Annotated in this window: 55 protein-coding genes (1 of these 55 running past the window's edge); 22 read left to right on the forward strand and 33 right to left on the reverse strand. The window is 60.5% G+C overall.

The window, feature by feature from the left end; translation table 11 throughout:
* Nucleotides 1-276: 276 nt before the first annotated feature.
* Nucleotides 277-714 carry a DUF3995 domain-containing protein gene (locus E4P00_RS11430; protein ID WP_005787763.1) on the reverse strand — a complete coding sequence of 146 codons (438 nt, stop codon included), beginning with the start codon at nt 712-714 and terminating at the stop codon, nt 277-279.
* 93 nt (nt 715-807) lie between these two features.
* Between E4P00_RS11430 and E4P00_RS11435 the strand changes: the two genes are divergently transcribed.
* Nucleotides 808-1,197, forward strand: coding sequence for a DUF2946 domain-containing protein (locus E4P00_RS11435; protein WP_078821145.1), 390 nt, complete (start codon nt 808-810; stop codon nt 1,195-1,197).
* 94 nt (nt 1,198-1,291) lie between these two features.
* A complete protein-coding gene (locus tag E4P00_RS11440) occupies nt 1,292-3,412 on the forward strand; it encodes a TonB-dependent receptor (RefSeq protein WP_248131499.1) in 2,121 nt (706 codons plus the stop codon).
* A 121-nt stretch (nt 3,413-3,533) separates the two neighbouring features.
* Here E4P00_RS11440 and E4P00_RS11445 read toward each other — a convergent pair whose 3' ends face one another.
* Together E4P00_RS11445 and E4P00_RS11450 are read right to left on the reverse strand one after the other, a co-directional pair.
* Nucleotides 3,534-4,541, reverse strand: coding sequence for an ABC transporter substrate-binding protein (locus E4P00_RS11445; protein WP_248131501.1), 1,008 nt, complete (start codon nt 4,539-4,541; stop codon nt 3,534-3,536).
* Nucleotides 4,542-4,672: 131 nt separating this feature from the next.
* Complete coding sequence (locus E4P00_RS11450) at nt 4,673-5,122, reverse strand: hypothetical protein (RefSeq protein WP_177327419.1); 450 nt, start codon at nt 5,120-5,122, stop codon at nt 4,673-4,675.
* A gap of 780 nt (nt 5,123-5,902) precedes the next feature.
* On the opposite strand from E4P00_RS11450, the gene E4P00_RS11455 reads away from it, so the two are divergent.
* A complete protein-coding gene (locus tag E4P00_RS11455) occupies nt 5,903-6,133 on the forward strand; it encodes a hypothetical protein (protein ID WP_005787750.1) in 231 nt (76 codons plus the stop codon).
* A 71-nt stretch (nt 6,134-6,204) separates the two neighbouring features.
* Entirely contained in the window at nt 6,205-6,441 is a 237-nt protein-coding gene (locus E4P00_RS11460) for a DUF2789 domain-containing protein (RefSeq protein WP_032876165.1), read from the forward strand.
* 7 nt (nt 6,442-6,448) lie between these two features.
* Here E4P00_RS11460 and E4P00_RS11465 read toward each other — a convergent pair whose 3' ends face one another.
* From E4P00_RS11465 to iolC, 13 genes are all read right to left on the reverse strand, one after another.
* Nucleotides 6,449-6,652 carry a hypothetical protein gene (locus tag E4P00_RS11465; RefSeq protein ID WP_005787746.1) on the reverse strand — a complete coding sequence of 68 codons (204 nt, stop codon included), beginning with the start codon at nt 6,650-6,652 and terminating at the stop codon, nt 6,449-6,451.
* A 200-nt stretch (nt 6,653-6,852) separates the two neighbouring features.
* The gene (locus tag E4P00_RS11470; RefSeq protein ID WP_003191666.1) at nt 6,853-7,257 is read right to left on the reverse strand and encodes a TraR/DksA C4-type zinc finger protein; all 405 of its coding nucleotides are present in this window, start codon (nt 7,255-7,257) and stop codon (nt 6,853-6,855) included.
* 361 nt (nt 7,258-7,618) lie between these two features.
* Nucleotides 7,619-8,641, reverse strand: coding sequence for an ABC transporter permease (locus E4P00_RS11475; protein WP_003191668.1), 1,023 nt, complete (start codon nt 8,639-8,641; stop codon nt 7,619-7,621).
* Nucleotides 8,642-8,667: 26 nt separating this feature from the next.
* Nucleotides 8,668-10,221 (reverse strand): sugar ABC transporter ATP-binding protein, encoded by a 1,554-nt coding sequence (locus E4P00_RS11480; protein ID WP_078821139.1) that lies wholly within the window; start codon nt 10,219-10,221, stop codon nt 8,668-8,670.
* Between the two features lie 65 nt (nt 10,222-10,286).
* On the reverse strand, nt 10,287-11,222 hold the full coding sequence (locus E4P00_RS11485; RefSeq protein WP_032876172.1) for a sugar ABC transporter substrate-binding protein: 936 nt from the start codon (nt 11,220-11,222) through the stop codon (nt 10,287-10,289).
* A 49-nt stretch (nt 11,223-11,271) separates the two neighbouring features.
* A complete protein-coding gene (locus tag E4P00_RS11490) occupies nt 11,272-11,448 on the reverse strand; it encodes a hypothetical protein (RefSeq protein ID WP_005787736.1) in 177 nt (58 codons plus the stop codon).
* Nucleotides 11,449-11,574: 126 nt separating this feature from the next.
* Nucleotides 11,575-12,603: a Gfo/Idh/MocA family oxidoreductase gene (locus E4P00_RS11495; RefSeq protein ID WP_248131503.1), complete on the reverse strand. Its 1,029-nt coding sequence runs from the start codon at nt 12,601-12,603 to the stop codon at nt 11,575-11,577.
* Nucleotides 12,604-12,697: 94 nt separating this feature from the next.
* Nucleotides 12,698-13,708, reverse strand: coding sequence for a Gfo/Idh/MocA family oxidoreductase (locus tag E4P00_RS11500; protein WP_248131505.1), 1,011 nt, complete (start codon nt 13,706-13,708; stop codon nt 12,698-12,700).
* 19 nt (nt 13,709-13,727) lie between these two features.
* Nucleotides 13,728-15,659: a 3D-(3,5/4)-trihydroxycyclohexane-1,2-dione acylhydrolase (decyclizing) gene (gene iolD / locus E4P00_RS11505; protein WP_248131507.1), complete on the reverse strand. Its 1,932-nt coding sequence runs from the start codon at nt 15,657-15,659 to the stop codon at nt 13,728-13,730.
* Between the two features lie 10 nt (nt 15,660-15,669).
* Complete coding sequence (locus E4P00_RS11510; RefSeq protein ID WP_078821135.1) at nt 15,670-16,485, reverse strand: TIM barrel protein; 816 nt, start codon at nt 16,483-16,485, stop codon at nt 15,670-15,672.
* A 26-nt stretch (nt 16,486-16,511) separates the two neighbouring features.
* Nucleotides 16,512-17,300 (reverse strand): 5-deoxy-glucuronate isomerase, encoded by a 789-nt coding sequence (gene iolB / locus E4P00_RS11515; protein WP_248131509.1) that lies wholly within the window; start codon nt 17,298-17,300, stop codon nt 16,512-16,514.
* 3 nt (nt 17,301-17,303) lie between these two features.
* Entirely contained in the window at nt 17,304-18,191 is an 888-nt protein-coding gene (gene iolE, locus E4P00_RS11520) for a myo-inosose-2 dehydratase (protein WP_148853672.1), read from the reverse strand.
* A gap of 107 nt (nt 18,192-18,298) precedes the next feature.
* Complete coding sequence (iolC, locus tag E4P00_RS11525) at nt 18,299-20,236, reverse strand: 5-dehydro-2-deoxygluconokinase (RefSeq protein ID WP_248131511.1); 1,938 nt, start codon at nt 20,234-20,236, stop codon at nt 18,299-18,301.
* Between the two features lie 284 nt (nt 20,237-20,520).
* Here iolC and E4P00_RS11530 point away from each other — a divergent pair, with 284 nt between their 5' ends.
* A complete protein-coding gene (locus E4P00_RS11530; RefSeq protein ID WP_032876193.1) occupies nt 20,521-21,429 on the forward strand; it encodes a MurR/RpiR family transcriptional regulator in 909 nt (302 codons plus the stop codon).
* A 7-nt stretch (nt 21,430-21,436) separates the two neighbouring features.
* On the opposite strand, the gene E4P00_RS11535 is transcribed toward E4P00_RS11530, so the two are convergent.
* Nucleotides 21,437-22,849 carry a PLP-dependent aminotransferase family protein gene (locus tag E4P00_RS11535; RefSeq protein ID WP_078821131.1) on the reverse strand — a complete coding sequence of 471 codons (1,413 nt, stop codon included), beginning with the start codon at nt 22,847-22,849 and terminating at the stop codon, nt 21,437-21,439.
* A gap of 92 nt (nt 22,850-22,941) precedes the next feature.
* Between E4P00_RS11535 and E4P00_RS11540 the strand changes: the two genes are divergently transcribed.
* Nucleotides 22,942-24,177, forward strand: a complete 1,236-nt coding sequence (locus E4P00_RS11540; RefSeq protein ID WP_078821130.1) for a multidrug effflux MFS transporter — start codon at nt 22,942-22,944, stop codon at nt 24,175-24,177.
* 101 nt (nt 24,178-24,278) lie between these two features.
* Here the strand turns inward: E4P00_RS11540 and E4P00_RS11545 are convergent, their stop codons facing one another.
* Nucleotides 24,279-25,184, reverse strand: coding sequence for a hypothetical protein (locus E4P00_RS11545; protein WP_005787714.1), 906 nt, complete (start codon nt 25,182-25,184; stop codon nt 24,279-24,281).
* A 392-nt stretch (nt 25,185-25,576) separates the two neighbouring features.
* Here E4P00_RS11545 and E4P00_RS11550 point away from each other — a divergent pair, with 392 nt between their 5' ends.
* Nucleotides 25,577-26,260: a response regulator transcription factor gene (locus tag E4P00_RS11550; RefSeq protein ID WP_005787712.1), complete on the forward strand. Its 684-nt coding sequence runs from the start codon at nt 25,577-25,579 to the stop codon at nt 26,258-26,260.
* A complete protein-coding gene (locus tag E4P00_RS11555) occupies nt 26,238-27,629 on the forward strand; it encodes a HAMP domain-containing sensor histidine kinase (RefSeq protein WP_032876203.1) in 1,392 nt (463 codons plus the stop codon). The genes E4P00_RS11550 and E4P00_RS11555 overlap by 23 nt, the downstream gene beginning before the upstream one ends.
* Nucleotides 27,630-27,666: 37 nt before the next feature.
* On the opposite strand, the gene E4P00_RS11560 is transcribed toward E4P00_RS11555, so the two are convergent.
* Nucleotides 27,667-29,262, reverse strand: a complete 1,596-nt coding sequence (locus tag E4P00_RS11560) for a L,D-transpeptidase family protein (RefSeq protein ID WP_103734389.1) — start codon at nt 29,260-29,262, stop codon at nt 27,667-27,669.
* Between the two features lie 40 nt (nt 29,263-29,302).
* Between E4P00_RS11560 and E4P00_RS11565 the strand changes: the two genes are divergently transcribed.
* Both E4P00_RS11565 and E4P00_RS11570 read left to right on the forward strand, forming a co-directional pair.
* Nucleotides 29,303-30,016 carry a murein L,D-transpeptidase catalytic domain family protein gene (locus E4P00_RS11565; protein ID WP_216091238.1) on the forward strand — a complete coding sequence of 238 codons (714 nt, stop codon included), beginning with the start codon at nt 29,303-29,305 and terminating at the stop codon, nt 30,014-30,016.
* 30 nt (nt 30,017-30,046) lie between these two features.
* On the forward strand, nt 30,047-30,793 hold the full coding sequence (locus E4P00_RS11570; RefSeq protein WP_032876212.1) for a creatininase family protein: 747 nt from the start codon (nt 30,047-30,049) through the stop codon (nt 30,791-30,793).
* A gap of 137 nt (nt 30,794-30,930) precedes the next feature.
* On the opposite strand, the gene E4P00_RS11575 is transcribed toward E4P00_RS11570, so the two are convergent.
* Nucleotides 30,931-31,272: a hypothetical protein gene (locus tag E4P00_RS11575; RefSeq protein WP_032876214.1), complete on the reverse strand. Its 342-nt coding sequence runs from the start codon at nt 31,270-31,272 to the stop codon at nt 30,931-30,933.
* Between the two features lie 45 nt (nt 31,273-31,317).
* Nucleotides 31,318-31,962, reverse strand: a complete 645-nt coding sequence (locus tag E4P00_RS11580; protein WP_005787702.1) for a hypothetical protein — start codon at nt 31,960-31,962, stop codon at nt 31,318-31,320.
* Between the two features lie 137 nt (nt 31,963-32,099).
* On the opposite strand from E4P00_RS11580, the gene E4P00_RS11585 reads away from it, so the two are divergent.
* The gene (locus E4P00_RS11585; RefSeq protein WP_032876218.1) at nt 32,100-32,384 is read left to right on the forward strand and encodes a hypothetical protein; all 285 of its coding nucleotides are present in this window, start codon (nt 32,100-32,102) and stop codon (nt 32,382-32,384) included.
* Here the strand turns inward: E4P00_RS11585 and yfcF are convergent.
* Nucleotides 32,343-32,975: a glutathione transferase gene (gene yfcF, locus E4P00_RS11590; RefSeq protein ID WP_103734391.1), complete on the reverse strand. Its 633-nt coding sequence runs from the start codon at nt 32,973-32,975 to the stop codon at nt 32,343-32,345. The two genes, E4P00_RS11585 and yfcF, sit on opposite strands and share 42 nt — an antisense overlap.
* A gap of 94 nt (nt 32,976-33,069) precedes the next feature.
* The gene (locus E4P00_RS11595) at nt 33,070-33,612 is read right to left on the reverse strand and encodes a DUF924 family protein (protein ID WP_032880980.1); all 543 of its coding nucleotides are present in this window, start codon (nt 33,610-33,612) and stop codon (nt 33,070-33,072) included.
* Nucleotides 33,613-33,683: 71 nt separating this feature from the next.
* Between E4P00_RS11595 and E4P00_RS11600 the strand changes: the two genes are divergently transcribed.
* Entirely contained in the window at nt 33,684-34,838 is a 1,155-nt protein-coding gene (locus E4P00_RS11600) for a DUF1624 domain-containing protein (RefSeq protein WP_248131513.1), read from the forward strand.
* A gap of 403 nt (nt 34,839-35,241) precedes the next feature.
* On the opposite strand, the gene metE is transcribed toward E4P00_RS11600, so the two are convergent.
* A complete protein-coding gene (gene metE / locus E4P00_RS11605) occupies nt 35,242-37,530 on the reverse strand; it encodes a 5-methyltetrahydropteroyltriglutamate--homocysteine S-methyltransferase (RefSeq protein WP_248089706.1) in 2,289 nt (762 codons plus the stop codon).
* Between the two features lie 288 nt (nt 37,531-37,818).
* Between metE and E4P00_RS11610 the strand changes: the two genes are divergently transcribed.
* The 4 genes from E4P00_RS11610 to E4P00_RS29020 all read left to right on the forward strand — a co-directional run bounded on the left by E4P00_RS11610 (nt 37,819) and on the right by E4P00_RS29020 (nt 41,146).
* Complete coding sequence (locus E4P00_RS11610) at nt 37,819-38,916, forward strand: carboxynorspermidine decarboxylase (protein WP_103734394.1); 1,098 nt, start codon at nt 37,819-37,821, stop codon at nt 38,914-38,916.
* Between the two features lie 28 nt (nt 38,917-38,944).
* Nucleotides 38,945-40,189 (forward strand): saccharopine dehydrogenase family protein, encoded by a 1,245-nt coding sequence (locus E4P00_RS11615; RefSeq protein WP_248131515.1) that lies wholly within the window; start codon nt 38,945-38,947, stop codon nt 40,187-40,189.
* A 189-nt stretch (nt 40,190-40,378) separates the two neighbouring features.
* Nucleotides 40,379-40,921, forward strand: coding sequence for an isoprenylcysteine carboxylmethyltransferase family protein (locus E4P00_RS11620; RefSeq protein ID WP_348984608.1), 543 nt, complete (start codon nt 40,379-40,381; stop codon nt 40,919-40,921).
* 6 nt (nt 40,922-40,927) lie between these two features.
* The gene (locus E4P00_RS29020; protein ID WP_348984609.1) at nt 40,928-41,146 is read left to right on the forward strand and encodes a hypothetical protein; all 219 of its coding nucleotides are present in this window, start codon (nt 40,928-40,930) and stop codon (nt 41,144-41,146) included.
* A 314-nt stretch (nt 41,147-41,460) separates the two neighbouring features.
* Here the strand turns inward: E4P00_RS29020 and glsB are convergent, their stop codons facing one another.
* Nucleotides 41,461-42,369, reverse strand: coding sequence for a glutaminase B (gene glsB, locus E4P00_RS11625; RefSeq protein WP_032876236.1), 909 nt, complete (start codon nt 42,367-42,369; stop codon nt 41,461-41,463).
* Nucleotides 42,370-42,424: 55 nt separating this feature from the next.
* On the reverse strand, nt 42,425-42,769 hold the full coding sequence (locus E4P00_RS11630) for a hypothetical protein (RefSeq protein WP_005787683.1): 345 nt from the start codon (nt 42,767-42,769) through the stop codon (nt 42,425-42,427).
* A gap of 314 nt (nt 42,770-43,083) precedes the next feature.
* Here E4P00_RS11630 and E4P00_RS11635 point away from each other — a divergent pair, with 314 nt between their 5' ends.
* A complete protein-coding gene (locus tag E4P00_RS11635) occupies nt 43,084-44,166 on the forward strand; it encodes an LLM class flavin-dependent oxidoreductase (protein ID WP_248131536.1) in 1,083 nt (360 codons plus the stop codon).
* A 57-nt stretch (nt 44,167-44,223) separates the two neighbouring features.
* Here the strand turns inward: E4P00_RS11635 and E4P00_RS11640 are convergent, their stop codons facing one another.
* On the reverse strand, nt 44,224-45,018 hold the full coding sequence (locus tag E4P00_RS11640) for a class II aldolase/adducin family protein (protein WP_005787679.1): 795 nt from the start codon (nt 45,016-45,018) through the stop codon (nt 44,224-44,226).
* A 106-nt stretch (nt 45,019-45,124) separates the two neighbouring features.
* Nucleotides 45,125-46,030, reverse strand: coding sequence for a LysR family transcriptional regulator (locus E4P00_RS11645; protein WP_078821120.1), 906 nt, complete (start codon nt 46,028-46,030; stop codon nt 45,125-45,127).
* A 213-nt stretch (nt 46,031-46,243) separates the two neighbouring features.
* Here E4P00_RS11645 and E4P00_RS11650 point away from each other — a divergent pair, with 213 nt between their 5' ends.
* The 5 genes from E4P00_RS11650 (at nt 46,244) to E4P00_RS11670 (ending at nt 51,669) form a co-directional block, all read left to right on the forward strand.
* The gene (locus tag E4P00_RS11650; protein ID WP_248131517.1) at nt 46,244-46,855 is read left to right on the forward strand and encodes a cysteine dioxygenase; all 612 of its coding nucleotides are present in this window, start codon (nt 46,244-46,246) and stop codon (nt 46,853-46,855) included.
* Nucleotides 46,852-48,435 (forward strand): rhodanese-related sulfurtransferase, encoded by a 1,584-nt coding sequence (locus E4P00_RS11655; RefSeq protein ID WP_103734399.1) that lies wholly within the window; start codon nt 46,852-46,854, stop codon nt 48,433-48,435. Before E4P00_RS11650 ends, E4P00_RS11655 begins: the two co-directional genes overlap by 4 nt.
* A gap of 82 nt (nt 48,436-48,517) precedes the next feature.
* Nucleotides 48,518-49,492 carry an ABC transporter substrate-binding protein gene (locus E4P00_RS11660; protein ID WP_248131519.1) on the forward strand — a complete coding sequence of 325 codons (975 nt, stop codon included), beginning with the start codon at nt 48,518-48,520 and terminating at the stop codon, nt 49,490-49,492.
* 66 nt (nt 49,493-49,558) lie between these two features.
* Nucleotides 49,559-50,728, forward strand: coding sequence for an acyl-CoA dehydrogenase family protein (locus E4P00_RS11665; protein WP_248131521.1), 1,170 nt, complete (start codon nt 49,559-49,561; stop codon nt 50,726-50,728).
* Nucleotides 50,725-51,669 (forward strand): D-isomer specific 2-hydroxyacid dehydrogenase family protein, encoded by a 945-nt coding sequence (locus tag E4P00_RS11670; RefSeq protein WP_032876254.1) that lies wholly within the window; start codon nt 50,725-50,727, stop codon nt 51,667-51,669. The genes E4P00_RS11665 and E4P00_RS11670 overlap by 4 nt, the downstream gene beginning before the upstream one ends.
* 44 nt (nt 51,670-51,713) lie before the next feature.
* On the opposite strand, the gene E4P00_RS11675 is transcribed toward E4P00_RS11670, so the two are convergent.
* The 5 genes from E4P00_RS11675 to E4P00_RS11695 all read right to left on the reverse strand — a co-directional run.
* The gene (locus E4P00_RS11675) at nt 51,714-52,595 is read right to left on the reverse strand and encodes a LysR family transcriptional regulator (protein ID WP_005787668.1); all 882 of its coding nucleotides are present in this window, start codon (nt 52,593-52,595) and stop codon (nt 51,714-51,716) included.
* 196 nt (nt 52,596-52,791) lie between these two features.
* Nucleotides 52,792-53,409 carry an isochorismate family cysteine hydrolase YcaC gene (gene ycaC, locus E4P00_RS11680; protein ID WP_005787666.1) on the reverse strand — a complete coding sequence of 206 codons (618 nt, stop codon included), beginning with the start codon at nt 53,407-53,409 and terminating at the stop codon, nt 52,792-52,794.
* A 24-nt stretch (nt 53,410-53,433) separates the two neighbouring features.
* The gene (locus E4P00_RS11685) at nt 53,434-55,272 is read right to left on the reverse strand and encodes an amidohydrolase (RefSeq protein WP_078821116.1); all 1,839 of its coding nucleotides are present in this window, start codon (nt 55,270-55,272) and stop codon (nt 53,434-53,436) included.
* The gene (locus E4P00_RS11690; RefSeq protein ID WP_032876263.1) at nt 55,269-55,859 is read right to left on the reverse strand and encodes an antibiotic biosynthesis monooxygenase; all 591 of its coding nucleotides are present in this window, start codon (nt 55,857-55,859) and stop codon (nt 55,269-55,271) included. Before E4P00_RS11690 ends, E4P00_RS11685 begins: the two co-directional genes overlap by 4 nt.
* Nucleotides 55,860-55,983: 124 nt before the next feature.
* Nucleotides 55,984-56,159 carry the 3' end of a LysR family transcriptional regulator gene (locus E4P00_RS11695; protein ID WP_032876265.1) on the reverse strand. The gene runs 730 nt beyond the window's last position, so the window shows 176 of its 906 coding nt (coding positions 731-906); its start codon lies beyond the right edge, outside the window; the stop codon is at nt 55,984-55,986.

The following is a 56,159-nucleotide window of genomic DNA, read 5'->3' on the forward strand; positions in this document are numbered from 1 at the left end:
AAGTGTCCACCATGTCCCCGCACACCCGTCAACCATGTGTCCGGTCCGTACAGGCTCTTTTCCAAAGTGACCCGCTGTAAAAGCGGAACCAATAGTGACCGTAACTTAATTACGGATATGTACTCAGTCTGATCCAACATCCTGGTCAGCCCTGAGGCCGCCATCGGGAGCAAGCCCCCTCCCACATTTGGATCTCGATTTGTCAGGTAGATATGTGCTGGCTGTCCGACCGTCACGAGAGCAAGCTCCCTAGCCACAGGTATGGCGCCGAGACCATCAGGTCCAGGCCACCACCAACAACCCGGCACCCAACACCAGGCACAACGGCGAGTACAGATATGTATCCAGGCGTGCAAATCGAGAGTTGCCGACCTTCTTGAAAAAACCTACCAGCTCCGAATCGCCAATCGCCCGGGCAAACATCAGCACCGCAATCGCACTGATGCCCCACTGCAACGCACCATGGGACACCGGCGAGAAATACAGCCCGGCGCGCAGGCAAACCAGCAAGGCAATCGCTACCAGCCCCATCGCGACCAGAAAGGTGCCCAGCGCCGACGGCTTGAACGCCGGTCGCGGCCCGCTGGCAAATTCGCCAGGCAGTTGCGGAATCGCCGCCAGGCTGCCGAATTTGCCACCAGCCGCCCAGTAAAGATGCACCATGCTGATAAAGGTAAAAACCCCGACAATCCATCGCGCAATGACAAAACTCATGGCGGACGCTCCCGAAAAATGTGGGAATCAGGATAGTCGCCCTGAGATTTTTTGCAGGCATTTCGTCGGCCGCTGATGGTAAAGTGCCGCCCCATGAAACTCGCCCGTGCCGACCGCTCGCTCATTGCCTGGATGCTCTACTGCTGCGTCCTGTTCAATGTGTTCGCCTGCAGCATTGGCCATGGGCAGATGGTGGGGATGCAGCTCAACGGCATCAGCGGCCAGTTCTGTACGGTGGACCCGCGTACCCAGGCGCCCCTGCCAAGCAATTCCACGGATGAGAGCCTGCCAACGCTGTCGAAGGCGTTCGGTTGCCCGTTGTGTTCGACCGGCGGTATGGGCCCCGCGCTCAACAGCCACCTGAACGTGGCAGTCTTGCCACAACCCCACGCGCCGCCAGCGGCGGTCGTGCTTGCCGCTGACATCCCTGCCCGTTTCACCTGGCCCACGGCTAACCCGCGCGCGCCACCTGCCTTCGCCTGATCCCTGCGCTTTCTGATCTGCATTGCCGACCGTTTCCGTGAGGAAGGACGGGTGGCTGTGCCTTGTTTTCAAGCCAAGTTTTCAGGATTCAACCATGAAACATCTACCCCTGTTGGCGGGCCTGTTCGGCTGCCTGCCTGTTTGCGCCTTAGCCCTTGAGCTGGCGCCGACCACCATTGAAGGCGGGCAAAGCGTTGAGCCCGGCCTGGCCCTGGACCAATCCAGCGGCATGGCCTCGCGCCTGGGCCTGAGCGTGCGGGAAACCCCGGCGTCGGTGGCCATCGCCAACCGCAACGATATCGAGCGCCATGGCGCCAGGACCTTTCGCGAGGCGGCCAATACCCTGCCCGGCGTCAACGCCAGCGCGCCGCCCGGGTTTGGTGGGTTTATCTCGTACCGCGGGTTTACCAGCAGCCAGATTACCCAGATGTTCAACGGCATCAATGTCGCCACGGGCCTGGCGCGGCCGGTGAATACGTGGATCTACGACCGCGTGGAACTGGTCGGCGGCCCCTCCTCCCTGATCAACGGCGCCGGCTCCGTGGGCGGCTCGCTCAATTACGTGACCAAGTTGGCGACCCGTGAAGAACAGGCCGCAGAAGGCCAACTGACCTATGGCAGCTACGACACCGCCGGTATGGCCTTCGGCCTTAATCACGCGCTGACCGAGCCCGGCGCCGATGTGCAGCATTACGCGCGACTGGATGTGAGCCGCAACACCAACCACAGCCACATCGACCGCGCTCAACGGGATGCCTGGAGCGTGGCGTTTTCCCTGCTCAGCGACCTCACGCCCAACCTTTCCCACACCCTGGCCCTGGAATATCAGGATGAGCATGAAGACAGCCCGTATTGGGGCACACCGGTGCTCAACCCCAAGGCCGGCGAACTGAAGATCGACAAGCACAACCGCTTCAACAACTACAACGTCGCCGACGGACGTTACGAACAGCGTACGATCTGGGCGCGCTCGATCATCGACTATCGGATCAACGACAGCACTACGCTGAAAAATACCCTCTACCACCTCGACAGCCAGCGCGATTACCGCAACCTGGAGACCTACCAGTACAACGCCGACAACAGCGCCGTTAACCGCTCCACGGCCTATCAGGTGCGGCATCAGGGCGAACAGAACGGCAACCAGTTTGAACTGCGCCATGACAACAACCTTTTCGGCCTCTCCACAACCTGGTCCGGCGGCTTTGAGTACAAGGTCAACAGCACCACCGGCCATCCACTAATCAAGCCGGGTAACAGTACGGTTGACCCGAACAACTACAACCCGGGGCACTTCTATGACATCCCCGGCATCAAGCCGGGTTTTGCCAAAGGCACGACTAACCAGGTGACCACCAAGGCGCTGTTCGTGGAAAACCGCCTGGGGCTGACGGATAAGCTCTCGCTGCTGACCGGCCTGCGTTATGACGCCATTGACATGGACGTAACCAACCACCGCGCGACCACCACCCCACGGCACTTCAAGCGCAGTTGGGAGCCCGTGACGGGACGTGTAGGCCTGACCTATCAATTCATCCCGTCAGCCAATGTCTACGTGCAATACAGCACCGCCGTGGAACAGCCCAATACCACCACCCAGGTGTTCGACGTGTCCACCGGCAAGCAGTGGGAGATCGGCAGCAAGTTCGATTACCTGGACGGTCGCGGCTCGGCAACGGTCGCCGTCTACAAGATCGAACGCGAAGACTTTGCCGTCACCGACCCGCAGGACCCCACCAACAGCATCCCGGTGGGCGCGCAGACGTCCAAGGGTATCGAACTGGCCAGCTCACTGCGCATCACGCCAAGGCTGCTGGCCGAAGGCAACTTCGCCTGGGTGGATGCCGAGTACGATGAATTCAATGAGAAAGTTGCCAGCGGCGCCGTGGTATCGCGCAAAGGCAATACGCCGACCAATGTGCCCAAGCGCGTGGGCAACCTGTGGTTGACCTACGACTTTTCCGAGGACTGGCAAGGGGGGGTGGATGCGCGCTATGTCGACCAGGTGTATGCCGATTATGCCAACACCCAGACAGTGCCGGCTTACACGCTGTTCGGTACGTTCCTGCGCTACAAGCTCGACGCCCGTACCTCGGTGACCGGGCGGGTGCGTAACTTGACCAATGAGGTGTATGCCGAGTTTGCGCATGTGTCGCCGGCGTATTACCTGGGTTCGCCGAGAACGTTTGAGGTAGCGGTGCAAACCAAGTTCTGAGCCTGAAATGCAGTCAACTGTGGGAGGGGGCTTGCTCCCGATAGTGGTGGTTCAGTCAATGCATATGCAAGCTGATACACCGCTATCGGGAGCAAGCCCCCTCCCACATTAAGACTATCGGTTACTTGAGACTCGCCTCAACCTTCTGGGCTACATCCGGCGTCAACCACGCCTTCCACACCTCAGGGTGCTCCTTGAGGAACGTCTGGGCCACGTCCCGTGGCGCGGTGTGGTTTTCGCTCATCTTCGCCAACGCCTTGTTAAGCGGCTCGATGGGGAACTCGACTTTTTCGAAGAACTGGGTGATCTGCGGATATTGCTGCTGGAACGGCGTCGATACGCCAATGCTCAATTTGGATGCCAGCGAGCGCGTAGGCTTGGGGTCAGTGTTGTCCGCGTCGGTCAGGGTCTTCCATGCATCGGCATCAAACGGCGGTTCTTCCAGCTGGATCAATTTATAGCGCCCCATCAACGGGGTGGGTGACCAGTAATAGAACAGCACCGGCTTGCCCCGGCGGATCGACGAGGCAATCTCGGCATCCAGCGCTGCGCCCGAGCCGCTGCGGAAATTCACGTAAGTGTCGTCCAGGCCATAGGCCTTGAGCTTCTGTTTGTTGACCACTTCGGACGTCCAGCCGATGGGGCTGTTGAGAAAGCGCCCTTTGCCCGGGGATTCCGGGTCTTTGAATACATCCTTGTAGCGCGCCAGGTCCTGTACGCTTTTCAGGTCCGGCGCCAGGGCCTTGAGGTTTCTGGACGGGTCGCCCTTGACCACATATTCCGGCACCCACCAGCCTTCAGTGGCGCCTTTGACCGTGTCTCCAAGCCCTACCACTTTGCCTTCGGCTTCAGCCTTGACCCAAACAGGGCTGCGGCCCGCCCACTCTTCGCCGATCACCTGGATGTCGTTCTTGGCCAGGGCGGTTTCCAGGGTGATGGTGGTGCCAGGCAAGGTGTCGGTGGGCAAGTCATAACCCTTTTCGACGATAAAGCGCAGTACTTCGGTGATCAGGCTGCCGCTTTCCCAGTTGAGGTCGGCAAAATGCACCGGTGCCTGTGCAGCCGATACCGGCAGTGACAGACTCAGGGCCGTCAGTGACGCTGCCAGCAGTGACTTCAATCCTCTCATGCCTTTGCACCTCGCGTTCTCGCAGTCATGGCAAACGGCTTTGCCGCTAATGCGCGAAGCCTCTGAATAGTTAAGTCAACTCAACTGTAGTAGAGGTTCCGAAAGACAAAGGTGCACAGCGTATTTATCGGTTATTCGCTGGCCTTGAACGTCACCAGTTCACCCTTGCGCCACTTGGCGGCCTTGCCCGTCACGGCCTTGAGAGTTTTGGTCAACCCTTCCTGCAATTGTTCATGGGCGGCAAATACCAGCATCACGCTATGGCCTTCCTTGAACACAATGCCCTGGCCTTCGTTCGACGATACAAAGGCGTAGTCGCCGAGGCCGTAAACGGTCAACTTGATATCGCGAAACTTGAGTTCGAACTTTCCACCTTCGCGGCTGGGTAAAACAGCCGCACGGAAATGGTCGCCCACCTTGAGTTCCAGACGTGGCTTGTCATCCACGACCAGTGCCGCTTCGGTATCGATCTCGGCGATGTAGATGCCTTCCGGCGTCTGTTCAGTGACGTAGACAAACCGGGATTGAAACTGTTTGACCAACTTTGCGCGCAAATCACCCAGCACGAATAACGCGTGCATATCCAGATTACTGACTGCCAAGGAAACGCCCCCACATCAAGAAAGCGCTGGCCGCCGAAGCGGGCAGCACAAAAAAACGGCCGTTACGGCACGATCACACATTCGTCAAAAACCTGAAGATAACCCGCAGGACTCGTACACCCAGCCGCGGTGGACCTAAAGCAAGGTCAGCCGGTGGCACAGCAAATCACAGGTTCAACGACCCGAGAATACGAGTCGACCAACTTCAGAGAATAACCCAGTCAAAAGTGCACTTTCCGACACCCGAAACAAAAAATACACGGGCATGGAACCAGTTGCGAACTACCGACGACAATACTAAAACAGCAAGCCGGGTCAAAACCACCCGAAACGCCAAACACAGGCTAACAAGATCGATCGACAGGAGCTGAGCATGCAACGACGTCAACACAATGCTACGTCCTTCCACACTCGTTCATCATGTCCAGACGAACGCCAATACTACTGCTTGCATAACCTTGATGGGTACTCCCATTCGGTTATTTACCAAGTGGTACCGGCCGGAAAGAACTTTTTCCACATTCTTGAAGTGCCCAGTGGCAGGATCAAGGGGTTTCGCAGCGACCACAATAAAGCCTGTGAATTGGCCAAAATGCTTGAAGCCAGGCTGCATGCCCTTTGCGGGGGACTCGTTTCGTCACCTGGGTGACTTTACTGCGCCTGCGCCCCTCAACAACTGCCATACTGGCCCGTCCATTGAAGTTTGCCCCGTGCGGGTCAGGTTTCATCAGTGCAGTTACCTTGAAGGGAAGGCTATACGTGACGGAATTTGATATTGGCGAATTTTTTATCCACGGCGATGCCAGGGAAGTAGACGGAGAGTTTCAAGCAGTCATTATCATGCGGGCCAAACCACCGCTGACCACTGTGACCGCGCACCAGGTAGAAAAAGACCGTTGGTTCAAGACTGTAGACGCCGCTGCCTTTGCAGCAAAAGAAGCCGCAAAAGCCCTGAAAACCGCCGTGGATTCGGGTGCTCTCAATTCCTGACACCTCGATAGAACTCTAACGCGCCTCAAGCCTCCCATACACAACGATCCTCACTTTGTATGGAGTACCCAATGGACGCGCCAATCCCCACGCTCGAAACCCTGTTTGAACAACTGGGCCTGGACTCAACCCCTGAGGCCATTGATGCCTTCATCGTCGCGCATCCGTTGCCGGAAGGCGTGAAGTTGATCGATGCGCCGTTCTGGACGCCCCAACAGGCGCAGTTTCTTAAGGAAGAACTGCGTGAAGACGCTGAGTGGGCCATCCCGGTGGATGAGTTGAATCAGCGCCTGCATCAATCTCACTAGCACGGTCTCAATGCAGGCTGTCTGACTGTTCCATGCGCAACAGCGCTTGCCAGGCAGCCTGACACTCCTGCGCCTCATCGCGACTGGCAAAAGCGGTGCCGCGCTGTTCACCATTGAGCAACACTACCCAGCAGGCTTTCTGACCCAAGGCACGCAGGGTCTCAGGTACACCGCTGCCGATCATCACGGCCACATCGACTTTGTTTTGCATGGAAGTTCTCCGTAGCATTAGTTAGCTGCCTAACAATGTTGGCCATGCTACGGTTTTATTCCAGTTGGAAAAAGCTATCCTGGGAATAGCTTCATTGCATAAACAGCAACAATCCATCGCGCCAGACGCGGGCCGTATGATCTCGGGAGGTTGTTGCAGACGGGGCAGCCAGCTCACTGGCAGGCCCCCCATTCAGCACATCAGGCTTGACGCTGATGCTTGTCGATCTGCTCGTGGCGCTCTTGGGCTTCGATGCAGTACTTGGTGGTCGGGCTGATCAGCAGGCGCTTGAGGCCGATCGGCTCGCCGCTGTCATCACACCAGCCAAAAGAATCTTCCTTGATGCGCTCCAGGGCGCGCTCAAGTTGCGGCAGCATACGCTGGTCGCGGTCAATGGCATTTACCAGCCAGGTGCGCTCTTCTTCGACGGAAGCCGCGTCAGCCGGGTCCGCCGGGGTGTCCAGGCTTTCAATGGCGATGCGGTTCTGTTCAATGCGCTCGTGGTGTTCCACCTTCATGTCTTGCAGCAACTTCTCGAAAAAAGCGTGCTGTTCGGCATTCATGTAGTCATCCGCCGGCATGGCCAGCAACTTTTCCTTTGTCATTGATTTCTCTATAAAAAATACGTGCATTAAGGCGAATAAGGGAGCGTTCCGCAAGGCCTGTGCAGGTCTCGGAAGGGCGCCGTCCATTTCAAGCGCCACCCGGCACTCAATTTACGAGGGGCGGCAGTCTAAGGCCGACTTGAGAGCGCAGCAACTGAAAAGACAGGCATTTTTTCCCAATTAACCCCCAAAGGCACCAGGACGGGCTTGGCGAACGGTCATCGGAGTGCGTTTATAGCAAGAAATTCAGTGCAGTGGAGCTATATAGAAGACAAACGGTTGAAAGTGGCTGATCCCGGACTAAATGTGGGAGGGGGCAAGCCCCCTCCCACATTTGATTGGTGCTGTCCTTGAGATAGGCTCAGCGCTTGAGCTTGCGCTTGTTGCGGTACTGGTCGATCACCACTGCCACCACGATGATCAGGCCCTTGATGATGTCCTGGATATACGCATCCACCCCCACGAAGGTAAACCCGCTGGCCATCACGCCGAGGATCAGCGCGCCGATCACGGTGCCGGTGATGCGCCCTACCCCGCCCGCCAGGCTGGTGCCGCCGATCACCGCAGCGGCAATCGCATCCAGCTCGTAGGACATGCCCATGCCCGCCTGCCCTGTCGCGGCACGGGCCGAGGCCACCACGCCGGCCAGGCCCGCCAGCAGCCCGGCGATGCTATAGACGATGATCAAGTGGCGCTTGACGTTGATGCCCGAGGTGCGCGCCGCCTGCATATTGCCGCCGATGGCGTAGGTGTACTTGCCGTACTTGGTATAACGCAGGGCAATATGGAAGATCACCGCCACCACCAGGAAGATGATCACCGGCATGGCACCATGGCCGATGGCCGTGTAGGAATCCGAGAGCATGCTCACCGGCTGGCCTTCGGTGTAGTAACGCGCCAGGCCACGGGCCGAGACCATCATGCCCAGGGTCGCGATAAACGGCGGGATGCCGGTCACCGCGATGATGCTGCCATTGATCGCCCCTGCCAGCAGCCCTACGCCCAGGCCCATCGCCACCGGGATCCACACCGGCAAGTCGGTCAGGGACGGAAACACCGCCCGGGAAAAATCCGAGGTCTGCGCCAGGCTGGCAGCGATCATCGCCGACAAGGCCAGCACTGAGCCTGACGACAAGTCGATCCCCGTGGTGATGATCACCTGGGTCACGCCGATGGCCAGCAGGCCGATGATCGAGACTTGCAGAATCATCAGCACCAGGCGCTGGGAGTTCATCAAGAAGCTCTGGTCGCGCACGATCCAGCCGAACAGTTCAAACACCAGGCCGATACCGATCAGCACCAAAAAGATGCTCAGCTCGGTGGGCATGCGTCGACGATTCTTCACTGGTGCCGTCGCCGGCTTGTTGTCTGTTATTGCGTTCATAGCCCATCACCTTCTTATTCTGTAGATCAGTGGACCGCGGACATGCCGGAGGCCAACTGCATGACTTTTTCCTGGGTGGCCTCGGCACGATCCAGGGTGCCCATCAGTTCGCCTTCGTGCATCACCATCACCCGGTCGCTCATGCCAAGCACTTCGGGCAGTTCCGAGGAAATCATGATCACCGCCATGCCTTCGCTGGCTAGAAAGGCGATCAAGCGATAGATCTCGGCCTTGGCGCCCACATCGATACCGCGGGTCGGTTCATCCAGGATCAGCAGCCTTGGGTTGGTCATCAGCCAGCGTGCCAGCAGTGCCTTTTGCTGGTTACCGCCCGACAAGGTGTCGATGCATTGCTCCAGGGACGGAGTTTTTACTCGCAGCTTCTTGCACATCTCTTCGCACAGGTCGCGCAGGGCCTTCTGCTGGATAAAGCCGCTGCCCGAATAGTGCGGCAACACCGCCATCTCCATGTTTTCCAGCACCGACAGGCACGGGAACAGGCCGCTGAGCTTGCGATCTTCGGTCAATAGCGCAAAGCCTTTCTCGATGGCCATGTGCGGGTCGGTAATGCGCACCGCCTTGCCGTCCAGGGTGATTTGCCCACCGGTGCTTGGGGTAATGCCAAAAATGGTTTCCGCCACATTGGTACGCCCAGAGCCCATCAGGCCGGCGATACCGAGAATCTCCCCGGCGTGCAGGTCGAACGAGACGTCCTTGAACACGCCGTCCAGGCTCAGGTCGCGCACCGACAGCAGCAACTCACCTATCGGCGTCTCGCGCACCGGGAACAACTGGCTCAGCTCACGCCCCACCATCATCGAGATCAGGCTGTCGCTGTTCATGCTGTCGGCACGTTGCAGGCCTATGTACTGGCCGTCGCGGAACACCGCCACTTCATCGGCGATGGCGAACACTTCGTTCATTTTGTGCGTGATGTAAACGATGCCTTTGCCCTGGGCCTTGAGGTCGGCAATGATCGAAAACAGGTGGGCCACTTCCTTGTCGGTAATGGCCGAGGTGGGTTCATCCATGATCAGGATGTCGGAGTCGTACGAGACCGCCTTGGCAATCTCGACCATCTGCCGTTCGGCGATGCTCAGGTTGCCCACCTGCTCTTCAGGGTCGAGGTTGATGCGCAGGCGCGCCAGCAACTCGGCGGTGCAGCGATGCATTTCGCGGTGGTTGACCATGTGCAGGCTGTTGAGCTGCTCGCGGCCGATCCAGATGTTCTCGGCGATGCTCATATGGGGCATCAGGTTGAGCTCCTGATGGATCATGGCGATTCCGGCCTTTTGCGCCGCCAGCGGCGTTTCGAAGGTAATAGGCTTGCCACGCAGGCGGATTTCCCCGGCGTCGGGCTGGTAGATGCCGGCGATGATCTTCATCAGCGTCGATTTACCCGCGCCGTTCTCGCCCATCAATGCCAGCACCGTGCCGGGGCGCACCCGCAGTTGCACATCGTCCAGGGCGACAACACCGGGAAAGCCTTTGCTGATGTTGAGAATTTCCAGCAGGTAGGGTTCGTCCAGCGGCAACGGCTGGATGCCCGGGGGCTGCGAGGCAGCGGCTTGAGCAAGCATAGGGAGGCACTCCATCTGCAGGGCGGCCGTGACCGCCCTGCCGGCTTATTGTTGTTGTGTCAGGGCTACTTGAAGTCTTTGACGTTGTCCGGGGTGATCAACTGGAACGGGATCACCACGTTCTGCTCCACCGGCTCTTTTTTGGCCATCTTGCGCGCCGCTTCCACGGAACCCACCGCCTGGCCCTTGGCGTCCTGGAACGCCGAGGCGGCCATGTCACCCTTGGTGATCGCGTTCAAGCCATCCGGCGTACCGTCAACACCGGCAATCAGCACGCTGCCTTTTTCCTTGCCGGCCGATCGCAGGGCCATGGACGCCCCGATCGCCATCTCATCGTTGTTGGCCAGCACCGCATTGAAATCACGCCCCTGGGTCAACCAGTCGTTGACCAGGGTCATGCCCCGGTCACGCAGCCAGGCGCCGGTCTGCTCCTGCTCGATCTTGATGTCCGGGTACTTGGCCAGCACTTCCTTGACACCCTTGGTGCGGTTGGTGGTGGAGTTGTTCGCCAGGTCACCCAGCAGGATCACGATCTTGCCCTTGCCGCCGAGTTTTTCGGCGATGTATTGCATTTGCAGGCGCCCGGCCTCGACGTCATCGGAGGTCACTGCCACCACGTCCTTGGGCAAGTCTTTCTGGTCCGGGCGGCGGTTGACGAACACCAGCGGAATGCCCGCCTTGGTCGCAGCCGCAATGATGTTCTTGGTCGAAGCGGTATCGACCGGGTTGACGATAATGGCGTCGACTTTCTGGCTGATAAAGTTCTCGACCTGGCTCAATTGCTTGACCACATCGGCCCGCGCGTCTTCAAACTGCAATTGCACGCCATCGCCCTTGGGGTAGGACTTGGCTTGCTTATCCATGTCTTCGCGCAGGTAGGTGAGGAAGGTGTCATCGAACGCAGACATCGTGACGCCCACCTTCAGATCGGCGGCGCCGGCAACGCCACTGGCCAGCAGCATGGACAGGGCCAGCGCGGTAAAACGGATCGGGGTCTTCATGAACGGTCTGTCTCCACTTTCTTGTTGGTTTTTTTCGACGTTGCGTTTATCAGGACTCGGCTGTCAGTCGCACCACTGGCGCCCCTGGAATGCAGCACACCAGCGCGCCCTGGTTTTCGACGCACAGCACGTTAAGGAAGGAGAAGTAGAACGGCCGGGCGCGGGGCAGTCCGCGTGGCGCTTGGGCGGGGCGTAAAACTCGAAGTACAGCGTTGAAGATTTTCATCTGACGGTACCTGGTTGTTTTTGATCTTGTTTTTGTTGAGTCGCCCGCTGGGTCCGGGACATACTTTATGCAACCTGGAAACGACTGTATTAGAAAATAATTTCCATATCAACCTGTTTTAGAATTTTATTCTATTTTTGTCGAAACCACTTGCTGGCGCTCGGCGCTCAGGCGTGCGGCGTCCAATATACGGGTGGTTTCCAGCGCGTCATAGGCGCTCACCGGCAGCGGTCCCTGCCCTTGCACGGCCAACTGCAACTGGCGATAGAACTGTGTCCAGCAGCCCTTTTCCGACGGCACCCGCTCACGCTCCGAGCCTTGTTCGAACCAGCCCCAGCGTCGATGCTCCTCCGCGCCCCAGTGCTCGCCTTCGGTCTTCGGCGATTTACCGGCGATCAGCGCTTCTTCCTGGCCATCCAACCCTTCGACGGTGTAGCAACCCAAGGTGCCACTGACACGAAAGCGCGGCGCCTGGCTGTTCTGCAAGGCGTTGCCCCACAGGTGTGAAATCACGCCGTTGGCGTGGCTCAGGGAAACAAAAAAGCCGTGATCCACGCTGGGGTGTTCAGGGGTGTAGTGCAGTTGGGCGAACACTCGGTCCACCGGGCCGAACAGTTGCAGCGCCTGATCGACCAAGTGACTGCCCAGGTCACGCAGCCACCCGCCGCCGCTGGCATTGCCCACGGCTTGTGGGCTGTAGCGTTCTACACGAGATTCAAAGCGGGTGATGGTGCCCAGGGCACCGGCATCGATGAGTTTGCGCAGAGTCAGGTAATCCGAATCCCAGCGCCGATTCTGGTAGACGCTGAGCAGCGAGCCCTGGCGCTCGGCGGCAGTGATCAGGGCTTGGGCTTGTTCGGCGTTGGCGGTAAAGGGTTTGTCGCTGACCACCGCCACGCCGTGTTCGATGGCTTCCAGTACCAACGCCGGGCGACCTTTGAGGGTGGTGGAAATCACCAGGGCGTCGACGCCGGCTTCGACGATCTGGCCGATGGAGTCGAAGGCCTTCACGCCTGGTAGATCGGTACTTAATTGCTGGCGACGCTCCGGCGAGCGTGTGACAACGCCCACAAACGTCGCACCAGGCAACGTCGCAATCAGCGGCGCATGAAAGAAGCGCCCTCCGTGGCCATAGCCGACTAGTCCAATTCGCATGATTCACTCCTGCTTTGAAGTGCAAACACTGTTCAAATGTGGGAGGGGGCTTGCCCCCTCCCACATTGACCAGGTTCCACCTGTGAGATTGGGATCAGCCGTAGAAGTGTGGGCGATCCGGCAAGCTCACCGGCACAATCTGCTCGCTGCCCTGGGCTTCAATACACGCATCCGCCGCCACCGCCGCCGCATACCCATCCCACGCCGACGGCCCACCGACCTGCCCAGCCCGCACGCTGTCGATAAACGCCTGCAACTCCACGTCATAGGCACCGATAAAGCGATCCTTCCAATCCATCAGGATCGCATTGGACAGCTTCGCGCCACTGCGCAGTTGCACTTGAGAGGGCTCCGGCAGTTTGGCGATACCGGTCTCCCCTACCACTTCACACTGGATGTCGTAGCCGTATTGGCAATTGACAAACACCTCCACATCGATACGCGTGCCCTTGGCGGTTTCCAGCAGCACGATCTGCGGGTCGCGCAGGTGGGCCAGGGCCTTGCTGGTCTTGCGCGGGAACACCACCTGCACGGACACATAGTCGTCATTGAGCAGCCAACGCAGCACGTCCAGTTCGTGGATCAGGGTGTCGGTGATCGCCATGTCGGTGTTGTAATTCTCGCCCACCGTCGGGTTACGGTGCGCGCAATGCAGCATCAACGGCTCGCCGATCTGGCCGCTGTCGATCACAGCTTTCAAGGCCCGATAGCCTTCGTCATACGGACGCATGAAGCCCACCTGCACCAGGCGCTTACCGCAGGCGACTTCGGCCTCGACGATCTTGCGGCAGCCTTGCGCGGTGACCGCCAGGGGTTTTTCACAGAACACCGGTTTGCCGGCGGCGATGGCGGCCAGCACGAACTCTTCGTGGCTCGGCCCCCACGACGTCACAAGGATGGCTTCGACCTCTGGCGAGTTGATCAGCGCATGGCCGTCAGGGTACACCTCGGCGTCCAGCTTCAAGTCCGCCACCACCTGCGCGGCCTGCGCAAGGTTGATATCAGTGACCGCCACCACCTGGCTGTTGAGCAAGGTCTGGCTGCAACGACGGATATGGTCCCGGCCAATGGCGCCCGTACCAATCACTCCAAGCTTCAAAGACATGTAAACACTCCTCTTGTTATTAGTACTGCCGGGCCTTGGCCAGGTGTTCATTGAGTTTTTTTGCCGCTGCATTCGTGCGTTCACTGGTGGACACCTGCGCCACACCTACCCGCCACCACGACAGGTAGCCGTGGACCATGGTCTTGGGCAGCACTTTGATATCGATCAGCGTCGAGACGGTTTGCGTGCGCGCATCGGCCAGGGCCGCTTCCAGCTGCTCTAGCGTGCTGACCTTGTAGGTCTTGCAACCATAGGCCGCCGCACTCATGGCGAAATCCACCGGCACCAGGCCGCCGTCGAGCTTGCCGCTCTCGGGGTTGCGGAAGCGAAACTCGGTGCCGAAGCTGTCCATGCCATTGCCGATTTGCAGGTTGTTGATGCAACCGAAGGCCATGTTGTCGAGCAGCACCACGTTGATCTTGCGCCGTTCCTGGATCGAAGTGGCCAGCTCCGAGTGCAGCATCATGTAGGAGCCGTCACCGACCAGGGCGTAGACCTCTTTGGTCGGCTCGGCGAGCTTCACGCCCAAGGCGGCATTGATCTCGTAGCCCATGCACGAATAGCCGTATTCGACGTGATAGGTATTGACGCCCTTGCTGCGCCAGGCGCGCTGCAAGTCCCCGGGCAGGCTGCCGGCGGCGGCGACGATGATCGCATCGTCGGCCAGCGCCTGGTTGAGCACGCCCAGTACGCGGCTTTGGGTCAGGCAGGAGCCGGTCAGCTCGATAAACTCGCGCAGTACGGCGCGGTCCAGAAGGTCGTCAACTTCCGGTACGAAATCATCGTCTGAGTATTGCACCTGGTACACGCGATCCACTTCGGCATCCCGTTGCGCCTTGGCGTCAGCGATCTGCTCGCCCCAGCCGGAACGGTAATCGTCGAGGGCATCGGCCAGCGCTTCAAGCGCGACTCTGGCGTCCGCCACCACTTGCACACCGTCCAGCTTCAACGCGTCGCAGGCGCTGACATTGAGGTTGAGAAAAGTCACCTCGGGGTGCTTGAACAGCGATTTCGACGAGGTCGTGAAGTCGGTATACCGCGTGCCGATGCCGATGATCAGGTCCGCCTCGGGGGCCAGCAGGTTCGCCGCCAGGCAGCCGGTTTCGCCGATGCCGCCGACGTTCAGTGCATGGCTGGAGACCACCGCGCTTTTACCGGCCTGTGTTTCGGCAAAGGGAATCTCAAAGCGCTCGGCAAAGGCTTGCAGCGCCGCATTGGCGCCGGAGTACTTCACCCCGCCGCCACAAATGATCAGCGGTTTGCGCTTGCCGCGAAACGCCGCCAGCGCATCGCCGATCATCGCGGCGGTGGCCGGGCGCCGGTCGATACGGTGCACGCGCTTTTGCAGGAAGTAGTCGGGATAGTCCCAGGCCTCGGCCTGCACATCCTGGGGCAACGCCAATGTCACCGCGCCGGTTTCGGCAGGGTCGGTGAGCACGCGCATGGCGTGGATCGCCGCCGTCATCAACTGTTCGGGGCGGTTGATGCGGTCCCAGTATTTGCTCACGGCGCGGAACGCGTCGTTGGTGCTGATGCTCAGGTCGTGGAACTGCTCAATCTGCTGCAGCACCGGGTCGGGCTGGCGGCTGGCGTAGACATCGCCGGGCAACAGCAGCAGCGGTATGCGGTTGGCCGTGGCGGTGGCTGCGGCAGTGAGCATATTCGCAGCGCCAGGCCCCACCGAGGCTGTGCACGCATAGATCTTGCGGCGCAGGTGCTGCTTGGCAAACCCGATGGCGGCATGGGCCATGCCTTGTTCGTTGCGGCCCTGGTGCACCACCAGGTCGCCGCTGTCCTGCTCAAGCGCCTGGCCAAGGCCCAACACATTGCCATGCCCGAAAATAGTGAACACCCCGGCAACGAACTTGCTCTGTACGCCGTCGACTTCGATGTATTGGTTATCCAGAAACTTCACCAGGGCCTGGGCCATGGTCAATCGTGTGGTGCTCATGTCGCGCCCCTTATCGTTTTTGCAGGTGGGCGATGCTTGCCCCCAACGCCTGCCGGATATCCGCCAATCCATGCACGCTTTCGGCAAACGGCTCGAACGATAGATAGCCGCTGTAGCCGGTGCTCAGCAAGGTGTCGATCTGCGCCGCATTCCCGAGAATATCGTCCTCGCCCACCAGCACGCGGTGGCCGTCGCGGATTGAGTCAAGCGGCGCCTCGTGGTCTTCCACCCCGGAGATATGCACCAGCCCGGTCAGCTCCGGGAAGAACTCATGCTCGCCGGCCAAATGATGGTGAAAGGTGTCATGCACCACACGAAACACATCCAGGCCACCGATGGCCTTGATTGCATCCACTGCCACGCGCTTGCGGCGCAGGGCGGATACTGCGAAGCCCAGGGGTTCGATGAAACCGAGAATCCCGTACTCACGCAGGATCAATGCCAGTTCGCTCAACGCGGTGCGCAAACCAGCGGCGCGCTGCGCGTCGTTACGCGTATCGCCAGGCTGATTGAACGGGCACATCACCAGGCCCTGGGCCCCGCACTCACGGGCGTAGGTGGCCAGTTCGATTGCCTGAGCGCGGCGTTCGTCGTTCCACACATCAAAAGGGTACAGCGCGTTGATCGACAGCACCTTGATGCCCTGCGCCGCGCACAACTCACGCACGCGGGCGGCGGACATGCCGTATTCGATTTCGCGGTTTTTGAGGTCGTTGCGAATCTCGATGGCATCGCACTGGAGGGCTTTGGCCAGCTGGATAAAATCCGCCAGGGGCAAGTCAGGCGCGACCATACGGTTAAGGGCAAAACGTAGCGGCGACTTCATTGTTGTTGTTCTCCGTCCAAAACCGTTTAAAGGTCCAGCAGCCAACTGTGCTGCGGGTCGTTATGGAAATGCCAGGCGCGCTTGGGGCCGGCCATGACATTGAGGTAATAAGACTCGTAGCCATACGGCACGCTGACCGGGTGATACCCCTTGGGCACCACCACCAGGTCGCTGTTTTCCACGGCCATGGCCTGGTCGATGCTGCGGTCGTCGGTGTACACGCGCTGGAACACAAAGCCCTGGGGTGGATTGACCTGGTGGTAGTAGGTTTCTTCCAGAAAGCTCTGGTGCGGCAGGTCATCGGTATCGTGTTTGTGCGGCGGGTAACTTGAGGAATGCCCCGACGGTGTGCGCACTTCCACCACCAGCAGCGAATGGGCCGGCTCGCTGTCGGGCAGGATGTCGCAGACGTAGCGAGTGCTGGCGCCTTTGCCGCGCACACTGCGTTTGCACTGCTCGGGGCGGATCAGGCGCGGGGCAAAACCCGCCGCACCCGGCGCCGCACACACGGCAATCTGTACATCGCTCAGGGCCGTGACCTGGGCGTCGATGCCCGGCGGCAAATAGGCGGCGAACGGTGATTTGTCTTCGAACACCGACTGGCGATCACCCAGGTTCTGCCAATTGAAGCCTTCGCCTTCGATATTCACCCGACCGCTGAGCAGCACCAGGCACAGCTCCTGATCGCCCGCGCTGACCGGCAAGGTTTCGCCCAGGCTCAAGCGGTAAGCGGCGAAGCCTACGTACTCCAGGCGCCCCGCCTCCAGGGCAACCATGGTTTGCCCGCGTTTGCTGCTTTTGACCAACAAGCTCATCACTCAAACCCTCTCGTTGAGAAGCGCACGCAAGGTGTCATAGCCCTTTTTCGCGTAGATATAACTGGGCGCCACGGCCGGGTCCTGCTCGGCTTCCACCACCAGCCAGCCTGCGTAGTTCGCAGCCAGCAGCACGTCCAGTAACGACGCAAAGTCGATATCGCCGTCCCCTGGCACGGTGAAAGTGCCGTTGACGATGCAATCGGGAAAACTCCACATCTGATTGCGCGCCAATTGCACCACGGGTTTGCGCACGTCCTTGAAATGCACATGGCAAACGCGGTCGATGTGCTTGCGCAACACCTCGATGGGTTCGCCGCCGCCCATGTAGCAGTGGCCCGAATCGAACAAGAGGCCGACTTCCGGCCCCGTACGTTTCATCAACTGGTCAATGTCTTCGGGAGACTCGACGTAGGCGCCCATATGGTGGTGGTAGGCCAGGCGCACGCCTTGAGACAAGGTGAAACGCGCCAGCTCGGTGAGCTTGTCGGCGTACGCCTGCCAGGCCTGTTCGCTATGAAAACGCGGACGTTCTATCAGGCGAATGCGTGAACCCTGGATCGAATCGGCGACTTCGCCGTACACCAGTACGTTGGCACCGTTTTGTTTGAGCAGTTCGACATGGCCGGCAATGGCCTCGATCTCCTCGGCCACCGAACGACGGGCCAGGCGGCTGGAGTACCAGCCCGAGACCAGCGCCAGGTCATAGGGACGCAGCACGTCGCCGACGCCCTTGGCATCCTTGGGAAACTTGCCATTGAGTTCAAAACCTTCGTAGCCGATGTCCTTGCCTTCACTCAGGGCCGTGCTCAGCGGGGTTTCACCGCCAAGGGCCGGGAGGTCGTCGTTGCTCCAGGAGATCGGGTTGATGCCAATTCGGATTGCGGGCATGGCTGCACCTTTTATTGTTTTCTCTAGAGATCACTGAGATCTGCTTTATGTGGGAGGGGGCTTGCTCCCTCCCACATTGGATTGCATTGCACATTTGGAATGTGTGACTAAATTCGAGCACTGCGCCAGGCGTTGATGAGTTGTTCGAAGGTAGCCTGTACCTGCTGGATCAAGGTCTCATCATCGATCTCCCCCGCCATCCACGCCCGGCTCGGCTCCTGGAAGATCGTGCGGCCGACGGCAAATCCGCGGCAGGTGGTGCTCAGGCGGGCTTGCTGAAAACCGTCGGCAAGACATTCAGCCGACGCGTTCAGGCCAAGCAGCACCACGCCACGGCAGTATGGGTCGCGCTCCTGGATCAGTTCGTCGAGCTTTTTCCAGTCGGCGGCCGACTGCGCTTCGATCTTCCACCAGGCCGGGTAGATACCCAAGTTGTACAGGCGCTTGAGGCTGCGATACAAAACGTCGGGATAAGTGGAGGGGTGATCCTTGGGCGGGATGACTTCCAGCAGCAGTTCATGGCCGCTGACGATGGACGCCTCATACACCGCCTTGAGCTGCGCCTCCTGTTCCAGGCGCAGCATAGGTTCGTCATCGGGGTGAAATTGCACCAGGCATTTGATGATCTGTTCCTGGGGCCAGGCAATCAGGTTGCTGCCCACCGAGCGACCGTGTTCGAACGCCAGAGGCCGTGAGTTCTGCACTTCGACCGGGCGGGCAATCCACCAGCCTCGGCCGCTGGCGGCATTGAGGGCATCCTGGCCAAAACGCTGATCGGCAAGCAGGCCCACGTCGGCCTCGATGCCCTGCTCGGCGAGCTTGGTCTCCACACGTTCGATGGCCTGGATAAACAGCTGCTTGATGGCGCTGATTCGCGTCAAGTCCTGGCCGCCTTTTTGCGCCAGGTCCACCAGCTGCCAGCGGTGGTCGAAGGCAAACACGAACAGTTGCTTCCAAGCCTTGCGCGGCACCGTGACGCGGTGCAGGCGCTGCAGGGTCGCATCCTGATCGGGACGGGTGATCGGCACCGGGCTGTTGAACAGGTAATCGAGTTCGGCGGGCGTGGGCATGGCCGGCGCACAGGCGTGCCGCGAGACCACCAGGCCGCCACAGGCATTGGCCAACTGGCTGCAACGCTCGTCGCTGGCGTCGTTGAGCCAGCCACTGAGAAAGCCTGACATGAAGGCATCGCCAGCACCCAGCACATTAAGCACTTCAACGCGCACACCGGGATAGATAGCCCCGTCCTCCAACCGCGCAGGGATCTCGCCGTGGATCACCGTGCAGCCTTGCGGGCCGAGCTTGACCACCAGGGTGGCGGGCGTCAGTTCGCGCACCGTGCGCAGGGCGGTGAGCAGGTCTTCACTGCCACCGGCGATGAGGAATTCTTCTTCAGTGCCGACGATCAGGTCGAAACGCGTCAGGATTTTCTGCACATGCTGGCTGACATTCTGGTCGGCAACAAAACGGGTTTCGCCATCGGCCTTGCCCGCCAGGCCCCACAGCACAGGGCGGTAGTCAATATCCAGCACCCGTTTGACGTTGTGTTTGGCTGCGTAATCCAGCGCCTGAATGCTGGCCTTGTACACACCGTCGGTGGAGAAATGCGTGCCGGTGATCAGCAGCGCCTTGCTCGATGCAACAAAGGCTTCGCTGATGTCTTCGGCGCGCAGGGCCATGTCGGCGCAGTTTTCGCGGTAGAACACCAGGGGAAAGGTTTCACGGTCTTTGAGACCCAGCAGCACCAGGGCGGTGAGGCGTTCGGGGTCGACCTTGATGCCGCTGACATCGCAACCTTCGCGGGCCAGGGATTCGATCAGAAAACGGCCCATATGGTCGTCGCCCACCCGGCTCAGCATCGCCGACTTGAGCCCCAGCCGGGCAGTGCCGAAGGCGATGTTGGCGGAGGAACCGCCGAGGTATTTGGCAAAGCTGGACACATCCTCAAGCCGCGCACCCACTTGCTGCGCGTAGAGGTCGACGCCCAGGCGCCCCAGGCAAATCAGATCCAATTGACGCCCACTGGCAAAACGAGTCTGGCCCATGCTGGCTCCTGTTATTTTTATCAGCCTGCGTTGTGCCGCCGTAGTGGCGGCAAACGCTCTTGGTGGGAGCAGACTAGAACGTCCGACGGCGGCAATCAATATTTATTCCATAATTATTTTTAGTGGAATATATTTTCCAATACGTCAGCATAGCGGCACGCCAGCGCCCGTGCATCGTTTCAGCAGGCCACGCGGGCCGTGATGCCGAGGTATTTTTTTGCGCCTACCCTGTAGACTTGCGCCACCCATCAGCGCATCAGACGAACACGCCAGAAGGATTGCCCATGTCCCGCACCGATCCCGAGACCACCCTGGAAGCAACTGTCGCCAGCCCTCCGATCAATGCCGAACGCCTGTTGCAGCTGATCACCGACGAATACGAAAGCCTGCCGCGCCAGCTCAAGCGCATCGCCAGTTACATGAGCCAGCAGAGCGACCGGATCATGGTCGATCGCATCAGTGACATCGCCCGTGAATGCGAAGTGCACCCCTCGGCCATCGTGCGGTTTTCCCAGCGTTTCGGCTTCAGCGGTTTCAGTGAAATGCAGGCGCTGTTTCGCGAGGCCTATACCCACAAGACCACACCGGTGCAGAACTACCAGCAGCGCATCCGCAGCATGATCGCCAACAAGTCGCAGAAAGCCAGCGGCGGCGACCTGGCGCGTGAGTGTGTCAACGCCACCCTGTCCGGCATCGAACGCCTGGGCCTGGAACTGGACGATGCGGCCTTCGAGAAAGCCGTGGACCTGGTGGTCAATGCCGACAACATCTATGTGGTCGGTGTGCGCCGTTCCTTTGCCGTGGCCGACTACCTGGTCTACAACCTGCAGCACACCAACAAGCGCATCCACCTGATCTCGGGGCTAGGCGGCAGTTATCGCGAGCAGATGCGCAGCGTGCGCGCCAATGACCTGGTGATTGCCATCAGTTTTACGCCCTACGGCAAAGAGACCCAGCACTGCCTGCGCATCGCGCAGCATCACCAGGCCAAGACCTTGATCATCACCGACAGCAACCTGTCGCCGCTGGCCAAGCGCGCGAATGCGGTGCTGTTGGTCAATGAAGGCTCATCGTTTGCCTTTCGCTCGCTGAGCGCCACCTTGTGCCTGTGCCAGGCGTTGTTTATTGCGGTGGCCTATCGGTTGGAATTGAAGGTGGATGAAATTCATGAGCAGGTCGGGTTCGACGACTGACGCGCTCCTACAGCAATTGCGCCAGAGCCCGGCCGTGGAAGCGGATCTGCGCGAGGGTCAATGCGGTGTAGCCGACAATCACGGCGGGCGGCAACGTTACATCGACACAAAACTTGCCCAGTGGCTGCAAACTCAGCCCGGCGTCGGCGGCGCGGGCGCAGAAATCCGCCTCTGGCACCCCTGCCGGTAACCACAGCACAAAATGCAGCCCGGCCTGCTCGCCAGTGACCGTGACGTCCGGCGGGAGGCAAGCGAGCAAGGCATCACGCCGCGCCTGATAGGCCTGACGCGAAGCGCGCAAATGCCGCACAAACGCACCGCTGCCAAGAAAGTCCACCAGGCCCGACTGATCGCTGGCGCCCACCGAATGCCCGGTCAGTTGCAAGGTGCGCAGCAGTGACGGACGCAGGGTTTTGGGCACCACCATGAAACCGACTCGCAACCCTGGAAACAGGTTCTTGTTAAAGCTGCCGCAGTAGAGCACGCGGTCGTTCGCATCCAGGGACTTGAGCGCGGCCAAAGGTGCGCTGTTGTAGTTGTACTCGCTGTCGTAGTCGTCTTCGACCACCCAGGCATCGGCTCGACTTGCCCAGTCCAGCAGCGCCAGACGGTGCGACACCGACAGGGTCACGCCCAGCGGGGCCTGGTGCGCGGGGGTGACATACACCAGTCGTGCGTGGGCAGGCAACTGAGCGGTATCGAGCCCTTCGGCGGTGACCGGGATCGACTGCACCTGTGCGCCGGCCAGCTTGAACAGACGCCGCGCCGGGGTGTAGCCGGGGTCCTCGACGCAGGCCAGGTCACCCGGTTGGAGCAGCGTGCGGGCGATCAGGTCAAGGCCATGACGAATACCCGTGGTGACAATCACTTCATCCGCCTCGCAGTGCATGCCGCGATAACTGCGCAAGTAATCCGCAATGTGCTCACGCAGGGCCGGCAGCCCACCAGGATGCGCGGCCTCCAGTACACCAGGGCCTGCGGCCAACAACCCACGGGCGACGCAACGCGCCCAGGCTTTCAGGTCGAACAGGCCGGCATCCGGGCGCCGTGCGACAAAGGGCACATGGCTCTGTACCCCGGCGTGGGGTGGGTCGGGGTCAACCGGGCGGCGCAGCATTTGTTTTGACGCCGGGGCCGCAATGAATTGCTCGGGAATCACCGCGCGCACCCGCGTGCCAGAGCCCGCCACGCGCTGCACATAGCCTTCGCTGTGCAAGCGGTCGAACACGACCTCAAGGGTGCCGCGCGAAACCTGCCAGCGCTCGGCCAGGCTGCGGGTCGATGGCAAACGGCTGTCGGCCGGCAACTGCCGAGTCAGGATCGCCCCCCGCAAAGCCTCATAGGCGCCCTGCTGTTTACCCTCGCCCAAGTTGTCCGGGCGCGGCAAGTCAAGGTTGGAGGCGGCTTTTCCTCGGCTCATAGTGGTCCAATCCTTCCATGCACAAGTGGTTCTGCGGATTAAACCACAACGCCGCTAGAGTCCGGGCTCTACCCCTCGCGAAGTAACCGCCCATGACGCAACGCATTCTCGCTCCCTGGTTCTGGCTAACGCTGCTGACGGTCCTGGTGGGCTTGCCGCGCCTCACCCTGGACCTGCACTTGCCCGCCCTGCCCGCTATGGCCGACTACTTCCAGACCTCCGATAGCCAACTGCAGCTGGTACTGACGCTCTACACCCTCGGATCGGCGATTTCCTTGCTGGTCAGCGGCCCGCTTACCGACCGCTTCGGCCGGCGTCCGGTGTTGCTGGCCGGGTTGACGACGTATGTACTGGCAACCCTCACCTGCGCACTGGCCGACAGCCTGAGGGTATTGATCATTGCGCGGCTGTTCCAGGCCCTTGGTGGGTGTTGCACCACGGTAATAGGCCGGGTGATCGTGCGCGACTATTTTGCCCCACAGGAGCAGGCGCGCTTGCTGGGGTTGATCTCCATGGCAATGGCGGTCTCGCCCATGGCCGCGCCGGTGCTTGGCAGCGTGCTGTTGCCCCTCTTGGGTTGGCGGGGTTTGTTTGTTTTGCTGGCGGTGATTGGCAGCCTGTTGTGCCTGGTGGTCCAGCGCCGTCTGCCGGAAACCCGTCCGCCACAAGTGGCCGCCGCGCCACCCACCCACTTGCTGAGCATCTACGGCCAACTGCTGCGCGACCGCTATTTCCTGCGTTATGCCTTGGCGATCGGCTGCGTGTACAGCACCTATTTTCCGTTTATCAGCGAGTCTTCGGCGTTGCTGCAACGCGGCTTTGATTTATCGCCGAGCGCCTACGCCCTGGTATTTGCCGCAACGATCAGTGGCTATGTGTTCGGCGCCAACCTGTTCCGCCGCCTGGTAGCGCGGTTCGAGGCAGACCGCTTGATCAGCTTCGCCATCGGCCTGAATGTGCTGGGCAGCGTACTGCTTGCGACGGCCACGACACTGCTGGCGCAGGATTGGCTGGCGATTGTGTTGCCGATGGTGGTGATCATGGTGTCGGTGGGGCTGACGATGCCCGCCTGCCAGTTGTCGGTGTTGCAGCCCTACGGCGCGATTGCCGGTACGGCGTCGGGGTTGTTCTTTTTTATTCAGATGTTTGTGACGGCTGCGAGCAGTTGGGCCACCGGGCTGCTATCGGATGGTACTGCACAACCGTTGGTAATCATGACATCGCTGGCCAGCACCTTGCTGGTCATCAGTTGGCTGACGTTGCGCAAAACGAAAAGTGGGAAGGAGCAAAGCCCTTCCCACCCTTTACCGAGCCAGGCCCGGGTTTAGTGCATGAAGATCGCGATCAGAATGATCACCGGAATCGGCACGCCGAGGAACCACAGCAGTAATGAGCGCATGATGCTTTCCTTAAATGAATGGGCCTTGAATTAACGAACGTAGTTTTCGGTTTCGACGTACACCACGGCATCCCGGCGGCGACCGCCGAAGGTGGCAGCGAAGCTGGCGAAGAATGCACCGATCAACAGCGCCACGAAGGTCCACAGCGAGGTATAGGCAGCCACTTTCGCGGCGGTCTCGGCGGCCTGCTTGGCTTTGAGCTTGGCGTCTTCGATGGCTTTACGGGCATCGCCGTACACTTTATCGATACGCGCTTCGGCATCCGCCTGGCTGAGGTTGGTACGCTGGGTGATCAACTGGGCCAGGTAGGCACGGTCTTCGGCGGCCAGTTGACCGTCATTGCTCAGGGTCCGGGCGAAGATACGGCCGACCACGGCATGGGCCGCATCGTCGCTGACCGCGGCTGGGCGGTCATCGCGGAACAGGCTGTCGACGTAGTAGCCGAAGTCGCCGCTGTCGGCACCTTTGGCTGCGCTGCCGGCTGCTTGGGTCAAGCCACTGGCGGCGCCCGACGCAACGCTGGCACCGGCTTTCACACCACCACTGACGACACTGCTGACCGAACCGACCACAAGCATTGCAGTGATCAATGTAGCCACGGCCCACGCCAGGAAACCATGGGCGGTATCGCGAAAGTACACTTCATCGCCATGCATGTTGGCCCACTTCACCCGCAAGCGGCCGGCGATGTAGCCACCCAGGCCCGAAGCGACGATCTGGGTAAAGGCCAGCCAGACAATCGTGGAAATGCCAAGGCCCTTGGCACTGATACCGCTATCGGCCCACGGCGACACCGCCGAAAAGCCCAGGCCGAAGCCCAGCAGCACCAGAATCAGTGACAGCGCAGCCGCCGCAGCGGCCCCGGCGAAGATCGCCCCCCAGGAAACCCCGGAGAGCGTGCTTGACTCTTGCAGCGCGGATGAGGATGTGATCATTGTTGTTTTGCTCCAGGCATGAAAAATAGTGTTACAAGTCTCAAAAGGGACAGTGCAGGCACCATGCCAGTCGGCAAATAATTTAAATTCCTTGTATTTCAATAAGTTAATTAAATTGAACTTACTTAAGTCATGCAAGTTGCAAGAAACGGCCGTTAAGGGCGGGCGATATGCATTCATGTGGGAGGGGGCTTGCTCCCGATAGCACTGTGTCAGTCAACAAACTCTTGCCTGAGACACCGCTATCGGGAGCAAGCCCCCTCCCACATCGATTCGTGCCAGTCATGAACAGGTGGCAGTTTTGCCAAGATGAAGTTTTATTTAGGAAACATTCAGCAACTTCTTGGCAAAATGACGTCCACTTCTAGTGTGAACGCTCACCAGGTAATCCTATGACCCGCATTTTGACCATCGAGGATGACGCCGTAACGGCCCGCGAGATCGTCGCCGAGCTGAGTAGCCATGGACTGGACGTAGACTGGGTAGACAACGGCCGCGAGGGCCTGGTCCGCGCCGTAAGCGGCGATTACGACCTGATCACCCTCGACCGCATGTTGCCCGAACTGGATGGCCTGGCCATCGTTACCACCTTGCGCACGATTGGCGTATCGACGCCGATCCTGATGATCAGCGCCCTCTCCGATGTCGACGAGCGTGTACGTGGCCTGCGTGCCGGCGGTGATGACTATCTGACCAAGCCGTTCGCCTCCGACGAAATGGCCGCCCGTGTCGAAGTGCTGCTGCGGCGCAAAAGCACGGTCAAGGAGTTCGAAACCGCCCTGCGCGTGGCGGACCTGGAATTGAACCTGATCAGCCGCGAAGCCAGCCGCGCCGAGCAGCCGCTGACCCTGTTGCCCACCGAATACAAACTGCTGGAATTCCTGATGCGCAACACCGGGCAGATCCTGTCGCGGATGATGATTTTCGAGGAAGTCTGGGGTTATCACTTTGACCCGGGCACCAACCTGATCGATGTGCACATCGGTCGCCTGCGCAAGAAAATCGATCCCCCGGGCCTCACGCCGCTGATCCGCACGGTACGAGGTTCCGGGTATGTCATTGCTGAACCCCTCTAAGGGCTGGCGCTCTTCCAGCAGCCGCCTGCTGGCGCTGTACAGCTCGTTGTTCGTGGCGTGGAGTTGCATCCTCATGGGGGTGCTGTATTACGAGGTGTCAGGCTACCTCAGCGACCTCTCGCGCCATTCTCTTCTGCAACGCCAGCACTTGTTCCAGCGCTTCGACGGCGAAGCCCTGGTGGAAGCGCTGACCACCAGCATGACCTTCGACATGAAGGGCGTGGATGCTTATGGCTTGTTCGATGAGCAGTTTCGGCCCCTGAGCGGGCCGATCCGCACGGTACCGGCGGACCTGCCCCTGGATGGCAAGATCCACACCCTGGCCAATTGCGTCGAATCCGATGACCCCAAGCTGCCCAAGGACAGCTGCGACGCCGTGGCCACCCACACCGACGACGGGCGCTGGCTGGTGCTGGTGCGCGCCAACGGTTCGTTGTTCGGCGTGACGCGGATCATCTGGCATGCCCTGTTGTGGGCGCTGTCGTTGACCATCATCCCCGGCGCTGCGGGCTGGCACCTGCTGCGCCGGCGTCCGTTGCGGCGCATCCGCGGGATCCAGGCCAGCGCCGAAGCCATCGTCGCCGGCGACCTGACGCACCGCTTGCCGCTGTCCAATCGGCGCGACGAACTGGACATGCTCGCGGCCATCGTCAACGCCATGCTCGAACGCATCGAGAAACTGATGAACGAGGTCAAGGGCGTGTGCGACGCCATCGCCCATGACCTGCGTACCCCCCTCACCCGCCTGCGCGCACAGCTTTACCGCATCAAGCAGCAAGCCGAGGAAGACTCCGCCCACGCAGTGAAACTCGATGACGCCATTGCCGAAACCGACACGCTGATGGCGCGCTTTCGCGGGCTGCTGCGCATTTCCGAACTGGAAGATCACCAGCGCAGGTCAGGCTTCCTGGTGCTGGACCCGCTGCCGTTGCTGCGCGAATTGCATGACTTTTATCTGCCCCTGGCGGAGGAAGGTGAAATGGAGTTGGTATTGCAGGCTCCCGAATCGCTGCCGTGGGTAACGGGCGACCGCGCCCTGTTGTTTGAAGCCTTGGCCAACCTGTTGAGCAATTCGATCAAGTTCACTCCGCCCAATGGCAAGGTCATCCTGCGAGCGGTCAATGATATGGGCAGTACGCGCATTGAAGTGCTCGACTCGGGGCCCGGAATTCCGGCGGCTGAACGCGCGTCGGTGTTCCAGCGCTTTTATCGGGTGGATGAAAACGATCAGCAAGGTGGCTTTGGTCTGGGGCTGTCGATTGTGGCGGCGATCATCAACCTGCATGGCTTCAAGCTCGACGTCGGTACCAGTGAGCTGGGCGGCGCCCGACTGGTGCTGGAATGTCGCCAGCAGTTGATACCTGAATAGGTCAGATGGGGTCATGAAGACCCCTGCCACATTGTGCCTAGAGCACACTTCCCATGGCTTTGATCAACACCGGATCAAGCGCATAGATATCCGGCGCATAGACCAGGCTCCCCTGACGATCCACTTCCACCGTCCAATACCCCAACAGCACCGGCACCGGGGTGGCCAGTCTGAATTCATGGGTCAAGCCGGTGGCCAACAGTTCATCGGTACGGGTGCGTTCGGCCGGGGTCACCAGCAGGTCACGCAGCAGCAGCGGTTGCTCGACCCTCACACACCCCGAACTGAACGCCCTTGGCCCCTTGGTAAACAGCGGCTGGCTGGGCGTGTCGTGCAGGTACACCGAGAACGGGTTGGGGAAGCGCATCACGATCTTGCCCAGCGGGTTGCGCGGGCCAGCCTGTTGGCGCAGCAGGATATTACCAGGGCGCGCCCAATCGACCTGCTCGGGGGTCAGCGGATGACCTTCGGCGTCGAGTACTTGCAGGTTTTGCTGGCGCAGGTACTCGGGGTTGAGGCGGATAGCCGGGAGTTTGTCCTCGCGCATGATGGTCGGCGGGATGGTCCAGGTGGGGTTGAGGGTCAGCCGCGTGATGCGCGACTTGAGCAGCGGTGTCTGGCGTTCGGCGCGGCCCACTTGCAAGCGGGTTTGCCACACCGGGATGCCGCTCTGGTACACGCTCAATTGCGCGGCGGCCACATTGACCACTACGCCTTCAGGCTCAAGGTCCTGGGCCAGCCAGCGGAAACGCTCCAGGTTGATGCGCAGTTGCTCGCGGCGTACCGCCGGGCTGATGTTAAGTTCGGCCACGGTGCCGGCGCCGATCACGCCATCGGCTTGCAACGAGTGGCTGAGCTGGAACGCCTTCGCCGCCTTGACCAGGTCGCCCTGATATTGCTTGCCGTTGGGCAACTTGGCCAGATAGCCGCCACTGTGCAGGCGTCGCGCCAACTCCGGCACGCGCGGGTCTTCCATGCCGGGGCGTAACAACGGGCCACTACCCACCACGTCCCAGTGCGGTAAAGGCTGCTGGCGCAGGCTGGAATAGACGTTGCGCAGGCTGCGGTACAAGTCTGCACTTGGGCGTGCCTGGTCAAACGCTTTGGCCATGTCCTGCAAGCCAGTGGCGGCAAATGCCAATACTACGGTGTTCGGGTCCGTCGCAGGCGGTTGCGAATGCCAGAGCGGTTCATAGCGCGATTGCAGCAGGCGCCCGTAATGCAAATCGTGCAGGGCTTGCAGGTATTGCTGGCTGGTCGCGATATCGCTGCACAGCACGTTGGCCGTGGCATCTACCGCAGGCAAGCTATAGTGGGTGGGGTCCAGGCCGTCGTCGGCCAGCATCAACAACTGGGTTTGCAAGGCTTGCCGGGACTCGTCGGCCGACCATAACGGTGCATTGCCTTGCTGCTGGTAAAAGGCTTGCAGGCGCACTTGGGCGGTGGCATCGACCCGCGAGACCAGGTGGGGGCAGACGCTGGGCAGTTGCGCCAGCGCCTGCTGTACCGGCGCCAGGTCGACGGGCGCAGGCGTGGTCACAGGCAGCGGCTCAGGCGCCAGCGCATCGGCTGTCGCGACCAATGGTGCAACGAGCAGGCAAATGCTCAAGTAACATGCGTGTTTTTTGAACAATTGACTTAGCTCCACTCCACAGCGGGGGAATCGACTGTAGATGCTGACTTTTATGCGCCACCTCGGCTTGATCACCGGGGGCCTGGCTTTACTGAGCAATTTTGCGCTCGCGGCCACTGGCACCCCACCTTCCTTGTATAGCAGCCTGGCGCGCTCGGCTCCAGAACTCAATCCCACTGTACTCAAAAGCGCCCTGAGCGCGGTGCAGTGCGCTGTCAATAACGGCGAAGAACGTTCCGATCGCCTAGCGGTTATTGACTACTCCCAGCCCTCGACCGCCCGTCGGCTGTGGATCTTCGATTTGCGCAAACAGACCCTGCTGCTGCGTGACCTGGTGGCGCATGGCGCCAAGTCCGGGGAAAACTTCGCCACCCAGTTCTCCAATCTCGAAGGCAGCCATCAATCCAGCCTGGGCTTGTTCCGCACCCAGGAAAGCTACCTCGGCGCTCATGGCTACTCGCTGCGCATGGATGGCCTGGAGCCCGGCTTCAATGACCTGGCGCGCGACCGCGCCATCGTGATCCATGCCGCCGACTACGTCAGCCCGTTGTGGAGCAAGCGCGAAGGCCGCATCGGCCGCAGCCAGGGCTGCCCGGCAGTACGCCCGCAGGTCGCCCGTCAAGTGGTAGACAAGCTCAAGGATGGGCAGTTCATGTTTTCCTGGTACCCCGACCAGCGCTGGTTGAAGTCCTCGGCGTACCTCAATTGCAAGCCCCAACAGGTAGCGAGTAGTCGTACAATCCGTGGCGGATAGCCTGTCCCCACAGATAAAAGAGAGCCTCGCATGCTTCTACACACCAGCACCTGGATCGAAATCGGGCAGTTCCTGGAACGCAGCCGCACGGTCGTGATCCCCATCGGCTCCAACGAACAACACGGCCCCACGGGCCTGCTGGGCACCGACTGGATGTGCCCGGAGATCATCGCCCATGAGGCGCAAAAAAACGCCGACATTCTGATCGGCCCTACTTTCAATATCGGCATGGCCCAGCACCACCTGGGGTTTCCCGGCACCATCTCGCTGCGCCCTTCCACCTTTATCGCCGCGATTGGCGATTGGGTGCGTTCGCTGGCCGGGCATGGCTTCGAGAAAATCCTGTTCCTGAACGGCCACGGCGGCAATATCGCCACGATCGAAGCGGCGTTTTCCGAGCTGTACGCCGAAGCCAGCTTCGCCCGCCGCCCGGCCGGGTTTGCGCTGAAGCTGGTGAACTGGTGGGACCTGGAAGGCGTCACCGACCTGGCCCAGCGCCAGTTCCCGGTCGGCCACGGCAGCCACGCCACGCCGTCGGAGATTGCGGTGACGCAGTGGGCTTACCCGCAGTCGATCAAGTCTGCCGATTACTCACCGCAAATTGCCAACACCGGGCCGATCCGCGAGGCGCTGGACTTTCGCGCGCGCTTCCCCGATGGCCGCATGGGTTCGGACCCGGCGCTGGCGACGGTGGAGAAAGGCGGTGAGTTGGTGGCGTTGGCGGCGCTGGGGCTGATCAAGACCGTGAGCAGTTTCAGCAACGAAGCCAAACCCTGAGCCGAGTGTTGGTCCAAATGTGGGAGGGGGCCTGCTCCCGATAGCAGTGTGTCAGTCAGCTCACCTGTAGCTGACCCACCGCCATCGGGAGCAAGCCCCCTCCCACATTTTGAAATGCATTGCCTTTCAGAGCGGGCTTACTTGCAGTCCTGGGCCGCCTGCTCAAGCCGCGACGGTTTGATCGCCGAGGCCAGCGGTTTGCGCTCATACAGGAACACTTTGGTGCCGTCCTGGGACTTGTAGGCTTCCAGCACATCATCAGCAGCAATCTTGCTGGTCAACAGCACCTTGGCGTGACGCGAATTCTGCGTCACGGTCGAGGTGATGCCGTGTTTTTCCAGCTTGGGCAATACGCATTGCACATAGCCTTCTGGGGTCTTGTCGGTTTGCAGGGTCAGCGATGGGGCATTGGGAGCCGTGATACAACCGGTCAGCAACGAGGCTGCAAAAGCCAGGGCCGGAGCGAAAAAAGAGCGCATACAGATTCCTGAAAATAACCAATAGGGTTCACATCCACTCGCGAATCAACCTGCGCGAACCAGGGCCTTGAGCGACACATCGAACTGCTTCAGGGCATCTTGCTGTACATCTCGCTGCTGCTCGATCAGCGCGGCAATCTCCGGCGCCGCCTTGCCGTGCACCCACACTGACGGCACTTGCCTGTCCACCGAACCTTCGGCCTTGGCGATGTATTGCAGGTTCGCGTCATAGAAGCGTGCTGCAAAGCGTGCCTCGACCCGGTCGTTACGCTGGGTCAGCAATTGGTTATGGGTATCGAGCACCACCACCACATCCGGATGCGCCTGCACCATGTCATCCAGGCTGCCATAGACCGTCACCGAGAAAAAAGCGCCCTGCAGCGAGTTCATCAACCAGTCGATGGCCAGCTCGGGATCGGAGCTGTTGACGAACGCCTGGCGAATCCGCCCATCCAGAGCATCCTTGGCGCCGTTAAGTGCCATGGCATGGTAGCGCTCAAGGTAGATGAGGTTGTCGCGGGTATTTTCGCTGAACAACACCCCTACCCTCTGGGTGCGTTGCAGGGATTCTACGCTAGCGGCCAGCGGCAGCAAATGGCCTGTACGCAGCTCATCGGCAATCGCCGGGGTGGTCATGAGGGTGGTGCCCAACATCAGGGCCATTAAAGCAAGCTGGATAATCGTCCTCATCGCGCATTTCCTTGAGCTGCGTCTGGATGAGCAGATTCTGCGCGCTTGGCGAAAAAACAGAACTTGTGATCCTTGATGGTGACTATCATTTGAACCGATAGTGTCAGGCAGCCCATAAAACCTATAAGGACCCCGCCATGAAGCCCTACCAGAAAACCTTCGACCGTATCCGCGATGCCGTACTGCCGGAATTTCGCGAGCGGGTCGCCGATTACCTGGTCGAGTATGAAGAAGTGTTGCTGGACCCAAGTGCCGACGCCAAACAACGCTCGGCCAGCGCCCAGCAACTGCGTGGTTACCTGCGGGGCTTGAACACCATGCGGGTGCTGGGCATGGCCCACTGGGAGGACCTGGACCGACGTGTCGAGGAAGAGTGGCAGCTAGAGCACAGGCCGTCGCAGGTTGACCCACTCCCGCACTGACGGCCGTTGCCACTGGCGTTGCGCGTACATCACCAGCTCGGCCGGCACGGGGTCGCCGTTGAGGATCAGGCGATTGAGCATCACCGCCAGGTCTACATCGACGATCGACCACTCGCCAAACAAATGCTCAGGGTTGCCTGCCAGGAGAACCTGCGCCGCGCCGATCAACTTACGCGCAGCAGCCTGAGCCACCGGCGATAGAGGCGGCATCTTCTGCCCGCAGAACACCACCAGCGTCGAGCGTTCCTGGCGAATCGGCAGCAAGTCGCTGCGCAACCATGCCTGAACCTGCCGCGCCCTCGCCCGCTGCTGCAGATCAGCCGGGTAAACGCTGATCTGGGGGTACGCCTGGTCCAGGTACTCAGTGATTGCCGAAGATTCCGACAGCGTAAAATCACCGTGCTCCAGAGTCGGTACCCGTTGGGTCAAGGAGCGCTGGGCGTAATCTGCCGACTGGTTTTGCCCAGCATCCAGGTCCAGGGGGACCGTGTCGAACGTCAGGCCTTTTTCCCGCAGGGCAACGAACACCGACATGGCGTAGGGGCTGGTGAACAGCGAATCAACGTAGAGGCGCAGCGGGGGTTGGCTCATGGGCTATCTCCGAAGATGAAACGCCACGCTACGAGATTCAGGTCGATAAGGACAATGCAGGGTTTTTATGGGGGCATTCCTGGTGGGAATAGCATCAACCAGCGAAACCACCCGCTTTGAGGAACAGGTGCTCCTGCTCGGTGGTGACCCTGCCCAACACCGCATTGCGATGGGGAAAGCGCCCAAACCGCTGGATAATATCGGCATGTTCCCTGGCCCAGTGATAGGTGCTGGCGTCCAACTGCTGGTTAAGCACCAACGAGCGCTGCTGGTCTTGCGGGTCTTCCGAATGCTCAAACGGTAAATAACAAAACGCGCGTAACTGGGGATCGATCTGTTGATCCAACCCGGCGTCCACCATCTGCTGCGCATACAGACGCGCCAGCGGGTCGGTGGCGAACATATGCGCAGTGCCGCGAAAGGCGTTGCGCGGGTATTGGTCCAGCAGGATCAATAACGCCAGTGCGCCGTCGGCCGTGGCCAGCCAACCGTCCAGCTCGCGCCGCGCGGCTTGCATATGGGTGGCGTGGAAGGTGTCGCGAAAGGCTGTATCGAAGCCATCGTCCTTGGCGAACCAACGCTTGGGCCCCGCCTGTTTCCAGAATTCGATCACGGCCTCGGCTGATTGCGTCTTCATGCTGATCATCATGTGCCTCAATAAATGTTATAGGATAACGTCAATTATTTGCCCGCTTGTGATTCCCACTTATGACTGACGCTACTACCTTACGCCAACGCCTGCAGTCCATCGACGCCCTGCGCGGCCTGGTGATCCTGTTCATGCTACTGGACCACGTGCGTGAAACCTTCCTGTTGCATCGCCAGGTCAGCGACCCCATAAGCATCGACAGCACCGAGCCTGCGCTGTTTGTCAGCCGCACCCTCGCCCATCTCTGTGCACCGGTATTTGTGTTGCTCACCGGATTGTCGGCGTGGCTGTACGGCCAGAAGTATCAGGGGCGACGCGATGTGTCGGCCTTTTTGTTCAAACGTGGGCTGTTTCTGGTGGTGCTGGAATTCACCTTGGTCAACTTCGCGTGGACCTTCCAGTTGCCGCCCAGTGTGATCTATATGCAAGTGATCTGGGCCATCGGCGTGAGCATGATCGCCCTCGCAGCACTGGTGTGGTTGCCGCGCCCGCTGCTGATCAGCTTGGCGCTGATGATCATCGCCGGGCATAACCTGCTCGACGGAGTGCACTTTGCCCAGGATTCGGCGTTGCAGAGTGGCTGGTCAATCCTGCATGAGCGCAGCTGGATCGAGGCGTCGGAAAACCTGCGTCTGCGCGTGACTTATCCGGTGCTGCCGTGGATCGGTGTGATCGCCCTGGGTTATGGATTCGGGCCATGGTTTGCCGCTACCGCACTACCGGCTGTGCGTCAGCGTCATTTGCTGATCGCGGGCGTGGCGGCATTAATGGGTTTTGTGCTGCTGCGGGCAGTCAATGGCTACGGCGAGCAGCCTTGGTACGTGTATGACAATGGCGTGCAGACCCTGATGAGCTTCTTCAACATCACCAAGTACCCGCCGTCGCTGTTGTTCCTGGCGTTGACGTTGGGGGTTGGGTTGTTGCTGTTGCTGGCATTCGAACGCGCTGGGCATAAGCGCTGGATTGGCGTGCTGGCGGTGTTTGGCGCAGCGCCGATGTTCTTTTATCTGCTGCATCTGTATGTGCTGAAGGTGCTGTATGTCGCCTGTGTGGCGTGGTTTGGGCTCAACCACGGCAACTATTTCGGCTTCGACAGCATCGGTGCGGTGTGGCTGACAGCTTTGGTGTTGCCGCTGGTGCTATACCCGCCGGTACGTTGGTTTGCCGGGCTCAAAGCGCGCCGGCGCGATATCGCCTGGCTCAAGTACCTCTGACCTGACGCGGCTCAAAATGTGGGAGGAGGCTTGCTCCCGATAGCGGTGGATCAGTATCCAATTCCTTGGCTGAACTACCGCTATCGGGGCATAGGTATCTACACAACTTTGTAGCTGCCGACCGTAACCACGATGCGAAGCGAGCCGCTCTTGATCTGCTTTTGATCTCGATCTTAGGCGCCCCCCCAAATCAGTGTCGGATTACGGGTACACCGAGCCGAAGCGAGGTGCCGAGTGGTGGGGCAAGAGCGTTTGGGTACTTTTGCGCTTTTCAAAAGTGAGCCGCTGTAAAAGCGGAACCAATATCAGCCGTTACCGCAGGAATGGATATGTACTCGGTATAACTGTGTCGGCTGTCAGGCCGCCATCGGGAGCAAGCCCCCTCCCACACTTGCAGACAATATCAGGCCAATTCGGCGCGCAGTTGGCGGGCGGCGGTGACCATGTGAATGAGCGCCGCCTCCGTCTCCGGCCAACCGCGGGTCTTCAAGCCGCAATCGGGGTTGACCCACAAGCGCTCTGCCGGAATCCGCTTGGCGGCCTTGCGCAGCAAGTTAGCCATCTGCGATACATCCGGCACCCGTGGCGAGTGGATGTCATACACACCGGGGCCGATGTCGTTCGGGTAGTCAAAGGCTTCAAAGGCATCAAGCAACTCCATGTCCGAACGCGACGTTTCGATGGTAATCACGTCGGCATCCATCGCCGCGATCGACTCGATCACATCGTTGAACTCGCTGTAGCACATGTGAGTGTGGATCTGGGTTTCATCGCGCACACCGCAGGCGCACAGGCGGAACACTTCAGTAGCCCAGTCCAGGTAGTGTTGCCACTGCGCCTGGCGTAACGGCAACCCTTCGCGGAACGCGGCTTCGTCAATCTGCACGATCTTGATGCCGGCGGCTTCCAGGTCCACCACTTCGTCACGAATCGCCAGGGCCAGTTGCCGGGCCTGCACTTCGCGGCTCACATCTTCCCGCGGGAACGACCACATCAGCATCGTTACCGGGCCGGTCAACATGCCCTTCAATACCTTGTCGGTCAGCCCCTGGGCGTAGCGGATCCACTCCACGGTCATGGCTTTCGGGCGGCTCAGGTCACCGAAGATCACTGCCGGCTTCACGCAACGAGAACCGTAGCTCTGCACCCAGCCGAAACGAGTGAACGCGTAGCCATCCAGTTGTTCGGCGAAGTACTCGACCATGTCGTTACGCTCGGCCTCACCGTGCACCAGCACATCCAGGCCGAGGTTTTCCTGCACCTGGACAGCGTGCTTGATCTCGCTGTGCATGGCTTCGACGTATTCGGCTTCGCTCAACTTGCCAGCCTTGTACGACTGGCGCGCCAGGCGGATCGACGCGGTCTGCGGGAACGAACCGATGGTGGTGGTCGGCAACAGTGGCAGGTTCAGGCCGGCGCGCTGCTTCTCGATACGCTGGGCAAACGGCGATTGGCGCTGGCTGTCCTGCTCGGTGATGGCGGCGACGCGGGCTTGTACGGCAGGCTTGTGGATCCGTGTCGATGCCTGGCGAGCAACCTGTACGGCACGGCTTTCAGCCAGGGCGGCAAGTACAGCGGGTGCCTCGGGCTGGTCGACAGCCTGGGCCAGCAGCGCCACTTCTTCGCACTTTTGCACGGCAAAGGCCAGCCAGCTTTTCAACTCGGCATCCAACTTGTCTTCACGGCCCAGGTCGACCGGGCTGTGCAGTAACGAGCAGGACGGCGCGACCCACAGGCGATCGCCGAGCTTCTCATGGGCATGCTGCAACGTGGCCAGGGCCTTCTCCAGGTCGCAACGCCACACGTTGCGGCCATTGACCACGCCCAGGGACAACACCTTATAGGCCGGCAAGCGATCCAGGATGGTCGGGTACTGTTCCGGTGCTCTCACCAGATCGATGTGCAGGCCATCCACCGGCAAGTTGGCCGCCAGGCCGAGATTTTCTTCCAGGCCACCGAAGTAGGTAGCCACCAGTTTTTTCAGCGGGTCCCGCTGGATCAGGTTATAGGCACGCTCAAACGCGTTCTTCCAGTCCTGCGGCAAGTCGAGCACCAGGATCGGCTCATCAATCTGCACCCACTCAACGCCCAGGTCCGCCAGGCGCTGGAAGATCTGCCCGTACAGCGGCAGCAAGCGCTCAAGCAGATCAAGCTTGTCAAAAGCGTCGCCCTTGGCCTTGCCCAGCCACAGGTAGGTCAGCGGGCCAATGACGACAGGCTTGACGGTGTGGCCCAGGTCACGGGCTTCCTTGACCTCTTCGAACAGTTGATCCCAACCCAGATGGAACTGCTGATCGGCGCTGAACTCCGGCACCAAATAGTGATAGTTGGTATCAAACCACTTGGTCATCTCCTGGGCGTGAGCACCGCCGCAGCAGTTGTCACTGACGCCGCGAGCCATGGCGAACAAGGTGTGCAACGTGGCGTGGCCATCGGCCGGGCGGAAACGCTCGGGGATCACGCCAAACATCAGCGAGTGAGTCAGCACCTGGTCGTACCAGGCGAAATCACCAGCAGGCAGCAGTTCAATACCAGCCTGTTTTTGCAGCGCCCAATGGGTCTTGCGCAGGTCACGGCCAACGGCGCGCAGGCCGGCTTCGTCGAGCTCGCCTTTCCAGAACGCTTCCTGCGCTTTTTTCAGTTCACGATCGCGTCCAATGCGCGGAAATCCGAGGGAATGAGCGACTGCCATGACGTAAAGCTCCAATGTCGATGTTTATGGCGCTCATTGTCGGCAGTCGGCAATAGTGAGACAAACTCATTTAATTCTAGATCATCACAAGATCCATTCATGTTCGTACGACTGCGCATTGCCCATAACCGCACTGGCAGTTATTACCGTCATCCTAACGAACGGTCACACTCGTTCCGTATGCTTAAACGCAAGCGCGCAATTTCCGCCCGCTAACCTTTCGATCTGCCCCAAGTGCGGGCACAATGCGTGTCCTTTTTTGGCAGGCACCGCCGCAGGCTCTCAAAAATGATCAAAACGCCGTACTACCTCATCGATAAACAGAAGCTTCTGGTCAACATGCAGAAGATTGCCTACGTGCGCGAGCAGTCCGGCGCCAAGGCTCTGCTGGCGCTCAAGTGTTTTGCCACTTGGTCGGTGTTCGACTTGATGCAGCAATACATGGACGGCACCACCTCGTCGTCGCTGTACGAGTTGAAGCTCGGTCGCCAGAAGTTCGAAGGTGAAGCGCACGCCTACAGCGTGGCCTGGGCCGACGATGAAATCGAAGAGATGCTCGAGAACTGCGACAAGATCATCTTCAACTCCATCAGCCAGCTGCAGCGCTTTGCCGAGCGCAGCGAAGGCAAGACCCGTGGCCTGCGCGTAAACCCGCAGGTGAGCAGCTCCGATTACCTGCTGGCCGACCCTGCGCGCCCGTTCAGCCGCCTGGGCGAGTGGGACCCGGTGAAGATCGATGCCGTGATCGATCAGATCTCCGGCTTCATGTTCCACAACAACTGCGAGAACGGCGACTTCAGCCTGTTCGACAAGATGCTCGGCACCATCGAGGAACGCTTCGGTGAGCTGCTGCACAAGGTCAAATGGGTCAGCCTCGGCGGCGGCATCCATTTCACCGGTGAAGGCTATGCGCTGGACGCGTTCTGCGCACGCTTGAAGGCGTTTTCCGAGAAGTACGGCGTGCAGGTGTACCTGGAACCCGGCGAAGCAGCGATCACTAATAGCGCCTCCCTGGAAGTCACCGTGCTCGACACCCTCTACAACGGCAAGAACCTCGCCGTAGTAGACAGCTCCATCGAAGCCCACCTGCTGGACCTGCTGATCTATCGCCTCAACGCCAAGCTGGCGCCGAGCGAGGGCGAACATACCTACATGGTGTGCGGCAAATCCTGCCTGGCCGGGGACATCTTCGGCGAGTATCAATTTGATCGTCCGCTGGCCATCGGCGATCGGCTGTCGTTCATCGACACCGCGGGCTACACCATGGTCAAGAAAAATTGGTTCAACGGCCTGAAAATGCCGTCCATCGTAGTGAAACAACTCGACGGTACAGTCGAGGTGGTTCGTGAATTTGGTTACGACGACTACCTGTCCAGCCTTTCCTAAGCTGGCGGATATAGGAGAAATAAAGCAATTGAAAAAGAACGTTCTTATCATTGGTGCAGGAGGTGTCGCCAAGGTGGTGGCCCACAAGTGCGCGCAGCACAACGACGAACTCGGTCGTATTGCTATCGCGTCGCGCAACATCTCCAAATGCCAGGCCATCATCGACAGCGTCAAGGCCAAGGGTAGCCTCAAGGCACCCGCCGATATCCAGGCCTTTGCGCTGAACGCCCTGGACGTGGAAGCGACCAAGGCCCTGATCCGCGAGACCGAGTCGCAGATCGTCATCAACGTAGGTTCCGCGTTCCTCAACATGTCGGTGCTGCGTGCCTGCATCGACACGGGCGTTGCCTACCTCGACACCGCCATCCACGAAGAGCCGGGCAAGGTCTGCGAGACCCCGCCGTGGTACGGCAACTACGAATGGAACCACCTGCAAGAGTGCAAACAGAAGAACATCACCGCCATCCTTGGCGTGGGCTTCGACCCGGGTGTCGTCAACGCGTACGCCGCGCTGGCGCAGCAACAGCATTTCGACCGCATTGATTCGATCGACATTCTCGACGTCAATGCCGGCTCCCATGGCAAATACTTCGCCACCAATTTCGATCCGGAAATCAACTTCCGCGAATTCACCGGGCAGGTGTGGAGCTGGCAGAACAGCCAGTGGACCAGCAACACCATGTTCGAAGTCAAACGTACCGACGACCTGCCGGTAGTCGGCTCGCAAAACCTCTACCTCACCGGCCACGATGAAGTGCACTCGCTGTCGAAAAACCTCGACGTGCCCAACGTGCGGTTCTGGATGAGCTTTGGCGAGCACTACATCAACGTGTTCACCGTGCTGAAAAACCTCGGCCTGCTCTCGGAAAAACCGGTCAAGACCGCCGAAGGCCTGGAAGTGGTGCCGTTGAAAGTGGTCAAGGCCGTGCTGCCCGACCCGTCATCGCTTGCCCCGGGCTACACCGGCAAGACCTGCATCGGCGACCTGGTCAAAGGCACCAAAGGCGGCCAACCACGCGAGATGTTCATCTACAACGTGGCCTGCCATGAAGAAGCCTTTGCCGAGACCGACAGCCAGGGCATCTCCTACACCGCAGGCGTACCACCGGTAGCCGCAGCGCTGCTGGTTGCGCGTGGTGAATGGGATGTGAAGCACATGGCCAACGTCGAGGAACTGCCGGCTGAGCCGTTCCTGAAAGCGCTGGACGTGATGGGCTTACCGACTCGGATCAAGGACGAGAACGGTGATCGGGCTTGGGATGCGATTGCCTGAATAGGTGATTGCTGACTGACAAAAAATGCGCCCCCAGGGGCGCATTTTTTGTTTGGGCAAGCACACCACAATCCACGCAAGATAATCGCCAATCCATCTAAGCAACTGTCAATTCTCACAGGTTAAGGGCCGCACAAATTCCACTAGTCTGACTCACTTATCCCCTCACCATGTGCGAAAGGAATCGTCATGAGTCCGCAAAAACAAACCAACGACCTCACGGTACATCTGGCCTGGCTGCTCTACAGCATTGCCTGCTATCTGATTTTCCTGACCGTGTTTTTATACCTTATAGGCTTCACTGGTAGCGTGCTGGTGCCCAAAGCCATTAACGATGGGCAACCTGTCAACTGGCCGCTTGCAGCGCTGAGTAACGGCCTGCTGATGATTCTGTTCGCTGCCCAGCATAGCCTCATGGCACGTAGAAGCTTCAAGAACACAATGACCACACTCATTCCCCCCGTGGCTGAACGTTCCACCTATGTGCTGCTCAGCAGCCTGGTGCTTGGGTTGATGTTCTGGCTGTGGCAACCCATTCCATACACCGTCTGGGAGGTTGAAGCGGCTTGGGCCAAGGCACTGTTGTCAGGTGTGTTCTGGCTGGGCTGGGGCATGGTGTTGCTGGCAACCTTCCTGATCAGTCACTTCGAGCTGTTCGGGTTAAAACAGGCCGTTGATCATTGGCGAAACACCCCACAAAAGGCGGCGATATTTAAAACGCCGCTGCTCTAACGTGTCGTGCGTCACCCGATGTACCTGGGATTTTTGATCGCTTTCTGGGCAACCCCGCATATGACGGCAGGCCATCTGTTGTTTGCGCTGGGGATGTCGGTTTATTTGTTCGTGGGTGCCCGTTTCGAAGAAAGGGATCTGGTGCAGCTGTTTGGTGAGCGGTATCGACGCTACAGGCGTGAGGTGGGCATGATTGTGCCGCGCCTCAAAAAGCCACGTCGCTAGATTCCTGCAGGAGCGAGTTTGCTCGCGAAGATCGTCAAGGATGACGCAGGCAGCCTGGATGAACGCTGGGCATCTGCCGGATGCTGAAGGCGCGCAGTTGCTGGTAGACAAAGTCTTGGTGAAGCCTGCCCCGCCGCATAAAGCCAGGCCGTACACCACTCCCCAGAACACTGAAGATGCAAATGTGGGAGGGGGCTTGCTCCCGATAGCGGTGCGTCAGTCAATTAATTTATATCTGACACACGGCTATCGGGAGCAAGCCCCCTCCCACATTGTGTTTTTATAGCGCCTGTTGATCAGCGTTCCACTCGCCCCTAGAACACCGACCACCCAATCCGCTCACTCAACAATTCCAACGCCTTCATCCCCGCCAGCGAGTTCCCTGCCGCGTTCAACTCCGGCGACCACACGCACACCGTAAACTGCCCCGGTACCACCGCGACGATCCCCCCGCCTACCCCGCTCTTGCCCGGCAACCCAACGCGATAGGCAAAATTGCCCGCCTCGTCATACAGCCCGCTGGTGGCCATGATCGAGTTGACCTGCTTGGTCTGGCGCGCTGTCAAAATCTGCTCGCCACTGTGGGCACTCACGCCTTCATTGGCCAAGAAACTGAAGGCCCGGGCCAAGTCCAGGCAGCTCATCTGCAGCGCGCAATAGTTGAAGTAGCTGTGCAGCACCGCGTCCACATCGTTATGGAAGTTGCCGAAGGATTTCATCAGGTAGGCCATGGCCGCATTGCGCGCACCGTGCTGGGCTTCGGATTCGGCGACCACGCTGTTGACCAGGATCTGCGGGTTGCCCGACAGGCGCCGTACAAAGTCGCGCATCGATAAGATCGGCACCGCAAAGCGCGATTGGTTGATGTCGCAGATCACCAGAGCGCCGGCATTGATAAACGGATTGCGCGGGCGGCCGCGTTCGAATTCCAGTTGCACCATGGAGTTGAACGGCTGCCCCGAAGGTTCGTGGCCCAGGCGTTCCCAGATGCTCTCGCCGCCGTGATCGATAGCCTGCACCAGGCTGAAGACCTTGGAGATGCTTTGCACCGAGAACAGTGTGTCGGCATCACCGGCGCTGTAGGCCGTGCCATCGTTGCCGTAGACCGCAATGCCCAGTTGGTCGGCGGGCACGTCGGCCAGCGCAGGGATGTAGTCGGCCACATTGCCGAGGCCGATCAGGGGGCGCACTTCGTCGAGAATCGACTCGAGCAGCGCCTGCATATCTTGTCCTGTCATCTTTGTTTAAATCAGTGATAAGCGAGGCGCGGAGGATACGTTAATGAGCGCGGAAGCCCCACACAATCTCTACCACCCGCTCTGCAATCACCACATACACCAGGATCAATAACACTTGCAACGCCAGGTGATAAGGCAACCTGGCGAGTCGGCGGATACCGTCACTGACATTCAACAACATCAACAACGCCGACAGGATAATCAGCCCCCAACCAGCGACGTTGGAAGCGAACACCCCGATAAATAACTCACGCCGCCCCATCAACGTATCGGTACCCGCTGCAAACAACAGCGCGCACACCAACAGGTTCTTCACGTTGTCGAAAATCTGGGTGCTCAGGTCGTTTTCCAGCAACGCCAGATACCGCGTCCATAAGCTGCGCATACTTGAGTACCGATTGGGAGGGCTCGTCACTCAAGGTAGTTCATTTGCAGGCGCTGTCGAGCCAAGGCGAGGCATTAGAAATGCGCCACGTCCGAGGACAGGTTTTTAGAGGCCTTATCTATAAACGCTCTCCATTTGAGATCGAAGCCAAAAAACAGCTTCTATAATAATCAATCATAATTATTCTTTAATTTTATAATTAGGTTAGAACCAATCGGCATTTTACAGATTCGCCCGTGAGCCCTACTTTCATGCGACGGACCGACCCCCTGCCCGGTGGAGGCTTGTTTACCGACCTCGACAAGGACCTGACCATGAGCATCGAATTCATCGGCTATATCGGCGGCCATCACGCCTCGGAAATCCACCCGCGCAGCGGCCCGACTCTGCAACCGGACTACGTTGAAAGCGTCGCCCGTGCCCACGAAACGGCGGGGTTCGACCGCGCCCTGGTGGCATTCCATTCCAACAGCCCGGACAGCACGTTGATCGCGGCCCATGCGGCCAGCGTCACCACCCGACTGCAATTTCTTATCGCCCACCGCCCGGGCTTTGCCCAGCCCACCCTGGCTGCCCGCCAGTTCGCCACGCTGGATGTGTTCAACGGAGGGCGTACCGCCGTGCACATCATCACCGGTGGCGATGACAACGAACTGCGTGCCGATGGCAGTCATATCGGCAAGGATGAACGCTATGCGCGCACCGACGAGTACCTGAGCGTGGTGCGCCAGGAATGGACCAGCGAGCATCCCTTCGACTTCACCGGCACGTACTACCAAGTGCAAGGCGCGCACTCCACGGTGAAGTCGCCGCAACAACCGCATATTCCACTGTACTTTGGCGGCTCCTCAGCTGCTGCGATCGCAGTGGCCGGCAAGCACGCGGATGTGTATGCGCTGTGGGGGGAGACCTATGAACAGGTACGCGAAGTGGTGACCCAGGTGCGGGCAGAAGCGGCCAGGCATGGGCGTACGATTCGCTTCAGTTTGTCTCTACGGCCGATCCTCGCCGAGACCGAGGAACTGGCGTGGCAACGTGCCGAGCAGATTCTGCAGCAGGCCACAGCACTGGCCGAGCAGCATGGCTTTGTGCGCCGTGAACCGCCGAATGAAGGCTCGCGGCGGTTGCTGGCGGCGGCGGCACAGGGGTCGCGGCTGGATAAGCGTTTGTGGACCGGGATCGCCGGGTTGCTCGGGGCACAGGGCAACTCCACTTCGTTGGTGGGCACCGCAGAACAAGTTGCAGAGGCACTGTTGGATTACTACGACCTGGGGATTACCACTTTCCTGATTCGCGGGTTTGATCCGCTCAATGATGCGATCGACTATGGCAAGAAGTTGATTCCCCTCACCCGCCAGTTGGTCGCAGAGAGGGAACAGACCCAGCAAGTGGCTTAAGAACAATGTGGGGGGGGGCTTGCTCCCTCCCACATTTGATTTGCTGCGCACTCAGGATCAGTTCTTGTAGTCAGTATCAGTGCGCTCCAACTGGCGTACCAGCGCATTCCAATGCCGTGCCACGCCCGGCCCTTCCCCATTGCTGAACACCTTGGCCTGCTGCTCGACCTTGGCTACCACCTCTGCGGGCGGGAAAACCAACTCGGCATTCCCCGCCGCCTGCGCAGCAATCTGGATATTGCACGCGCGCTCCAGGCCTTGCAGTTGCTGAAAGGCGTGCTCAACGCTGACACCCGCCGTCAACAAGCCATGGTTACGCAGGATCATCACGCTCTTGTCGCCCAAATCCGCGACCAGCCGCTCGCGCTCGTCCAGGTCCAGGGCCACGCCTTCATAGCCGTGGTAGGCCACGCGCCCTGAGAACGCAATGGCGTGCTGGGAGATCGGCAGCAAGCCGCCCTTCTGCGCCGACACGGCAATACCGTCGCGGGTATGGGTGTGCAGTACCGCTTGCAAATCGTGGCGCGCGCCGTGAATGGCACTGTGGATCACATAACCGGCGTAGTTGATGCCGAGGCCCGTAGGGTCATCGACGAGAGTGCCGTCCAGATCGACCTTAACCAGGTTGGACGCAGTGATTTCATCGAACAACAGCCCAAAGGCGTTAATCAGGAAATGCTCATCGGGCCCCGGCACACGGGCCGAGAAATGGGTATAGATATGGTCGGTCCACTTGTACAGGGCCGCCAGGCGATAGGCGGCGGCCAGTTTGACACGCACCTCCCATTCCTCTGGCGTAACACGTTGGCGGACAGTATTGGAAACACTCGATAGCGAGGTGACGCTGCTCATGACAAAACTTCCTGGATGGCCTTAAGGACGTCAGGCCAGCCTAGGGGAAGCAAAAAAATAATAAAAAGCACATTTTAATCTAAGCTAATTATTATTTTTTTTCATATCACGCCACTTCCCGAACCTTATGCAAAGAAGCCGCCACCCATTGCCCGAACGCATCCACCGGCCCTTGCAGGTTGCCGAGAAAGTGCGGATAGATCAGCCACAAATCCATCACCGGTTTGAAATCCTTGAGCGGCATCACTGCCAGGTGCTCACGCTGAGCGCTGCGTTCCAGCAACGGACGTGGCACCAGGCCAAGGCCCAGCCCATCCGCCACCAGGCCCAGTTGCAACTCGGTGCCGAAGGTTTCCAGGTTGACCCGCAACGCCAGGCCCTGGTCCGACAAGGTGCGCTGCAACCCGGCACGGAAGCCGCAACCATCCGGGTTGAGGATCCAGCCGTTCTGGTACACGTCCGCCAGCTTGCACGGCTTCTTCGGCAACTGCGCTTTGGCACAGACCACCACCAGCTCCATCTTGCCGATGGACTCGCCGACAATGTTGTCCGGGAAAATCTTGCCCGCCGGGAACAACGCCACCGCCGCATCCAGTTCGCCGCGTTCGATCTTGCCGACCAATTGGCTGCCCCAGCCGGTGGCAACCTGGGCGCGCAGGTCGGCGTATTCAGTGCGCAGGTGCTTGAGCGCATCCAGCAACACCACATCGCCAATGGTTTGCGGGACGCCCAGGCGTAACACGCCGGTGGGCGGTGCATCAGTGGCCACCAGTTCGCGCAGGGCATCCATCTCGCGCAGGATCAGCCGGCATTGTTCATAGACGCGGGTGCCGATCAGCGTCGGCTTGAGGGGTTTGGTGTTGCGGTCGAACAGCTCCACCCCCAGCGCCTGCTCGAAGTTCTGCACACGGCGGGTAATAGCCGGCTGGGTCAGTTGCAACGACTCGGCGGCATGGCTGATGGACTGGCAACGAATCACTTCGACAAAGGCATCGATATCGTCAATTTTCATTTGGGCCGCACATAGAGATCAGTCATTAAGATGTGCGTGAAGCATAGTTGTCGCGCACCGCTCTGGATAGCCCGCCTTGGGATCGATAACGTCTAACGCTATTCACGGCGGTTCTAAATTACCTGTGGCTATAAGCTAATCATTAAAAAATAGCATATTAACTATAAACATTATGCTTATATAAACCCATCACAACAGCACGATGGAATGGTCATGCCCCAGGCCCGACACCCCGAAAGACTCAGAGCCTTCATAGGCGCCCTGGCGGAATTGATCGACGCCAACCCACGTGAAGGCGACCTGCTGCACCGCGGCGGCAAGCTGCTGGCGCAACTGGTCAGCCGTGATGACTGGCTCCCCGACGAGTTCGCCCAGCCCGATCCCGAGCGCTATCAGCAATTTTTGCTGCATGCCGATTCGCGCCAGCGTTTCAGCCTGGTCAGTTTTGTGTGGGGGCCAGGGCAAAGCACGCCGATTCATGACCATCGGGTGTGGGGGCTGATCGGCATGTTGCGGGGCGCTGAGTTTACCCAGGGCTTTGCTCGTGCGCCCGACGGCAGCCTGGTGGCGCACGGCTCACCCGTCCAGCTGCTGCCGGGCCAGGTCGAGGCGGTATCGCCCAAGATCGGCGATATCCATCAGGTCAGCAATGCCCACCGCGATCAGGTGTCCATCAGCATCCATGTATACGGCGCCAATATCGGTGCGGTACGCCGTGCGGTGTACCAACCCGACGGCAGCGAAAAATTGTTTATCTCCGGTTATTCCAACGCCACGCTCCCGAACATCTGGGACCTGTCCAAAGAAAAGAGCCCTGCCCTATGACCACCGTATCGACCCGCAGCTTTGCCCAGATTCGCCAGGCCCTGTTGGACCGTGAGGAGCTGGCGTTGATCGACGTGCGTGAAGAGGCGCCGTTTGCCGAGTCCCACCCGTTGTTCGCCGCCAATATCCCGCTGTCCAAGCTGGAACTGGAGGTGTACGCACGCATTCCACGCCGCGATACCCAGGTCACCCTGTATGACAACGGTGAAGGGCTGGCCAGCCGCGCTGCCGAACGTCTACTTGAGCTGGGCTACACCCAGGTCAGCCTGCTTGAGGGGGGACTGGACGGGTGGCGCCGCGCGGGTGGCGAGCTGTTTATCGACGTCAACGTGCCGAGCAAAGCCTTTGGCGAGCTGGTGGAAAGCCAGCGCCACACGCCATCCCTGGCCGCCGAAGAAGTCCAGGCCCTGCTCGACAGCCAGGCCGATGTGGTGGTGCTCGATGCCCGCCGTTTCGACGAATACCAGACCATGAGTATTCCAACCGGTATCAGCGTGCCGGGTGCCGAGCTGGTCTTGCGCGCCCGCGAACTGGCGCCAGACCCGGCCACGCGCATTATCGTCAACTGCGCCGGGCGCACCCGCAGCATTATTGGTACCCAGTCGTTGATCAATGCCGGCCTTCCCAACCCGGTCGCGGCGCTACGCAACGGCACCATCGGCTGGACCCTGGCCGGGCAAACACTTGCCCACAGCCAAGCCCGCCGCTTCGCGCCAACGCCAGAGGAACATCGCCAACCCGCCGCCGAGGCTGCACGCCGCGTTGCCGACAAGGCCCGTGTCGGCCGCGCCACCCTTGGCGATCTACACCACTGGCAGCAGGACACGACGCGCACCACCTACCTGTTCGATGTGCGCACCCCGGAAGAATTCGAAGCCGGGCACCTGCCCGGGGCACGCGCCACACCCGGCGGGCAACTGGTGCAGGAAACCGACCACGTCGCCAGCGTACGCGGTGCGCGCCTGGTGCTGGTCGATGATGACGGCGTGCGTGCCAATATGTCCGCCTCCTGGCTGGCTCAGTTGGGTTGGCAAGTGCACGTGCTGGATGATCTGCAAGCCGAGCACTTCAGCGAACGCGGCGGGTGGGTCGCGCCAGTGCCTGCGCCACCCCAGGCCGAACTGATCAGCCCGCACACCCTCGCCGACTGGCTGGGCCATGGTGACACCGTGGTGCTGGACTTCACCGCGAGCGCCAATTACGTCAAACGCCATATCCCCGGTGCCTGGTGGGTGCTGCGTGCGCAACTGCCCCAGGCCCTGGCCAAGGTGCCGCGTGCCCAGCGCTACGTATTGACCTGCGGCAGCAGCCAATTGGCACGCCTGGCGGTGGCCGAGGTGCAAGCGCTGACCGGCCAGCAGGTGTTCGTGTTGCAGGACGGCACTGCCGCCTGGATCGCCGCGCAACTGCCCCTGGAGGAAGGCGAAACCCACCTCGCCTCACCGCGTATCGACCGCTACCGTCGCCCCTACGAAGGCACCGACAACCCACGGGAAGCCATGCAGGCTTACCTGGATTGGGAGTTCGGCCTGGTCGAGCAACTGGCCCGCGACGGCACCCATGGTTTCTACGTGATCTGACCTGCTGCTGCATCGTTTTCGCCTATCCGACCCCTTCTCCAGGTGGAGGTATCCCCCTTATCCAACGCCTGGAGTGTGTCCCATGCTGTACGCCATCCCTTTCAAACACCTGCTACTGGGCGCCGCCCTGGCCCTCGGCCTGCTGTCCAGCGTACAGGCTGCTGACCTGCAACCGCTGCGCGTGGCCAACCAGAAATCCACGATCAAGGCGCTGCTGGAAGCCTCTGGCGAAACCCGCAACGTGCCCTACGAAATCAAGTGGTCGGAATTCCCCTCGGCCTCGCCCTTGGGCGAAGCGCTGAATGCCGGCGCCGTTGATGTCGGCGCCCTCGGTGACGCTCCTTATGTGTTCGCCCTGGGCGCCGGCGCATCGCTCAAAGTGATCAGCATCATCCATGCACAAGGGCGTAACACCACCGCGCTGCTGGTGCCCAAGGACTCGCCGATCAAGACCGCGGCCGATCTCAAAGGCAAAAAAATCGTCACCGGGCGCGGCTCCATCGGGCATTACCTGGCGATCAGGGCCCTGAACGATGCGGGCCTGAGCACTCAGGATGTGCAGTTCATATTCCTGCTGCCTGCCGAATCGCGGCTGGTGCTGGACAACGGCACTGCAGACGCCTGGGCCACCTGGGACCCGTACACCACCGTGGTCACCTCACAGAGCAACGCTCGCGTGCTGGTCAGCGGTAAACACCTGCTGAGCAATCACCTGTACTTCGCTGCGACCGGCCAGGCCATTGCCGACAAGCGCGCGCAACTGGACGACTTTGTCGCACGGGTTGACCGCGCCTACGCTTGGGCCAACGCCCACCCCGATGAGTATGCCGCCGCCCAGGCCAGGATCACCGGCTTGCCGCTGGCCGTGCATATCGAAGTGGCCAAGGACACTCACCTGTCGCCGGTCGCGATTGACGACGCGGTGATCAGCGGCCTGCAAGCCACCGCCGACACGTATGTAAAAGAGGGGCTGCTGCCCAATCGCATCGATGTCTCCCAAGGCTTCGACCCAAGCTTTAACGCCAAGCGTGCCACCCTCGACCAGGCCTCGCGCTAAAGAGGGATGCAGTGCGAGCCCCGCTCAAGGCTAGACACCCTCCCACACTTGACCGAGTACATGCTGATGACTCACTCGTCTCTACGCGCTGTAGACGTCGTCGATTTCGACACCACGCTCACCCGCCTCAGCGCCGAACTGGCCGGGACCGCTCATGTCTATGACGAAAGCGGCGCCTTCCCCCACGCCAACTTCAACCTGTTGCACCAACACGGCCTGGTCGCCCTCACCGTCCCCAGCGCCCTCGGCGGCGGCGGTGCCAGCCTGGCACAGGCGCGCAAGGCCATCAGCGCCGTCGCCAAGGGCGAGCCATCCACCGCGCTGATCCTGGTGATGCAGTACCTGCAACACGCCCGCCTGCAAGACAGCAAAACCTGGCCCCGGCACCTGCGCGTACGCATCGCCGAGGACGCGGTGCGCAACGGTGCGCTGATCAATGCCCTGCGCGTCGAGCCGGACCTGGGCACACCGGCCCGTGGCGGTTTACCCGCCACCACCGCCGTGCGCACCGTTGACGGCTGGCGTATCAGCGGGCGCAAACTCTACTCCACCGGCAGCCATGGATTGAGCTGGTTCAGCGTATGGGCGCGCAGCGACGACGCAGACCCGCTGGTGGGCGCCTGGCTGGTGGCCAAGGACAGCCCCGGCGTGAGCATCATCGACACCTGGGATCACCTGGGTATGCGCGCCACTTGCAGCCACGAGGTGGTGCTCGACAACGTACTGGTGCCACTGGACCACGCCGTCAGCGTCAGCCCCTTTAACGCGCCGCAGCCGGAGCTGGATGGCGAAGGCTTGCTGTGGATGTCGGTGCTGCTGTCGTCGGTTTACGACGCGGTGGCCCAGGCGGCGCGGGACTGGTTGGTGAATTGGCTGCAAGAGCGCAAGCCATCCAACCTGGGTGCTGCGCTGTCCACTTTGCCGCGCTTTCAGGAAACCGTCGGCCATATCGACACCTTGCTGTTCGCCAATCGCAGCCTGCTTGAGGCTGCCGCTCAAGGCCACACGCCGACCGCCAACGCCGCACAATTGAAATACCTGGTGACCGGTAACGCGATCCGCGCCGTCGAGCTGGCCATCGAAGCCTCGGGCAACCCAGGCTTGTCACGCCATAGCCCACTGCAACGGCATTACCGCGATGTGCTGTGCAGCCGCGTGCATACCCCACAAAACGACGCCGTGCTGCAAGGTGTCGGCAGAGCCGTGTTTACCCAACACCAGAAGGAGCGCCCATGAGCCACGTGATAATTGCCAGCCAGTTGGACGAAGACTTCAACCAGGTCATTCGCGAACGACTGGCGCCGCTGCACCCCCAAGCTCAGGTGATCGGTGTGCCGGTGGGTGCGCCGAACGACCTGCCACCCCAGGCCAATATCCTGCTGTTGCGCCCGATCAATGTGCGCGGCTATATCGCCCCCGACACGCCCCCACCGGGCTGGCCCTACGGCGCGCAATGGGTGCACCTGGTGTCATCGGGCATCGACTTCTACCCGCAGTGGCTGTTCAACGGCCCGCCTGTGAGCACGTCCCGGGGCAGCGCGGCCGACAACCTGGCCGAATTCGCCCTGGCAGCAATCTTTGCCGCCGCCAAACACCTGCCGGACATCTGGGTGAAAGACTCGCAGTGGAATTTCACCGCCCTGCGCCCGCTCAAAGGTACCACCCTGGGTATCTTGGGCTTTGGGGCGATTGGCGAAAGCCTGGCGCAAAAAGCCCTGGGCCTTGGCCTCAAGGTGATCGCGCTGCGTCAGAGCCAGGCTCCGTTCAGCGCCGGCGTGGAGGCCGCCACTGACATCCACGACCTGTTCGCCCGCGCCGACCACCTGGTGGTGGCGGCACCACTGACCGAGGCAACGCGGCACGTTATCAACCGTGACGTACTGGGCAGCGCCAAGCCGGGGCTGCACCTGATCAACATCGCACGCGGTGGCTTGCTGGATCAGGAGGCGCTGCTGGAGGCGCTGGATAACGGGCAGATCGGGCTGGCATCGCTCGACGTGACCGAGCCGGAGCCGTTGCCGGACGGGCATCCGCTGTATACCCATCCCAGGGTGCGGTTGTCGCCGCATACGTCGGCGATCTCTACCAACAGCAAGGAGGAGATTGCGGATACGTTCCTGGCGAATCTGGAGCGGTATGTGGCGGGCCTTGAATTAACCAACGTTGCAAACGCCTGACGCTATTCAAATTACAGGAGCTGGCTGGCCTGCTCCCACACGTATCAGCAACCGCCAGCCAGGCGTTCACGCAGGAACTCGACCAACGCCTGTACCGGCCGTGAACTCTGCCGGTGCTGGGGGTACACCGCCGACAACGTCAGGGCTTCGGGCGCGAACTCGTCCAATACGCTGACCAGGCGACCGTCCTTCAATGCCTCGCCGACTATGAACGTCGGCAGGTAGGTAACCCCCAGCCCGGCAATGGCGGTATCACGCAGCAAATCGCCGTTGTTGACCCGCATGCGCCCGCTCACATTCAGCGCTTGCAGCTTGCCTTTGAAACGCCATTGCACCTGGCGGCCGTGACCGTAGGGCAGGCAATCGTGGTCGGCAAGGTCGTCAGGTTTTTGCGGCGTGCCGCGCAACGCCAGGTAATCGGGGCTGGCGCAATACACCCTCGGGATGCTGGCGATACGGCGGGCGATCAAGGTGGAGTCTTCCAGGGTGCCGATCCGCAGCACCAAGTCGTAGCCTTCGCCGATCAGGTCTACCGGGCGGTCGCTGAGATCAACCTCCACCGACACGTCGGGATAGCGCTGCAGGAACAGCGGCAGCAGGCAACCCAAGTGCGCCATGGCAAACGAAAGCGGCGCACTGAGGCGAATCGTGCCGCGCGGTTCGCTGTTCTGCCCGGCAATGCCCTGCTCCACCTGCTCGACATCACTGAGCAGGCGCAAGGCGGATTCGTAGTAACTCTGGCCCAGTGGCGTGACATCCAGGCGCCGCGTGGAGCGATTGAGCAGGCGCACGCCCAGGCGTTCTTCCAGCTGGATCAGGCGGCGGCTGACAAATTGCTTGGACAGGCCCAGTTGCTCGGCGGCGGCGGTGAAACTGCCGGACTCCATGACCTGACAGAACAGGCGCATGTCTTCGAAGGGGTTCATTGTCGCTACTCAGTGGACGATGGGCTGTTTTATAACCTGCCAGTGGCCACGCCACAAACCAAAAATGTGAACACAATCAAATGTGGGAGGGGGCTTGCTCCCGATAGCGGTGGGTCAGACACAACAGCGCTGACTGTTACACCGCTATCGGGAGCCCCCCCTCCCACAGGGATTACCTACAAGTTTCGAGAACCGGTTATTTGGCAGTAAACGCCGAGTAGCTGTTCATCAGATTGCGGTAGTTGGGGATGCGCGGCGACAGCAGGTTGGCCAGACCTTCCATGTCGTTGCGCCAGTCCACTTGCAGCTCGCAGGCCACCGAGAACCAGTTCACCAGTTGCGCACCGGCGGCGGTCATACGTGCCCAGGCAGCTTGTTGCACGGTCTCGTTGAAGGTGCCGGAGGCGTCAGTGACCACAAACACCTCGAAGCCTTCGGCCAGGGCGCACAGGGTCGGGAAGGCAACGCACACATCCGTCACCACACCAGCAATGATGATCTGCTTACGGCCGGTGGCCTTGACGGCCTTGACGAACTCTTCATTGTCCCAGGCGTTGATCTGGCCAGGGCGAGCGATGTACGGCGCGTCCGGGAACAGTGCCTTGAGTTCCGGAACCAGTGGGCCGTTGGGGCCGCTTTCAAAGCTGGTGGTCAGGATGGTCGGCAGGTTGAAGAACTTGGCTACGTCGGCCAGGGCCAACACGTTGTTCTTGAACTCGTTGGGGGAAAAATCCTGCACCAGGGAGATCAGACCGGTTTGGTGATCGACCAGCAGTACAACGGCGTCATCTTTGTTCAAGCGCTTGTAAGTCATGGGTTAACTCCTTCGATTTGCTGATTAAAAGGCAAAGCACGAGCAGCCGAACGCGCCCCAGAAACCCTGGAAGTCGCTGACCGGCACGCTGGAAAGACGGGCTTTTTCATGGCTGTGGGCGTGTACGCCGCACGGGCCGCTGCACTGATGTACCTGCGCCTGCATCGGCGAAGTCGGGCGCCAGTGCCCCGGCACCTTGGCCACCGGCGACCAGTCCGGCAGCACCGGCACGCGCGGCGGGGCGTAATCTTCGAAGTCGCCAGCGCCGTAGACGACCTTGCCGCCGACCACGGTGAGTACCGACTCGATCCACTTGATGGCTTCTTCATCGACACTGAAGAAGTCCGCCGACAACGCGGCCACGTCCGCCAACTGGCCGACCTTGATCTGGCCTTTCTTGCCCTGCTCGGACGAGAACCAGGCGCTGCCGTGGGTAAACAACTCCAGCGCGGTAAGGCGCGGCAAGCCCTCGGCGTGCAGCTCCAGACCGCCGACCGTGCGGCCGCTGACCATCCAGTACAACGAGGTCCAGGGGTTATAGCTGGAGACCCGCGTGGCATCGGTGCCCGCCCCTACCGGCACGCCTTCGGCCAACATGCGTTTGATCGGTGGCGTGGCTTCGGCGGCCTTGGCGCCATAGCGCTCGACAAAGTACTCACCCTGGAACGCCATGCGATCCTGGATCGCAATACCACCGCCGAGGGCGCGCACCCGTTCGATGTTTTTCGGGGTGATGGTTTCGGCATGGTCGAAGAACCACGGCAGGCCATTGAACGGAATGTCACGGTTGACCTTCTCGAACACGTCGAGCATACGCGAGATGGATTCGTCGTAAGTGGCGTGCAGGCGGAACGGCCAGCGCTGTTCCACCAGGTGGCGCACCACCGGTTCCAGCTCCTGTTCCATGGTCAGCGGCAGGTCCGGACGTGGTTCGAGGAAGTCTTCGAAGTCCGCAGCGGAGAACACCAGCATCTCCCCGGCACCGTTGTGGCGCAGGTAGTCGTCACCCTGATGCAGGGTGACGCTGCCGGTCCAGTTCTTGAAGTCGCTGAGTTCTTCCTTGGGCTTTTGGGTGAACAGGTTGTAGGCGATGCGCACCGTCAACTGCTGGTCCTTGGCGAGTTGCTCGATCACCGCGTAATCGTCCGGGTAGTTCTGGAAACCACCGCCGGCATCGATAGCGCTGGTCAGGCCCAGGCGATTGAGTTCGCGCATGAATTGGCGGGTGGAGTTGACCTGATATTCCAGCGGCAGTTTCGGGCCTTTGGCCAAGGTCGAATACAAAATCATCGCGTTGGGCCGCGCCACCAGCATCCCGGTGGGGTTGCCGTTGCTGTCACGTACGATCTCGCCGCCCGGTGGGTTCGGCGTGTCCTTGGTGTAGCCGGCCACGCGCAGCGCCGCACGGTTGAGCAAGGCGCGGTCGTACAGGTGCAGCACGAACACCGGCGTATCCGGCGCGGCCTGGTTGAGTTCTTCCAGGGTGGGCATGCGTTTTTCGGCGAACTGGAATTCGTTCCAGCCGCCGACCACGCGCACCCATTGCGGCGTGGGGGTACGGTCGGCCTGGTCCTTGAGCATGCGCAAGGCATCGGCCAGGGACGGCACACCCTCCCAGCGCAGTTCGAGGTTGTAGTTCAGCCCGCCACGGATCAGGTGCAGGTGCGAGTCGTTGAGGCCGGGGATGACGGTGCGGCCCTTGAGGTCGATCACCAGGGTGCCGTTGCCGCGCAGGGCCATGGCCTCGCCGTCAGTGCCGACAGCGACGAAGCGCCCGTCGCGAATGGCGACGGCGCTGGCACGTGGGTTTTCCCGGTCCACGGTGTGGAACTGGCCATTGAACAGAATCAGATCGGCGTTCATAGGGTTTCCTTTACAGAGGCTTCAAGCCAGGGAGCGAACAGGCGGGTGGCTGCCGGCATCAGCAGGTACACCACCAACAGCACGATGGTGAGGGTGACCAAAAAGGTCGAGACCACGTAGTTGGACAAAAACGGATGCAGCCGCAGGATCGGCCCCCAGATAAAGGGCAGCAGCAAGGTTTGCGGCAGGATCACAAGCAGGCTGACCACCGCCTGCTTCCAGCGCGGCGGCTTGGCGGCGCCGTCGGCCTGAGGGGCGAACCAGAACTCATTGGCGCCGCCGATTTCAGTCTGATCGCCGTCAGCCAGCATCGGCGCGGCTTCGTCGATCAGGGCCTGGCGTTGTGGGGAGTCGAGCCACAGTTCCAGGGCATCGGTGGAGCTATAGCGCAATACGCAGGTGAACAGGGCCGTGCCGTTTTGCTGGCTGCGCACCACGTCGACGCCCAGGTGGCCGGGGCGTTCGCCAGCGATACGCACGATGCGGCGTAGCCAGGCTTCGTACTCTGTTTCACGGCCGGGCTTGACCCGGTGCTTGACGACCAGCGTGACGACTTCGTCAGAGCTGGTTTTAGGTGTTGGGTCCATGATTGGGTGACTCCCCCGCAGGATTGAGCGATGGGAGGAGTTTGCCGGGCCGGGGGTACTGGGAATTGGATGTATGTGCTGTCTGGGTTTCTGTGGGAGGAGATCACCGACAGTCACTTGGCAGTCAGCTCGCCGCCATATGCTCGGCAATCCGCCCGCGTAGCCAGCGCTCCGCCGGGTCATTGTCATGCACCCCGCTCCAGACCATCGACAGCTCCGCCGCATCAATCGCAAACGGCGGATCCTCGGCCCGCAAGCGGGTGCCTTCGGTCAACGCGCACGCTGCGTAGTCCGGCACGG

The organism is Pseudomonas sp. B329 (assembly GCF_023127835.1).
GTDB lineage: Bacteria > Pseudomonadota > Gammaproteobacteria > Pseudomonadales > Pseudomonadaceae > Aquipseudomonas > Aquipseudomonas synxantha_A.

Bases quoted from the DNA above. Each gene is read 5' to 3' on its own strand.
- E4P00_RS11510 (WP_078821135.1), bottom strand. From the start codon at position 16,485: ATGAAGTCGCCGCTACGTTTTGCCCTTAACCGTATGGTCGCGCCTGAC.
- E4P00_RS11485 (WP_032876172.1), bottom strand. From the start codon at position 11,222: ATGAAGACCCCGATCCGTTTTACCGCGCTGGCCCTGTCCATGCTGCTG.
- E4P00_RS11685 (WP_078821116.1), bottom strand. From the start codon at position 55,272: ATGAACGCCGATCTGATTCTGTTCAATGGCCAGTTCCACACCGTGGAC.
- E4P00_RS11595 (WP_032880980.1), bottom strand. From the start codon at position 33,612: ATGAAGACGCAATCAGCCGAGGCCGTGATCGAATTCTGGAAACAGGCG.
- E4P00_RS11675 (WP_005787668.1), bottom strand. From the start codon at position 52,595: ATGAACCCCTTCGAAGACATGCGCCTGTTCTGTCAGGTCATGGAGTCC.
- E4P00_RS11565 (WP_216091238.1), top strand. From the start codon at position 29,303: ATGCTGACTTTTATGCGCCACCTCGGCTTGATCACCGGGGGCCTGGCT.
- E4P00_RS11690 (WP_032876263.1), bottom strand. From the start codon at position 55,859: ATGGACCCAACACCTAAAACCAGCTCTGACGAAGTCGTCACGCTGGTC.
- E4P00_RS11600 (WP_248131513.1), top strand. From the start codon at position 33,684: ATGACTGACGCTACTACCTTACGCCAACGCCTGCAGTCCATCGACGCC.
- E4P00_RS11630 (WP_005787683.1), bottom strand. From the start codon at position 42,769: ATGCGCAGCTTATGGACGCGGTATCTGGCGTTGCTGGAAAACGACCTG.
- E4P00_RS11575 (WP_032876214.1), bottom strand. From the start codon at position 31,272: ATGCGCTCTTTTTTCGCTCCGGCCCTGGCTTTTGCAGCCTCGTTGCTG.
- ycaC (WP_005787666.1), bottom strand. From the start codon at position 53,409: ATGACTTACAAGCGCTTGAACAAAGATGACGCCGTTGTACTGCTGGTC.
- E4P00_RS11555 (WP_032876203.1), top strand. From the start codon at position 26,238: ATGTCATTGCTGAACCCCTCTAAGGGCTGGCGCTCTTCCAGCAGCCGC.
- E4P00_RS11580 (WP_005787702.1), bottom strand. From the start codon at position 31,962: ATGAGGACGATTATCCAGCTTGCTTTAATGGCCCTGATGTTGGGCACC.
- E4P00_RS11620 (WP_348984608.1), top strand. From the start codon at position 40,379: ATGAGTCCGCAAAAACAAACCAACGACCTCACGGTACATCTGGCCTGG.
- E4P00_RS11495 (WP_248131503.1), bottom strand. From the start codon at position 12,603: ATGCGAATTGGACTAGTCGGCTATGGCCACGGAGGGCGCTTCTTTCAT.
- glsB (WP_032876236.1), bottom strand. From the start codon at position 42,369: ATGCAGGCGCTGCTCGAGTCGATTCTCGACGAAGTGCGCCCCCTGATC.
- E4P00_RS11660 (WP_248131519.1), top strand. From the start codon at position 48,518: ATGCTGTACGCCATCCCTTTCAAACACCTGCTACTGGGCGCCGCCCTG.
- iolE (WP_148853672.1), bottom strand. From the start codon at position 18,191: ATGCCCGCAATCCGAATTGGCATCAACCCGATCTCCTGGAGCAACGAC.
- E4P00_RS11480 (WP_078821139.1), bottom strand. From the start codon at position 10,221: ATGCTTGCTCAAGCCGCTGCCTCGCAGCCCCCGGGCATCCAGCCGTTG.
- E4P00_RS11640 (WP_005787679.1), bottom strand. From the start codon at position 45,018: ATGAGCAGCGTCACCTCGCTATCGAGTGTTTCCAATACTGTCCGCCAA.
- E4P00_RS11665 (WP_248131521.1), top strand. From the start codon at position 49,559: ATGACTCACTCGTCTCTACGCGCTGTAGACGTCGTCGATTTCGACACC.
- E4P00_RS11635 (WP_248131536.1), top strand. From the start codon at position 43,084: ATGAGCATCGAATTCATCGGCTATATCGGCGGCCATCACGCCTCGGAA.
- E4P00_RS11430 (WP_005787763.1), bottom strand. From the start codon at position 714: ATGAGTTTTGTCATTGCGCGATGGATTGTCGGGGTTTTTACCTTTATC.
- E4P00_RS11530 (WP_032876193.1), top strand. From the start codon at position 20,521: ATGTCCCGCACCGATCCCGAGACCACCCTGGAAGCAACTGTCGCCAGC.
- E4P00_RS11655 (WP_103734399.1), top strand. From the start codon at position 46,852: ATGACCACCGTATCGACCCGCAGCTTTGCCCAGATTCGCCAGGCCCTG.
- E4P00_RS11465 (WP_005787746.1), bottom strand. From the start codon at position 6,652: ATGCAAAACAAAGTCGATGTGGCCGTGATGATCGGCAGCGGTGTACCT.
- E4P00_RS11610 (WP_103734394.1), top strand. From the start codon at position 37,819: ATGATCAAAACGCCGTACTACCTCATCGATAAACAGAAGCTTCTGGTC.
- E4P00_RS11445 (WP_248131501.1), bottom strand. From the start codon at position 4,541: ATGAGAGGATTGAAGTCACTGCTGGCAGCGTCACTGACGGCCCTGAGT.
- E4P00_RS11500 (WP_248131505.1), bottom strand. From the start codon at position 13,708: ATGTCTTTGAAGCTTGGAGTGATTGGTACGGGCGCCATTGGCCGGGAC.
- E4P00_RS11540 (WP_078821130.1), top strand. From the start codon at position 22,942: ATGACGCAACGCATTCTCGCTCCCTGGTTCTGGCTAACGCTGCTGACG.
- iolB (WP_248131509.1), bottom strand. From the start codon at position 17,300: ATGAGCTTGTTGGTCAAAAGCAGCAAACGCGGGCAAACCATGGTTGCC.
- yfcF (WP_103734391.1), bottom strand. From the start codon at position 32,975: ATGAGCCAACCCCCGCTGCGCCTCTACGTTGATTCGCTGTTCACCAGC.
- metE (WP_248089706.1), bottom strand. From the start codon at position 37,530: ATGGCAGTCGCTCATTCCCTCGGATTTCCGCGCATTGGACGCGATCGT.
- E4P00_RS11585 (WP_032876218.1), top strand. From the start codon at position 32,100: ATGAAGCCCTACCAGAAAACCTTCGACCGTATCCGCGATGCCGTACTG.
- E4P00_RS11545 (WP_005787714.1), bottom strand. From the start codon at position 25,184: ATGATCACATCCTCATCCGCGCTGCAAGAGTCAAGCACGCTCTCCGGG.
- E4P00_RS11460 (WP_032876165.1), top strand. From the start codon at position 6,205: ATGGACGCGCCAATCCCCACGCTCGAAACCCTGTTTGAACAACTGGGC.
- E4P00_RS11435 (WP_078821145.1), top strand. From the start codon at position 808: ATGAAACTCGCCCGTGCCGACCGCTCGCTCATTGCCTGGATGCTCTAC.
- E4P00_RS11550 (WP_005787712.1), top strand. From the start codon at position 25,577: ATGACCCGCATTTTGACCATCGAGGATGACGCCGTAACGGCCCGCGAG.
- E4P00_RS11650 (WP_248131517.1), top strand. From the start codon at position 46,244: ATGCCCCAGGCCCGACACCCCGAAAGACTCAGAGCCTTCATAGGCGCC.
- E4P00_RS11490 (WP_005787736.1), bottom strand. From the start codon at position 11,448: ATGAAAATCTTCAACGCTGTACTTCGAGTTTTACGCCCCGCCCAAGCG.
- E4P00_RS11670 (WP_032876254.1), top strand. From the start codon at position 50,725: ATGAGCCACGTGATAATTGCCAGCCAGTTGGACGAAGACTTCAACCAG.
- E4P00_RS11535 (WP_078821131.1), bottom strand. From the start codon at position 22,849: ATGAGCCGAGGAAAAGCCGCCTCCAACCTTGACTTGCCGCGCCCGGAC.
- iolC (WP_248131511.1), bottom strand. From the start codon at position 20,236: ATGGGCCAGACTCGTTTTGCCAGTGGGCGTCAATTGGATCTGATTTGC.
- E4P00_RS11450 (WP_177327419.1), bottom strand. From the start codon at position 5,122: ATGCACGCGTTATTCGTGCTGGGTGATTTGCGCGCAAAGTTGGTCAAA.
- E4P00_RS11470 (WP_003191666.1), bottom strand. From the start codon at position 7,257: ATGACAAAGGAAAAGTTGCTGGCCATGCCGGCGGATGACTACATGAAT.
- E4P00_RS11475 (WP_003191668.1), bottom strand. From the start codon at position 8,641: ATGAACGCAATAACAGACAACAAGCCGGCGACGGCACCAGTGAAGAAT.
- E4P00_RS11570 (WP_032876212.1), top strand. From the start codon at position 30,047: ATGCTTCTACACACCAGCACCTGGATCGAAATCGGGCAGTTCCTGGAA.
- E4P00_RS11645 (WP_078821120.1), bottom strand. From the start codon at position 46,030: ATGAAAATTGACGATATCGATGCCTTTGTCGAAGTGATTCGTTGCCAG.
- iolD (WP_248131507.1), bottom strand. From the start codon at position 15,659: ATGAGCACCACACGATTGACCATGGCCCAGGCCCTGGTGAAGTTTCTG.
- E4P00_RS11440 (WP_248131499.1), top strand. From the start codon at position 1,292: ATGAAACATCTACCCCTGTTGGCGGGCCTGTTCGGCTGCCTGCCTGTT.